This is a genomic window from Aquibacillus saliphilus (assembly GCF_020404745.1).
GTDB classification, from domain to species: Bacteria; Bacillota; Bacilli; order Bacillales; family Amphibacillaceae; genus Aquibacillus; species Aquibacillus saliphilus.
On record NZ_JAIZAP010000006.1, the window covers coordinates 57672 to 115342 of the forward strand.

General features: G+C 36.3%; 45 protein-coding genes and 3 pseudogenes (2 of these 48 cut by a window edge). 16 read left to right on the forward strand and 32 right to left on the reverse strand.

Features of this window, described 5'->3' with window-relative positions; translation table 11 throughout:
• The 3 genes in view from ulaA to LD272_RS08025 are tightly spaced (at most 21 nt apart) and all read left to right on the forward strand, a layout consistent with a single transcriptional unit that may run on beyond the window.
• Nucleotides 1–1342 carry the 3' portion of a PTS ascorbate transporter subunit IIC gene (gene ulaA / locus LD272_RS08015; RefSeq protein ID WP_226036090.1) on the forward strand. The gene continues 20 nt to the left of window position 1, outside the view, so only the last 1342 of its 1362 coding nucleotides appear in the window; its start codon lies beyond the left edge, outside the window; the stop codon is at nucleotides 1340–1342.
• A 21-nt stretch (nucleotides 1343–1363) separates the two neighbouring features.
• Complete coding sequence (locus LD272_RS08020; RefSeq protein ID WP_226036091.1) at nucleotides 1364–2209, forward strand: transketolase; 846 nt, start codon at nucleotides 1364–1366, stop codon at nucleotides 2207–2209.
• Nucleotides 2206–3171 (forward strand): transketolase family protein, encoded by a 966-nt coding sequence (locus tag LD272_RS08025; protein WP_226036092.1) that lies wholly within the window; start codon nucleotides 2206–2208, stop codon nucleotides 3169–3171. Before LD272_RS08020 ends, LD272_RS08025 begins: the two co-directional genes overlap by 4 nt.
• Nucleotides 3172–3438: 267 nt before the next feature.
• Here the strand turns inward: LD272_RS08025 and fba are convergent, their stop codons facing one another.
• From fba to LD272_RS08060, 7 genes are all read right to left on the reverse strand, one after another.
• A complete protein-coding gene (gene fba, locus LD272_RS08030; protein ID WP_226036093.1) occupies nucleotides 3439–4296 on the reverse strand; it encodes a class II fructose-1,6-bisphosphate aldolase in 858 nt (285 codons plus the stop codon).
• A 134-nt stretch (nucleotides 4297–4430) separates the two neighbouring features.
• Nucleotides 4431–4940, reverse strand: a complete 510-nt coding sequence (locus LD272_RS08035; RefSeq protein WP_226036094.1) for a type 1 glutamine amidotransferase domain-containing protein — start codon at nucleotides 4938–4940, stop codon at nucleotides 4431–4433.
• A gap of 83 nt (nucleotides 4941–5023) precedes the next feature.
• Entirely contained in the window at nucleotides 5024–5902 is an 879-nt protein-coding gene (gene lsrF / locus LD272_RS08040) for a 3-hydroxy-5-phosphonooxypentane-2,4-dione thiolase (RefSeq protein WP_226036095.1), read from the reverse strand.
• Between the two features lie 46 nt (nucleotides 5903–5948).
• Complete coding sequence (gene lsrB, locus LD272_RS08045; RefSeq protein ID WP_226036096.1) at nucleotides 5949–7097, reverse strand: autoinducer 2 ABC transporter substrate-binding protein LsrB; 1149 nt, start codon at nucleotides 7095–7097, stop codon at nucleotides 5949–5951.
• 7 nt (nucleotides 7098–7104) lie between these two features.
• Nucleotides 7105–8103 carry an ABC transporter permease gene (locus tag LD272_RS08050; RefSeq protein WP_226036097.1) on the reverse strand — a complete coding sequence of 333 codons (999 nt, stop codon included), beginning with the start codon at nucleotides 8101–8103 and terminating at the stop codon, nucleotides 7105–7107.
• Nucleotides 8093–9106: an ABC transporter permease gene (locus LD272_RS08055; protein WP_226036098.1), complete on the reverse strand. Its 1014-nt coding sequence runs from the start codon at nucleotides 9104–9106 to the stop codon at nucleotides 8093–8095. Before LD272_RS08055 ends, LD272_RS08050 begins: the two co-directional genes overlap by 11 nt.
• Nucleotides 9093–10604: a sugar ABC transporter ATP-binding protein gene (locus LD272_RS08060; protein WP_226036099.1), complete on the reverse strand. Its 1512-nt coding sequence runs from the start codon at nucleotides 10602–10604 to the stop codon at nucleotides 9093–9095. Before LD272_RS08060 ends, LD272_RS08055 begins: the two co-directional genes overlap by 14 nt.
• A 360-nt stretch (nucleotides 10605–10964) precedes the next feature.
• Between LD272_RS08060 and LD272_RS08065 the strand changes: the two genes are divergently transcribed.
• The 3 genes from LD272_RS08065 (at nucleotide 10965) to LD272_RS08075 (ending at nucleotide 13934) form a co-directional block, all read left to right on the forward strand.
• The gene (locus tag LD272_RS08065; protein WP_226036100.1) at nucleotides 10965–11882 is read left to right on the forward strand and encodes a sugar-binding transcriptional regulator; all 918 of its coding nucleotides are present in this window, start codon (nucleotides 10965–10967) and stop codon (nucleotides 11880–11882) included.
• 111 nt (nucleotides 11883–11993) lie between these two features.
• The gene (lsrK, locus tag LD272_RS08070; protein ID WP_226036101.1) at nucleotides 11994–13556 is read left to right on the forward strand and encodes an autoinducer-2 kinase; all 1563 of its coding nucleotides are present in this window, start codon (nucleotides 11994–11996) and stop codon (nucleotides 13554–13556) included.
• Between the two features lie 24 nt (nucleotides 13557–13580).
• Entirely contained in the window at nucleotides 13581–13934 is a 354-nt protein-coding gene (locus LD272_RS08075) for a cupin domain-containing protein (protein ID WP_226036102.1), read from the forward strand.
• 1500 nt (nucleotides 13935–15434) lie between these two features.
• Here the strand turns inward: LD272_RS08075 and LD272_RS08080 are convergent.
• From LD272_RS08080 to LD272_RS08115, 8 genes are all read right to left on the reverse strand, one after another.
• A complete protein-coding gene (locus LD272_RS08080) occupies nucleotides 15435–18194 on the reverse strand; it encodes a glycoside hydrolase family 2 protein (protein ID WP_226036103.1) in 2760 nt (919 codons plus the stop codon).
• A 13-nt stretch (nucleotides 18195–18207) separates the two neighbouring features.
• On the reverse strand, nucleotides 18208–19044 hold the full coding sequence (locus LD272_RS08085; protein ID WP_226036104.1) for a carbohydrate ABC transporter permease: 837 nt from the start codon (nucleotides 19042–19044) through the stop codon (nucleotides 18208–18210).
• A 26-nt stretch (nucleotides 19045–19070) separates the two neighbouring features.
• A complete protein-coding gene (locus tag LD272_RS08090; RefSeq protein ID WP_226036105.1) occupies nucleotides 19071–20009 on the reverse strand; it encodes a carbohydrate ABC transporter permease in 939 nt (312 codons plus the stop codon).
• Nucleotides 20010–20082: 73 nt separating this feature from the next.
• Nucleotides 20083–21375, reverse strand: coding sequence for an ABC transporter substrate-binding protein (locus LD272_RS08095; RefSeq protein WP_226036106.1), 1293 nt, complete (start codon nucleotides 21373–21375; stop codon nucleotides 20083–20085).
• Nucleotides 21376–21525: 150 nt separating this feature from the next.
• The gene (locus LD272_RS08100; RefSeq protein ID WP_226036107.1) at nucleotides 21526–22437 is read right to left on the reverse strand and encodes an ArsR/SmtB family transcription factor; all 912 of its coding nucleotides are present in this window, start codon (nucleotides 22435–22437) and stop codon (nucleotides 21526–21528) included.
• 264 nt (nucleotides 22438–22701) lie between these two features.
• The gene (locus LD272_RS08105; protein WP_226036108.1) at nucleotides 22702–24156 is read right to left on the reverse strand and encodes a glycoside hydrolase family 32 protein; all 1455 of its coding nucleotides are present in this window, start codon (nucleotides 24154–24156) and stop codon (nucleotides 22702–22704) included.
• Nucleotides 24157–24198: 42 nt separating this feature from the next.
• Complete coding sequence (locus LD272_RS08110; RefSeq protein WP_226036109.1) at nucleotides 24199–25587, reverse strand: sucrose-specific PTS transporter subunit IIBC; 1389 nt, start codon at nucleotides 25585–25587, stop codon at nucleotides 24199–24201.
• 158 nt (nucleotides 25588–25745) lie between these two features.
• The gene (locus LD272_RS08115; RefSeq protein WP_226036110.1) at nucleotides 25746–26735 is read right to left on the reverse strand and encodes a LacI family DNA-binding transcriptional regulator; all 990 of its coding nucleotides are present in this window, start codon (nucleotides 26733–26735) and stop codon (nucleotides 25746–25748) included.
• Nucleotides 26736–27132: 397 nt separating this feature from the next.
• Between LD272_RS08115 and LD272_RS08120 the strand changes: the two genes are divergently transcribed.
• On the forward strand, nucleotides 27133–27333 hold the full coding sequence (locus tag LD272_RS08120; RefSeq protein WP_226036111.1) for a cold-shock protein: 201 nt from the start codon (nucleotides 27133–27135) through the stop codon (nucleotides 27331–27333).
• 302 nt (nucleotides 27334–27635) lie between these two features.
• On the opposite strand, the gene LD272_RS08125 is transcribed toward LD272_RS08120, so the two are convergent.
• The 5 genes and pseudogenes from LD272_RS08125 to LD272_RS08145 form a co-directional block, all read right to left on the reverse strand.
• Nucleotides 27636–28658 carry a type II TA system antitoxin MqsA family protein gene (locus tag LD272_RS08125; protein WP_226036112.1) on the reverse strand — a complete coding sequence of 341 codons (1023 nt, stop codon included), beginning with the start codon at nucleotides 28656–28658 and terminating at the stop codon, nucleotides 27636–27638.
• Between the two features lie 11 nt (nucleotides 28659–28669).
• Nucleotides 28670–29119, reverse strand: a complete 450-nt coding sequence (locus tag LD272_RS08130; protein ID WP_226036113.1) for a hypothetical protein — start codon at nucleotides 29117–29119, stop codon at nucleotides 28670–28672.
• Nucleotides 29120–29193: 74 nt separating this feature from the next.
• Nucleotides 29194–29307 carry an ATP-binding protein gene (locus LD272_RS21610; RefSeq protein WP_226036200.1) on the reverse strand — a complete coding sequence of 38 codons (114 nt, stop codon included), beginning with the start codon at nucleotides 29305–29307 and terminating at the stop codon, nucleotides 29194–29196.
• A 2-nt stretch (nucleotides 29308–29309) separates the two neighbouring features.
• A pseudogene (locus LD272_RS08140) lies at nucleotides 29310–29555 on the reverse strand (magnesium chelatase domain-containing protein); the annotation flags it as partial.
• Nucleotides 29556–30452: 897 nt separating this feature from the next.
• Nucleotides 30453–31397, reverse strand: a complete 945-nt coding sequence (locus LD272_RS08145; RefSeq protein WP_226036114.1) for an LCP family glycopolymer transferase — start codon at nucleotides 31395–31397, stop codon at nucleotides 30453–30455.
• A 551-nt stretch (nucleotides 31398–31948) separates the two neighbouring features.
• On the opposite strand from LD272_RS08145, the gene LD272_RS08150 reads away from it, so the two are divergent.
• Complete coding sequence (locus tag LD272_RS08150) at nucleotides 31949–35272, forward strand: trifunctional glycoside hydrolase family 18/polysaccharide deacetylase/glycosyltransferase family 2 protein (RefSeq protein ID WP_226036115.1); 3324 nt, start codon at nucleotides 31949–31951, stop codon at nucleotides 35270–35272.
• A 444-nt stretch (nucleotides 35273–35716) separates the two neighbouring features.
• On the opposite strand, the gene LD272_RS08155 is transcribed toward LD272_RS08150, so the two are convergent.
• The 6 genes from LD272_RS08155 to LD272_RS08180 all read right to left on the reverse strand — a co-directional run bounded on the left by LD272_RS08155 (nucleotide 35717) and on the right by LD272_RS08180 (nucleotide 41478).
• A complete protein-coding gene (locus tag LD272_RS08155; RefSeq protein WP_226036116.1) occupies nucleotides 35717–36553 on the reverse strand; it encodes an ABC transporter permease in 837 nt (278 codons plus the stop codon).
• The gene (locus LD272_RS08160; protein ID WP_226036117.1) at nucleotides 36546–37742 is read right to left on the reverse strand and encodes a quaternary amine ABC transporter ATP-binding protein; all 1197 of its coding nucleotides are present in this window, start codon (nucleotides 37740–37742) and stop codon (nucleotides 36546–36548) included. The genes LD272_RS08155 and LD272_RS08160 overlap by 8 nt, the downstream gene beginning before the upstream one ends.
• A gap of 18 nt (nucleotides 37743–37760) precedes the next feature.
• Nucleotides 37761–38648 carry a glycine betaine ABC transporter substrate-binding protein gene (locus tag LD272_RS08165; RefSeq protein WP_226036118.1) on the reverse strand — a complete coding sequence of 296 codons (888 nt, stop codon included), beginning with the start codon at nucleotides 38646–38648 and terminating at the stop codon, nucleotides 37761–37763.
• Nucleotides 38649–39163: 515 nt separating this feature from the next.
• Nucleotides 39164–39694, reverse strand: coding sequence for a restriction endonuclease (locus LD272_RS08170; RefSeq protein ID WP_226036119.1), 531 nt, complete (start codon nucleotides 39692–39694; stop codon nucleotides 39164–39166).
• A gap of 526 nt (nucleotides 39695–40220) precedes the next feature.
• Nucleotides 40221–40868 (reverse strand): DUF1643 domain-containing protein, encoded by a 648-nt coding sequence (locus tag LD272_RS08175; protein ID WP_226036120.1) that lies wholly within the window; start codon nucleotides 40866–40868, stop codon nucleotides 40221–40223.
• 202 nt (nucleotides 40869–41070) lie between these two features.
• Nucleotides 41071–41478, reverse strand: coding sequence for a hypothetical protein (locus LD272_RS08180; RefSeq protein WP_226036121.1), 408 nt, complete (start codon nucleotides 41476–41478; stop codon nucleotides 41071–41073).
• A gap of 1370 nt (nucleotides 41479–42848) precedes the next feature.
• Between LD272_RS08180 and LD272_RS08185 the strand changes: the two genes are divergently transcribed.
• Genes LD272_RS08185 through LD272_RS08205 form a run of 5 tightly spaced genes read left to right on the forward strand, consistent with a single transcriptional unit; the run spans nucleotide 42849 to nucleotide 49768 of the window.
• On the forward strand, nucleotides 42849–44150 hold the full coding sequence (locus LD272_RS08185) for a helix-turn-helix domain-containing protein (RefSeq protein WP_226036122.1): 1302 nt from the start codon (nucleotides 42849–42851) through the stop codon (nucleotides 44148–44150).
• Between the two features lie 20 nt (nucleotides 44151–44170).
• A complete protein-coding gene (gene dpaL, locus LD272_RS08190) occupies nucleotides 44171–45382 on the forward strand; it encodes a diaminopropionate ammonia-lyase (protein WP_226036123.1) in 1212 nt (403 codons plus the stop codon).
• Between the two features lie 27 nt (nucleotides 45383–45409).
• Nucleotides 45410–46609 carry a YgeY family selenium metabolism-linked hydrolase gene (locus LD272_RS08195; RefSeq protein ID WP_369413951.1) on the forward strand — a complete coding sequence of 400 codons (1200 nt, stop codon included), beginning with the start codon at nucleotides 45410–45412 and terminating at the stop codon, nucleotides 46607–46609.
• A 53-nt stretch (nucleotides 46610–46662) separates the two neighbouring features.
• Nucleotides 46663–48276 (forward strand): N-acyl-D-amino-acid deacylase family protein, encoded by a 1614-nt coding sequence (locus LD272_RS08200; RefSeq protein WP_226036124.1) that lies wholly within the window; start codon nucleotides 46663–46665, stop codon nucleotides 48274–48276.
• Nucleotides 48277–48304: 28 nt separating this feature from the next.
• Nucleotides 48305–49768: a sodium:solute symporter family protein gene (locus LD272_RS08205; protein ID WP_226036125.1), complete on the forward strand. Its 1464-nt coding sequence runs from the start codon at nucleotides 48305–48307 to the stop codon at nucleotides 49766–49768.
• Nucleotides 49769–50000: 232 nt separating this feature from the next.
• Here LD272_RS08205 and LD272_RS08210 read toward each other — a convergent pair.
• A pseudogene (locus LD272_RS08210) lies at nucleotides 50001–50300 on the reverse strand (ATP-binding protein); the annotation flags it as partial.
• Between the two features lie 344 nt (nucleotides 50301–50644).
• Nucleotides 50645–51397, reverse strand: a complete 753-nt coding sequence (locus LD272_RS08215) for a ParB N-terminal domain-containing protein (protein ID WP_226036126.1) — start codon at nucleotides 51395–51397, stop codon at nucleotides 50645–50647.
• 236 nt (nucleotides 51398–51633) lie between these two features.
• On the opposite strand from LD272_RS08215, the gene LD272_RS08220 reads away from it, so the two are divergent.
• Both LD272_RS08220 and LD272_RS08225 read left to right on the forward strand, forming a co-directional pair.
• Nucleotides 51634–52698 carry a putative endonuclease domain-containing protein gene (locus LD272_RS08220; RefSeq protein WP_226036127.1) on the forward strand — a complete coding sequence of 355 codons (1065 nt, stop codon included), beginning with the start codon at nucleotides 51634–51636 and terminating at the stop codon, nucleotides 52696–52698.
• A gap of 119 nt (nucleotides 52699–52817) precedes the next feature.
• Nucleotides 52818–53186, forward strand: coding sequence for a DUF4365 domain-containing protein (locus LD272_RS08225; RefSeq protein WP_226036128.1), 369 nt, complete (start codon nucleotides 52818–52820; stop codon nucleotides 53184–53186).
• 239 nt (nucleotides 53187–53425) lie between these two features.
• Here the strand turns inward: LD272_RS08225 and LD272_RS08230 are convergent, their stop codons facing one another.
• The 4 genes from LD272_RS08230 to LD272_RS08245 form a co-directional block, all read right to left on the reverse strand.
• The gene (locus LD272_RS08230; protein ID WP_226036129.1) at nucleotides 53426–54406 is read right to left on the reverse strand and encodes a hypothetical protein; all 981 of its coding nucleotides are present in this window, start codon (nucleotides 54404–54406) and stop codon (nucleotides 53426–53428) included.
• Between the two features lie 74 nt (nucleotides 54407–54480).
• Nucleotides 54481–55167 carry a GIY-YIG nuclease family protein gene (locus LD272_RS08235; RefSeq protein ID WP_226036130.1) on the reverse strand — a complete coding sequence of 229 codons (687 nt, stop codon included), beginning with the start codon at nucleotides 55165–55167 and terminating at the stop codon, nucleotides 54481–54483.
• An 82-nt stretch (nucleotides 55168–55249) separates the two neighbouring features.
• On the reverse strand, nucleotides 55250–56101 hold the full coding sequence (locus tag LD272_RS08240) for a DUF5677 domain-containing protein (protein ID WP_226036131.1): 852 nt from the start codon (nucleotides 56099–56101) through the stop codon (nucleotides 55250–55252).
• 6 nt (nucleotides 56102–56107) lie between these two features.
• On the reverse strand, nucleotides 56108–56581 hold the full coding sequence (locus LD272_RS08245; RefSeq protein WP_226036132.1) for a hypothetical protein: 474 nt from the start codon (nucleotides 56579–56581) through the stop codon (nucleotides 56108–56110).
• Between the two features lie 318 nt (nucleotides 56582–56899).
• Between LD272_RS08245 and LD272_RS08250 the strand changes: the two are divergent.
• Nucleotides 56900–57671: pseudogene (locus tag LD272_RS08250) on the forward strand (YjiH family protein); its annotated part runs 290 nt beyond the window's last position; the annotation flags it as partial.

Below are 57671 nucleotides of genomic sequence, written 5' to 3' on the forward strand. Positions count from 1 at the left end.
AATGGTAGATATTTTAAGTGAACCAGCAGTTCTCGTCGCATTAATTGCTCTAATTGGGCTTGCCGTACAGAAGAAGCCAGCACATGAAATTATTCGTGGGACTACGAAGTCATTTTTAGGCTTCGTTGTTATTGCTGCCGGTGCTGGTGTACTTGTTTCATCATTAGAACCTTTTGGTCTGATGTTTCAACATGCTTTTAACGTTGATGGAGTTGTTCCAAATAATGAAGCGATTGTAGCAATGGCTTTAACGGAATACGGAACAGCAACTGCTCTTATCATGTTTTTTGGAATGTTTGCTAATATTCTTATTGCTCGTTTCACGAAATTTAAATATATTTTCTTAACTGGGCACCATACACTCTATTTAGCTTGTATGTTTGCCGTCATTCTTGTGGTAGCAGAACTTGAAGGGCCATTTGGTATCTTTATTGGGGCGATTGCTTTAGGTTTATCGATGGCAATATTTCCTGCTATGGCACAACCCTTCATGCGAAAAATCACAGGAACCGACAAAATTGGATTCGGACACTTTAGTACTTTAGGTTACGTGTTATCTGGGTTAATTGGAAAATTATTTAAAAATAGTAAGTCAACAGAAGACTTAAAATTCCCCAAAAGCTTATCATTCTTACGAGATAGTTCGGTTAGTATCTCTCTAACAATGGTGATTCTGTATGTAATAGTAGCATTGTTTACTGGACCAACTTATATAGAAGGCGAACTTAGTGGAGGCAAGAATTTTATTGTTTTCTCTTTAATTGAAGCAATTAAATTTGCCGCTGGTGTATTCGTCATCCTTCAAGGTGTGCGACTTGTTATCGCAGAAATTGTCCCTGCCTTTAAAGGCTTTTCAGAAAAAATTGTCCCTAATGCAAAACCAGCACTAGATTGCCCAATTGTTTTTCCCTATGCGCCAAACGCAGTACTATTAGGTTTTTTCTGTAGCTTCTTAGGAGGACTTGTAGGTATGGCAATATTAGGATGGGTTGGTGCTATCATCATATTACCAGGAGTTGTGCCGCACTTCTTTACCGGAGCAACTGCAGGTGTATTCGGAAATGCAACTGGTGGTGTTAAAGGCGCTACAGTTGGTTCGTTTGCCAATGGTTTGTTAATCACCTTCTTGCCAGTACTATTAATGCCAGTTCTTGGTGAGCTAGGGTTTGCGAATACCACCTTCTCTGACTCAGACTTTGCATTAACAGGCATCCTTACAGGGTACTCTGTAACATGGTTTGGTGCTGCCGGTATCGCTACACTTGTCCTCGGCACATTAGCAATTGCAATTATTCACGGAGTTGTGACGAAAAATAAAGATAAATCAATTAAATCTATCTAACGAAAGGGATGGTGAAAGTTATTGCCTTCTTCACTAGAAGAGTTACAGCATTTAAGTGATAAAATCCGCCTTTACACATTAAAAGAACTAGAAAATCTAGGATTCGGACATTATGGTGGTAGCCTATCCATTGTTGAAACTCTTGCTGTTTTATATGGCGGTATGATGAAATATGATCCGATATCTCCAAAATGGGAAGAACGGGATTACTTTATTCTTTCTAAAGGTCATGGAGGGCCTGCACTTTACGCCACTTTATTCATTAAAGGATTCTTTGATGAAACGTTTCTCTACTCTTTAAACAAAAATGGAACTAAGCTACCATCCCATCCTGACCGCTTGAAGACACCCGGTGTCGATATGACCACCGGATCCTTAGGTCAGGGCATCTCTGTAGCAACAGGTGTAGCTCTTTCACATAAGCTTTCTAATAAACCAAACTATACATTTGCCATTGTTGGAGATGGAGAATTAAATGAGGGTCAGTGTTGGGAAGCATTTCAATTTGCTTCCCATCATAAACTAAGTCGGTTAATTGTATTTATAGACGATAACAAAAAACAACTCGACGGTCTTACTAAGGATATAATTGATCCAATTGATTTTGGACCAAAGTTTAAAGCTTTTGGGTTCTATACCCTTAAAGTCAATGGTAGCTCAGTCGGAGAAATATATCATGCGGTCGAAAAGGCAAAAACACAATCAGATAAACCAGTTGCAATTATTTTGGACACAATTAAAGGTCAAGGTGTCCCATATCTCGAACAATTAGAAAGCAATCATCATATCAGACCTTCTGAGCAGGACCATCAAGCAATTACTACAGCAATAAAGGAATTAGAATTAAGAACGGGGGTTAAAGCATGAATAGCATAAATACCTCCTATGAATTAGATCATATTGAAATGAGGCAAGTTTATGCGAACACCCTCCTTCATTTAGCACAACAAAATCCAGATATAATCGGATTAGAAGCAGATTTGATGAGTGCTATAACAACGAATAAAATAATTAAAGAAATTCCAAATCAATTGATTAACTGTGGCATCATGGAAGCCAATATGATTGGAGTGGCAGCTGGTCTTTCCCTTACCGGAAAAATCCCTTATTTGCATACGTTTGGACAGTTTGCAACAAGGCGTGCCTATGACCAGCTTTTTGTGTCTTGCAATTATGCTAAGTTGAACATAAAGATACTTGGTTCGGATGCGGGGGTAACTGCTGAACATAATGGCGGCACCCACATGGTATTTGAAGATTTAGCATTAACCAGAATCATACCAGGTGCAACAGTAATAGAAGTAAGTGATGCCTCAATGCTTCGTAATCTCCTAACACAGGTCGAGAAAATATATGGGTTCCATTATATGAGGACGATACGAAAAAATGCAGTTAAACTTTACAATAGTGACGAAACCTTTGAAATTGGAAAAGGAAAGGTGCTACGAGATGGAAATGACATAACCATTATCGCAACTGGAATAATGGTTGCAGAAGCATTACAAGCCTCTGACATGTTAGAAGCGAAGAATATCAATGCTGCAGTTATTGATCTATTTACCCTGAAACCAATCGATAGAGAGTTAATCATCCATTATGCTGAAAAAACAAACCATATTGTAACAGCTGAAAACCACAATATAATTGGCGGTTTAGGCAGTGCCGTAGCAGAGGTGTTAAGCGAGCACCGACCAACTAAGATGAAAAGAATAGGAATTAACGAGCAATTTGGTCAAGTAGGTAAAACCGATTACTTGAAAGAAGTATATGGATTAACTAAAGAACACATATATCTCCAGTGTTTAGAGCAACTTGATATTAACAAGTAAATATTTCTCGAAAAACCAACAAGACAAAATAACTTCACTGGGAAAGTTATTTTGTCTTGTTCTAGGTGAAACAGAAGGAATGGAATCTCCGCAAGCTCAAGTCTTTCTCTGATAAATAAAATCCCCTGGGTTATTCCGTCATGAGGATTATATTATCCCCGTATAGTAGACATTCCTAAAACGGGCTTATTATTGTGCATCACAAATATTTTGATCTCATTTACCAAAATGGCAAATGAGATCCGTCCAACCTTTCATCCAATATATCTACCCTTTTCCGGAGCAACCAAACAAGCGTAGCTTGCCTATAATCGTTTCTTTTACCGCTTTTCTTCCAGCATCATTATACACTCGGGCATCATACACATCCGAATCACTTTTTAAAAATTCGCGAACTGTTTTTGAAAAAGCAAGATGATTGTCAGCATTAACATTCACCTTTGCTGTTCCTAATGATATCGCCCTTTTTATATGCTCAGTAGAAAGTCCTGATCCTCCGTGTAACACCAATGGAATGCCAATTGCTTCACTGATTGCTTTCATTTCATCAAAACCTAATTTCGGTTCACCTTTGTATGGCCCATGAGCTGAACCAAGCGCTGGGGCTAAACTATCGATTCCTGTCTGTTTAACTAATTCCACACATTCTGTTAAGTCCGCATAGATAGGACCTTTAACTACAACTCCATCCTCTTGGCCGCCAATACTGCCTAATTCCGCTTCTACAGTAACCCCACGCTCATGCGCATAATCGACCACTTGCTTAGTAATTTTCGCGTTTTCCTTAAAAGGATGGTGAGATGCATCAATCATCACAGAAGTGAAACCCGCATCGATTGCAGCCTTACAATTTTCTATGCTAGATCCGTGGTCAAGGTGAAGAGCCACTGGCACGGTGATATTCATTTCACGCATTAATGCTTTTAGCATATACGTAGCTACCGAAAATCCACCGAAATAACGAACTGCTTCCTCAGTTACTCCAATAATAATAGGAGAATTTTCCTCTTTTGCCGCCCCTAAAGCAGCTTGCATCCATTCAAGATTATGAACGTCGAAATGTCCAACCGCATAACCTTCCCTTAAAGCTTTATCCAATATTTCTTTTACTGAAACAATTTCCACTTTTACGTCCCCCTTCATTCACATTTTTAGCAAAAATCCGTTGAAATCAATAGGAAACTCCTTCTACTTATCTTAATTATGATAAGCAGAAGGAAGTATACACAGAGCTTAATAACCTCTTTATAATGGGTTTTTTAACTCAGTTTCGCCAAAATCTCTCTAATAAAGGCAGGCTCATCTACAGGTGTCCGTGAAGTGATAATGTTATCGCTCACAACTACTTCTTCATCTTTAAATGACGCACCACCGTTAATTACATCATCACGAATCCCTTTAAAGCACGTCACTTCTTTCCCATCTAGAATTTTTGCACTAATCATAACTTGCGGTCCATGACAAATACCAGCGATTAACTTGGAATGATTATTGAGTTTTTTTACAAAGTTCACCGTATCATCATTAACCCTTAGCTCCTCTGGTGCACTTCCTCCTGGAATGACAACAGCGTCATAATCATTCGGATTAGCCTCTGCGGTCGAAAGCTCTGTTTCGTAGACAACTGTTCCTTTCTTGCCACGACATTCTACGCCTTTTTTATTACCAATAATCACAGTATCATGACCTGCTTCTCTTATTCTTTCGTAAGGATTTTTCATTTCTGAGTCTTCAAAATCAGGCGCAACTAAAAATGCTACTTTTGCCATATGTAAACCTCCCGATACGTTTTTTAGAAGTAAAGCTTCTACTTAATATTAGTAGAAGCTTTACAAGGTAAAATATTATTTGCTTAATTAATTAAATGTTGGAAGTACTCATATGCTTCTATATCCGAGTATCCTTCATGCACTACCTTCACGACAGCTTGAATCATTTCTTCAGGGTACTGCGATTGGAAAATGTTTCTTCCCATATCTACCCCAGCGGCACCACCTTGAATGGATTTGTACGCTAAAGTCAGTGCATCTTTTTCAGGAATTTTCTTCCCTCCAGCTACAACTAGTGGTACAGGACAAGCAGCTGCAACCTTTTCAAAATCATCACAATAGTACGTTTTAACAATCTGAACACCAAACTCTGCTAACATTCTTGTAGCTAACAAGAAGAATTGAGTTGTTCTTTCCATTTCTTTTCCAACCGCTACAACACCCATTGTTGGGATTGAATATCTTGTTCCCAGATTTACCGCTTTGTTTAATTGTTCAATAGTTTCTTTTTGCCCATCAGCACCTATGAAGGTTTGAATAGCGATAGCACTTGCATTCATTCTTACTGCATCTTCAATATCTACCACCATGGATTCGTGGCTTAGATCATCTTGTAAGATACTAGACCCGGAAGATGCTCTTAGTGCAATTGGTTTATTATAGGTTGGTGAGACACTACTACGAATAGCACCTCTCGTACCCATTAAGCAATCTACATATTTTTCTAATCTAGGAACTAATAGGTCTAATCTTTCTAATCCAGAAGTTGGTCCCATAAAGTAGCCATGGTCAAAAGCTAGCATAATAGTTTTCCCTGTATCCGGATTAAAAATCCTAGATAGACGATCTTTCATTCCCCAGTCTAAGTTAGAAGCTCCTTTTACATGAAAATTTCCACTCTCCATAAAAGGTACATCTTCCGAGAAATTTTTCGCAATTTTATTTCCAACATTATCTGCCATATTTTAAACTCTCCTCTGTGAAGTATTATTACGGATTTAATCTAAATTAAAAATCGTAGTCGTTCGTATTATCTTCTGTAAATACAATTCGTTCAGGAAGAACAATGATACCCGAATCATCAGATTCATAGTCATAACCTTGGATTGAGTTTGGCTCAAGTTTCACTTCGCCCATGTCAGGAACCTCAACCGTGTCACCTACTTTTAGTTCATTTCCTTGTGCTAGATGGTAAGCAATGTAAACAGCAAGAGCACCTTGATCCGTTACATCCCATAGACCGTGGTTTAAAATAGTTCCACTTTCAATAAACTGTCTCATTGAATTTGGAGAAGCAAATCCAGTAATAATCACATCTTCAGCAGTTAATCCCTTATTTTGTGCAGCTTGTGCCATTGCTGGAAGTGCAGTAGAGTCAGGAGCAATTATAGCGTCGATGTCAGGGTAAGAATCTAGAATACTCTCTCCCACTTGTAAAGATTTTTGTTCATTAGCATCACCGAATTGCGTTGTTACAATTTCCCAACTTGGGTATGTTTCTTCAATATAAGTTGTAGCAAACTCAACCCATGAGTTTTGGTCTGGTACAGTCGGACTTGAGTAAAACCAAGCAACTTCTTGTGGATCTTCAGGATTATCCATTTGTTCTGCTGCCATTTCAACAAGCATTTCACCTAAAATTTCTGGTGTACCTTGATTTATATAAGCAGAACGATACTCTGGATCAACATCGGAATCCCACGTTACTATTTTCATACCTGCATCTAATGCTTTTTGTAACGCTTGGTTCAAACCATCTGTTGATACAGATGATATTGCAATGGCATCAGCGCCACTGTTCACAGCACCATTAATGATTTGTACTTGGTTAGCAACTGTTCCTTCTGGAGCACCATCGTATTTAACATTGAAACCAACTTTTTCAGCCATTGCTTGTGCCCCATCGTTACCAGATTCAAAGAAAGCATTTCCTGTCATTTTAGGAATGAACACTACTTCTATGTCACTAGGATCTGCTCCTTCCGCTTCTTCTGAACTACCTTCTGACTCCGCCTCTTCTGCTGTATCTTCTGTTGTGTCTTCTGTTGTATCGCCTGAATCTCCTGAGGTTTCTTCTTCACCGGAATTACATGCAGCTAACAATAGAACTACTAACAGGATTCCGAAAATCAATTTGAATAGTTTTGTGTTTTTCATTACTAATCTACCTCCAATTTATTTTTTTGGGTACTACAATCTTTTTAAAATTAGACTTGAAATCTGAAGATATTCCTAAGAATGCAACGGATATGATGAGGAGTAACCCTGTTGCCAACCCAATATATTGAGTAGACATCCCCCCCATTTGCAAACCTACTTGTAGAAAACCTACAATAATACTTGCTAGAGCAGTTCCAACAACACCCCCTTTACCTCCTGTAATTAATGTTCCCCCTAGAACTACTACAGTCAAAATTGGCATAAGATACTCTGAACCAAAATCGGCTCTAGCACTACCTAAATAAGAAGTTAACATCACACCTGCAACTCCAGCACTTAACCCGGATAGAACATAGGTACTAGTAATTATTTTTCTAGTATCAATCCCAGAGTAATCGGCTGCGTTTTGATTAATTCCTGTTAAATATATAAATCTTCCAAATCTAGTGAGATGTAGAAGTATATAAGCAATAGCAAACATGATTAAGAATAAAATAACAGAATGCGGAATTCCTAGTACTTTTCCGTATGCAAGCTTACTAAATTGTTCCGAGAAGCCCGCAATTCCTTCATAAGCACTTACACCAGACACACCTACTAGCACAACGGCAACCCCACTGTATAGCAGCATACCACCAAGAGTGATAACCATCGCTTGCACGTTTCCATAGGCAATAAGCACCCCATTTAACAAGCCACATAATCCACCTACTAGAATCGCTAGAAGTACAGCTAACCAAATGTTAAGACCGAGTATTTGCGATAAAAGGCCTAATACAACAGAAGTTAAACCAATTATCGATCCTCCCGAGATGTCTATACCTCCCGTAATAACAACGAATGTAACGAAGAATCCGATAATAGCAATGCCTACAAAGTCATTAAAGCTATTCAATAAGATAGATATGTTCCAAAACCTTGGATTCATTAACCCAAAAACAATAATTTCTGCGATTAAAACAACAACTAAAACTAGGTTCCATTTCGGTATTTTACTTAGCATAGGATTCTCGCACCTCCTCTTGAAGGACTCTTGTATTCAGTCTTTCTTTCTTAGCTTGCTTGCTAGCATTTCTAGCGATTAGTGCGTCACTTACAACAATAATAATGAGTAGTGATCCTGAGATTGCATCATTCCAGTATGCCGGAACCTTCATATAGACGAGTGCCGAGTTAATAGAGATCATAATAATAGCACCAATACCCGCTCCAATTACCGAACCCACACCTCCACTTAACGATACGCCACCTAGAACAGCTGCCGCGATAACAGTCATTTCAATTCCAACACCCGCTGTGGTTGATATAAATCCTATTTGGGTAGCAAAAATTAATCCTGCTAAAGAGGCACACACACTTGAGATTACAAATGAAAGTGTTTTATATCGCTCTACCGGTATCCCTAATAACACCGCTCCATCCTCGTTATCTCCGATTGCGGCAAAATATCTACCCCTTCTACTTCTAGATAGATACAAATGAACCAGTATGACACTTACTACAACAATGATAGATAGAACGTTCATACCCATAAAGCTCAATTGAGAGAGTTGTTTAAACTCTATTGGTAAATTTTCCACCCATTGTCCATCGGTATAGATGACTTGCACCACTCTCGTTATTTCAAGCATACCTAAGGTCATAATAAAGGAAGAAATTTTTAATTTTGTTACCCCTAATCCGTTGATCAAACCGATAACCGCTCCAATTAGAATGGCTACAGCGATTGCAACAAGGAAGCTACCTCCGTCTCTAAGAATCATGCCACTTACCGCAGCGCTAAGTCCTAAAACACCACCCACTGAAATATCTATATTTCCAGTTAGTAGAACAAATGTCATCCCGACTGCGAGTACAATATACAGCAGACTACTTTTAAGAGAATTTGCAATGTTATTTATTGATAGAAAATCTGTGTTCACGATACCTACTACGACAAATAGTACGATTAAAAATAGAAAGGTTCTAAATTCACGTTTAGCTGTTATCGATTTAATTTTCGACATATGTTTCACTTCCTTCATATGTTCCAAAAGCTACTTTCATAACGTTGGTAGCATTTATTTCATTTAATCCGAGAAAAGCATTACACACTCCTCGGTAAATACCAAAGATCCGATCACTAATTCGTTCTATTTCTTCTAAGTCTGACGAGATAAGCAGTATCGAATATCCTTGTTCTTTTAACTCTGTAATGATTGAGTAAATATCACTTCGTGCGGCTGCGTCAATTCCTCTAGTAGGTTCGTCCATGATGATTAACTGTGGGTTAGTAGATAAGATTCTCGCAATAACTGCTTTTTGTTGATTCCCACCAGATAATGACTTTATTTCATCTTCCTGGTTACTAAGTAAAATACTTAAGCGTTCTACGTATTCATTTGTAACTTTTTTCTCAAATTTCTTTTTAAGAAAAAATCCTTGTCGTTTTATGATTTGTGCTGTGATATTATTCCGAATAGAACTAATAGAAAAAATCCCATGTAAAAATCGATCCTCTGGGATATAAGATAAACCGCTTTCAATAGTTTCATTAATTCCTAGTTTCGTAATATCGTCTCCATTTAAGTAAACCTTTCCACTACTGACTTGATTTATCCCATAAATCGCTTCTGCAATTTCTGTTCTTCCTGCTCCAACTAAGCCACCTAAACCAACAACTTCTCCTTTAAATACATCGAAACTAATATTTCTAAATCCATCACCACTGATGTTTTCAACCTTTAAAATTGGTTCTTCATTTTCACGATTTACTAGTTTCTTCTCAAATTTATCTTTGTATCTATTTTCATTTCCTTCTGGTAACAGACCTTTAATGAGCATTTCCTTTGTAAACTTTTCAATCTTCCCTTTAAGTGTGACTTTACCATCGCGCAAAATCACTGCATGTGTGGAAATCTGAAATACTTCATCTAGTCTATGAGTAATATAGAAGATCCCAACACCGGAAGACTTTAGTTTTTCGATGACTGTAAACAGTGACTTGGTTTCCGAAAACGTTAATGCAGAAGTTGGTTCATCTAAAATTAACACCTTCGCTTCTCTTAAAAGCCCTTTGATAATTTCTAGTTGCTGTTGCTCTGCAATCGTTAATGAATTCGCTAATCGATTTAGATCAATATCCCAACCTAATTCCTCAATTAAATTTTTAGATTGTTCTTTTACATCGCTTTTGTCTTTGTTAAATCCAATTGTAAGATTTTGTTCAACCGTCATATTTGGAAATAATAACGGCTCTTGCGGAACCAAGTAAATCCCTTTTTCATGAGCTAAACGTGGATTATACTGATGGATTTTCTCACTGTTTATCTCAATCGTCCCATCATCAGCTTTATATACACCAGTAAGAATTTTCATTAATGTACTTTTACCAGCTCCATTACCACCAATAATCGAGATAACTTCAGATTCAGCAATTTCTAAAGAAACCCCTTTCAAAACTTTGTTTTGGTTAAAAGACTTTTGTATGTTCTCTAACTTAACTAAGTTCCTAACAGATACCATTGTTTCAACCCTCCTACATCTTGATATGTAATCGACCAATTGTAATCGCTTTCTTAATTTATAATTCTATTATAGTTTCAAACTTTTTATTTATCAAGTATCATTTTATTATTTTATTATTTTTTATTTTTTAAACTAAACCTACTATTTCATAAGGTGATTTTAGATCAATCACAAATAATATACGTCGATAAAACCTTGGTAATAAAGAATAAACTACACTTATCGACATTCTATATAAAGTTACTATTATAGTAATTGACCAAATCAATTTTTACTGTTATATTTAACTTAAATATCAAACATAAGTTTTATATACAATAATTTGTTCCAAAAATACCTTGTAAAGAGTGATGAATTATGTCCTATGAAAATGATCTAATTGCAAAAATTGCATGGAAATATTACAACGAAGGTCTAACTCAAAATGAAATAGCAGAATCGTTAAATTTATCCAGAATGAAAGTCATAAAATTTCTAGAAAAGGCGAAAACCAACAACATAGTACAATTTAAAGTAAATCTAGATAAAAGCTACAATATGGATCTACAGAATGAGATTAAAGAGAAATACGAGTTAAGTGATATATATATTGTTCCGTCTTCCACCCAAAATATAGCTGATAGTTTAAAGATAGCTGCCGCTCAATATATCGAGGATCGTATCACTCGGGACACCATGATAAATATTGGCTATGGGGAAGCTGTATCTAAAACATTAGGAAATCTAAATATTTCAACGAAGTACAAGGTTACATTTGTTTCCTTATCTGGTGGAGTGAAATTTTATATGCCTACAGCTATTAACACTTATTCTGATTACTACACCAACCCAAACTATACACACTACATCATGCCATCACCTCTTATGGTTTCGACTGAAAACCTTGCTCAAGAGATGTTAGATGAAAAACCAATTAAAGAAATCTCACAGATGATTCCACATTCCACTATTACTGTCGTTGGAATTGGAGCATTAAATGAAAAGGCCACTCTCGTCAAAGAGGGATATCTAAATTTGAATGATATGGAAATTTTAAAATCCAAAGGAGCCGTTGGTGATTTATTAAGTCAGTTTTATGATATCGATGGGAATGTTCTTCAAATTGATTTACACAAAAAATTGATTAGCACTGAAATTAGTATGTTAAAATCGCTCAACCATGTTGTTGCCGTAGCCGGAGGAATCAAAAAAAGGGAGGCGATTATCGGTGCATTAAAAGGAGGATACATCGATGTATTAATCACAGATGAGAGTGTTGCAGAGAGTTTAATTTAAAAGTGTACCATCCATTGCCTTGTTAGAAACTCGGCTTCTCGCCTAGCTTTTTGGGCGAAAGCCTTAGTTTTACTTATACTTTCATTAAATTAATAAGAAAGGAAGATACACATGAGCAACTTTTTAATGGCAATTGACGCTGGTACTGGTAGCGTCAGAGTAATATTGTTTGATTCGCTTGGTAATGAATTGTGTGTTTCCCAATCCGAGTGGACACATAAAGAAGATGTGCGTTATCCTGGATCGATGGATTTCGATGTGCATACAAACATTGCAATCATACAAGATTTAATTAAAGAAACCATCAAAAAAAGTAATGTGGATCCAAAGGATATCGTTTCCATTTCAACAACAAGCATGCGAGAGGCTATTGTGTTATACGATGAGAATGGTAAGGAACTATGGGCTTGCGCAAACGTAGATTCACGCTCAGTGAATGAGGTCTCTAACCTTCACAAAATAAGTAATACGCTCGAGTCCGATATTTATAAAGCATCTGGTCAAACATTCTCATTAGGTGCGATCCCTAGAATTTTGTGGGTTAAAAATAACATTCCCGAAACGTACAATAATACCAAATATGTGACCATGCTCAATGATTGGATTACCTATCGTCTAACGGATATTATCTCTGTTGAACCTTCTAACGGCTGTACAACAGGTATTTTTGACATTAAGGACAGAGCCTGGGACCCTACTATTGCAGAAAAGGCAGGTTTAAGAAGTGATATTTATCCAGTCGTATATGAAAGTGGTACAGTTATTGGCAATGTTACTAAAAAAATGGCAACGCTTACAGATTTGAGCACCAAAACATTAGTAGTCGCAGGTGGCGGCGATGCCCAACTAGGTTGTATCGGAATGGGTGTAATAAACGATGGCGATGCAGGTATCTTGGGCGGTAGTTTTTGGCAGTATGAATATACAACTAAGGATTTAAAAATAGACGACCATTGCAGAGTAAGAATAAACTGTCACTCCGTTCCTAATACATGGCAGTATGAGGCAATTGCGTTCTTCCCTGGACTTGTAATGAGATGGTTCAGAGATAGTTTCTGTGAATTAGAGAAACATATTCAACTAGAAACTGGTGAAAGTATTTATGCACAAATGGAAAAACGCGCCAAACAAGTACCAGTAGGTAGTAATGGGATGTTAAGTACATTTTCAGATAAGATGAACTACATTTCATGGAAGCATGCAGCACCTGGATTTATCAATTTTAAACTAGATTCAGAAAAATTTAATAAAGCAACTTTTTATAGAGCCCTTATGGAAAACGCTGCATTTGTAACCAAAGGAAACATCGAATTAGTTAATGAAATAACAAATACTTCTCCAAAGTCCGTCGTCTTCGCCGGCGGAGCTTCTAAGAGTGACTTATGGTGCCAAATAATTGCAGATGTCCTAAATAAACCAGTTAAGGTTCCGGTAGTTAGAGAATCCACTGCACTCGGTGCAGCTATATGTGCTGGAATTGGAGCACGAATCTATGAAAGTTTTGATGACGCGATTTCAAAAGTTGTTAAATTTGAAAAAAACTTCTATCCAATTGAAGAAAATAATCAAGTATATGAAGATATTTTCAAAAACTGGAAGGCAATCTATGAAAATCAACTAGAGTTAGCTGATAAAGGTCTTACCGATCACATGTGGATTGCACCAGGTTTATAAAAATAGTATAAAGGAGAGATTATGATGACAATTATTAACGAAACTGAAAAAGACTATCGATTTGGTGACAGTGGACCTAAGTATTTACAAAAAGGACCTAGAATGAATTTTGGTATCGTTGTATTAAAGCCTGGTCAAGATTTTATTGCACACTATCACAATATCATGGAAGAGAACTTTTATATTTTAGAAGGAGAACTTGAAATCCATATTGATGAAGAAATCTTCTATTGTAAAAAAGGTGACTTTATCCATGTAGAACCTAAGAAAGTTCACTATTTAATCAATAAAGGTAAAACAGACTTTAAAGCAACTTTCATGCTTTCGCCTTATCAAGAAAAAGATAAAGTGGATGTAGATTATAAACCTTATAGCTAAGTAAAATAAGGACGAATCTTATTTGCCAAGTGGGAAATAAGATTCGTCCTTACCTATTACTCCAGCTCAAATATTATCCTATCATAATAGCTCTCCCACCCTATTTTCAGAGCAAATACTATTTTATTCTCTTCAAAGCTATGTAGGAAAGATATTATCTACATCCACAATTAAACTATAATTGATAACGCCATTCTCGATAGCTCTGTTGATATTCCTTAGGTAATGCTATCTTTCATTTCGTACCAGTTTCAGTCTCCCCGGGCGAGACTGGTTCAGCCGGCAACAAATCATCCCTACCATAATAGAACTCCATTTCTTTTAAGTCACTGTAACTACGGTCAAACCAGGGATATTGATACGATTCTTTAATTAAATTAAAGTAAAAGGACTCATATTGGAATTCCACGTCACTGTTATTTTCTATGATTATATCAAACGAAACAAACTTCGTCCGTTCTCTTTCATACTTCTGCTTTTTAGTTCAACCTTCTACATCTTCACCGAGAAAGGTATCAAACGATTTGGATACAGTTAATTGCACAACATGGTTATACTGGTTTCTACTATGATCATTACATTAACAAAGATGAATTTATTATCCTCTGCTATACCAACGTCTAAAAATATATATAAATGGGGTAAATATCCCTTCCATAAGCATTATATCAACCTTGATACAAAGTATGCCTTCACATCCATGTTAATGAGGCAGCAATATATATTTAAAACACTTTTAATTTCTATAGTTAGTTTCTTTTACAAAAATATCCTAATATTTTATAAACTAGTCATGAAATTTCAAAAATTTAAAATAATTTGAAGGTTATTATAGGTTTTTATAGAAACTACATTAATATACAAATAAACAAAATATGGAGGTAAAATTAATGACATTTACCACATTCAAGCTTAACAAAAGTATTTTAGATCCTATCCACGGACTTATAAGAATGACCGAGGAAGAAATGGACGGCGTGGCGCCTGTCACTTCCCGGAAGGAATAATTTGTTAATACAGGATATTAAAAAACCTAACCCACACCTAGATATTTAAATGTACCCCCTATAGAGTAGGCACTTTTAGTATTTTTGTTTCAACATAATTCTAAAAATATTTTCTATCCTTATGTAGTTTTGTATTCTGAAAAAATCCTAGTTTTTTTAAGGGTGGGGTTGTTTTTAATAGGACCATCGTGTCTAATACCACCTAATTTTTGTTGAGCATAGTTCGTTGGGTTTATTTTTCATCCAACTAATTTTGATATGTTATAAATTTAGTTAATATAGGAAATATTTAAGGGATTTACTATGAGGAATTTTATAGAAAGAGATACATTATATCCACATGTTTAACCACCCGAACTATCTCAAGTGACCGGCACTTTGTTCCTGGACAAGGAACCTGCGAACTGTCCCCGATGCCCCCCTTTCAGCTACCTCACAAAAAAAGACGGCCCCGCTCATGCAGGACCCATCCTTTGATCGATTCACTATTTGATTAGTTATACTGTTTGCAAGAATCAGTTTCAGCTAGCGTCGCTTGTTTATTAGCTCGCTCGATAAAATTATTCACTAATTGAGTGGCTATTGGATGCTTCGTATAAGTATCTATTAACTTCCAGGTTGTAACGGTTAAGGATCCTTTTGCATTTGATTGAACCAAAGTAGACCCTCCCACTTGTCCTGCCCAACCCTGAAAATATCCTGAAACAATCTGACTTGTTTCAGGAATGGTATCATTACCAAACATATAAACCACACGGCCAACCGTACCACCCATTTTATTGTAGTCACTGAACGGAACCACATAATCTGGATATAAGTTCTCGAATTCCCAACCCATTTCCTTATTCAAAGGTACTCCAGAAAAATAGGAAGTATCGACATAATTTAAGGAGGAGGTGCGATCCCAACTTTCGCCTTGATCAAGTTCTCTAAAAGTGAATTGTCCCTTTTCAACTAACTTATCTCCTTCTTCAGCAAGGAACAACACGTGACCTCCCGTCCGGTAGTACTCTACTATTGAAGTATTCAACGTATTTGTAACAACAACCTCAGCTTCAGTAAGTTTATCTGTAAGATTATATCCACTATTCTTTAAATTTGCTTTAAACTCGCTATTCATTGGACCAGCATATACTTTTATTGGAGTAACTTCTTTTCGTGGAGATATTGTCATTTCCACTTCGTTCCTTGCCGCAATCTCATCGTTAAGAACTAGTCTCATTTCTAGTTTATAAAAGGATGAATCGTCCACATTAGGCACCACGAAACGAATTGCTTCTGGTAATTTCACATGAAGCTTATCTCCTTCATCTATGTTGATACTTCCTGAAATATCTGTATTTGAAATCTTCCATTCCAATGTTCCATAAAGCCGTTTCATGTCATGATTCGAAATGATTACATCCCACGCTTGCTCTTCACCACACCACATATTATGTTTAGTAGGGTCAGCCATTACAACTAAATCACCATTAAAGATGAAAGCATGTTCAAAACCCGCTTTCACGTCTCTTGTATAATCGAGCCAACCATTTGTTTCCCATTCAATATCTGTAAATTCCGTGACAACATATCCATTTATCTCAGGTTTTTTACGCATCTCTTCAATTAAGGATTGACATGCACGGAACATTCGCTTTTGCGAGTGTTCTGATAAATTTTCTATGTCATGAAAAACTGTATCTAACTGGTATTTCTTAAAGTTCTCAAATATAGTTAATGGCTTTTTAAAATCTTCTTTATGCGTATCATCTCCAAGGTTTTCAAACCAAGAAGGATATCCTTCAAAATAATCGACTAATTTCTGTACACTCGGAAGTCCCCAAACACCAAATTCAGAGACAATAATTGGCTCATCATTAGGCTGATATCCTTCAACATAATTTTTTTCAGGGGTATCTATCATATAGTTACTCAGCTCATTCTTCCATTCATTTACCTGTTCAGGTAATGAAAAGTAACTATGATAGTCGTTAATATCCGTTTTCACATGCGTCCAACCTGAATTGTCACAAATCAATCGAGTTGAATCCAATGTTTTTACTGAATCGTACATCTCTTTCACATGTTTTTGCTTTTCTAAATCGTTTGCTAAATCCCATTCCAAACCCCATTCTTCATTATATAAGGACCAAATAATAATAGATGGGTGGTTATAATCACGACGGATCATCGCTAGTAATTCGCTATAAAATCTACGATTACTTTGGTGAGACCATTTCACAACGTTTGGTGGCTCCTGCCAAATCAACATCCCCATACGATCCGCCCAATAAAGGTAGCGAGGAATTTCTACTTTAATGTGTTTTCGTAATAAGTTAAATCCCATTTTCTTAGCTGCATTTATTTCATCCCTTATCCATTGGTCGGAAGGGGCATAATACAATGTATCGGGATAAAAAGCCTGATCTAAGGCACCACGAACATAAAGCGGCTTATCATTTAGCTGAATTTTTCCCTCATCAAACGTAACTTTTCGCATACCGAAATACGTTTTGTAGGAATCGATTATTTCATCTCCATTTTTTATCGTAACCTGAAGATCATATAAATGTGGACTGTCCGGCGACCATAGTCTCATATCAGTAATTGGTAGTGTACTTTGAACACATTCTGAAACCAAAGCATGGTGCACTCCATTGATCTTCTGGCTATCTAAATGATTTGAAATAACATATTCAACTTTTAGTTGATCACGCCACTCACCAGCAATAAGCACTTTCGCATCTACTGCCTTTTCATCAATATTTGGTTCAATATGTACATGATCAATATAGCATTCAGAACGATATTCCAAATAAACATCCTGCCAAATCCCACTAACTCTTGTGTACCAGCTGCCCTGTTTTCCAATCGGAATCTCCGCATTATCTTTTGGATCATAGACACGGACACTTAACCGATTTAGTTTACCTTTAATTGATTGGTTCGTAATATCAAATTCAAATGGTGTAAATCCTCCTTCATGATCACCGATATATTCTCCGTTAATCCATACAGAGGCATGAAAATCGACAGCACCAAAATAAAGGATGGCTCTTTTATCCGATGGAAGTTCATCAACTGTGAAGAACCTTTCATACCATGCAACACCACAGTAATGAATGAATTCTTCTTCTTTTTGCCAAATATGAGGAACTTCTACTTCAATGGATTCTTGCAATCCATTTGTAAACCAGCAATATTTTTCACCAATATCTTTCCGGTCCGTTTGAAATTTCCATGTTCCATTTAAATTTTGTTTCTTTCTCATACAATTCCCTCCACTATTTTATGCCAGTCATAGAGATACCTTTTATAATATGTTTTTGGAATATTAAAAACACGATCAATGCAGGTACACTTGCAATTACATTCGAAGCCATTGGTACTGCTAAATCCGTTGCAAAGTTACTTTGAAATGTTGGAATCCCAACAGGTAACGTCATCATACTAGTTTCTTGGGCAACCAATAATGGCCATAATAAGTTGTTCCATGATTGAATAAACACAAAAATACTAACGGCTGCCATCGAGCTTTTAGAAAGCGGAAGAATAATCTTCAACCATGTAATAAATGGACCTGCACCGTCAATTTTTGCTGCTTCCAACAATTCTGTAGGAAGTTGATCAATAAATTGTTTAAGTATTAAAAAGGCAAGTGGCAACATCATCCCTGGCCAGATTAGGGCATGAAATGTATTTACCCAATTTAGACTAACCATCATATTAAATAAAGGAACGACAATAGATTCCATAGGAACCATTAACCCTGCTAAAATAAGAACAAAAATAAGTCTTTTCCCTTTAAAATCGAGTCGAGAAACGGCAAATGCTGCCCAGGAACTTACAAAAACAGTAATAACTGTTTGAATTACTCCAACAACTACACTGTTAAATGTCCAGCGCCACATCATTGCTGTTCCATCTGGTTTCAAAACCTCTTTAAAACTTTCTAATGTATAAGGTGGACTTAGTAGTTCTCCTATTACAGTTACAGTTGAACCTGGCAACTTAAATGATGATATAATCATCCATAATAATGGAATAAACATTATAATCGCTAAAAAGTATGCGAAAAAATAGACCCAAAACTTTCCGGTTAGTTTTCTCTTACTATTCATTTTTCCACCTCCTGCAAATTCTAAGATCACTTTTTAGTCTTTGTCACTTTATATTGAATTAAGGAAATTAATAAAACAGCAATAAACAGAACAAAGGAAACCGCTGACGCATATCCCATTTCCCATTGTCTGAATGCAATTTGATAAACGTAGTGGACTAGTGGTGTTGTCGATATACCTGGTCCGCCGTTGGTAATGAGAAAAGTTTGCCCAAACAATTTAAACGAAGCAATTGTTTGTAATAAAATAACCATTGCTGTTACACCTTTTAAAGAAGGCAAGGTGATGTACCAAAATTTCTTCCAACTACTTGCCCCATCAATATCCGCCGCTTCATACAGATCATCTGGAATTTCCTGCAGGCCCGCTAAGAACAAAATCATATTAAAACCAGCGGTCCACCACAGGGTAGCAATAAGGATCGAAAGCCAACCCATTTCCCAACTACCAAACCATTGAATCTCAGTTGTGATCCCAACCATCTTCAAGGTCTCTGATAATAAACCTGTTCGAGATTGTAGAATGAAAACCCAAATACTACCCATTACAGAAATCGAGAGCATATAAGGCATAAAATAAATACTTCGAAGAATAGTCGTACCCTTCAACTTCATATTAACGAACAAGGCCATCAACAAACCCAAAACAACAATTGTAGGTGTTGAAATCAATACAAAATACAGGGTATTTCCAAATGAAACCCAAAACTTTGAATCTTGAGCCATATAAATATAGTTCTCAAATCCAGCAAAGGTTTGTTCTACACCATAGGAACCGGTATAAAAGCTAGATATAAATCCTTGAACAATCGGATAAACCCAAAACCACAGATATAACACCATGAACGGAGCAAGAAATACCAGTGCATAAACATAGTTTTTCATTCTCTCTCTCTTAGATGCTAAATTTATATTCTTTTTAATGTCTTTATTTAGATCCTTTTTTACAACTGTATCACTTTGCATAAACTTGGCTCACTCCCTTAAAAATAAGAAGTGAGATGATAGACACACACCCCACTTCCTATTTAGTTATCACCTATTTATTTAAAAGCTCTTCCACCTTTCCTTGTGCTTCTTTAATTCCATCTTCCACAGAAATTTGTCCATAATTGATTTTGACAAGCGATTCGAGAATAGCATCATTAATCGCCCCTAATTTATCCGATTGAGGCATATATTTTACATCTTCCATAACAGCTGCATACTCAGAACGATATGGCATCGATTGATAGACATCCGATTCTATAACAGAAGTTTTTGCAGGAACATGACCTGCTTCTGCCCACATATGTCCATTCTCTGTTAACCAATCAGCAAATTTAACTGCTGCAATTTGTTTTTCTTTATCATCCTGATTAGGAACAACTAACGTATGTGAATCTCCCCAAGCAGCAGGCTGATCATAAAGTTGTGGGAATGGAACCGCTGCAAAATCTAGAGATTCTTCTGTTTCAAAATTTCCAGTTGCCCATACCCCAGAGAACGTTATTGCTGCATCTTGAGTTTTAAAGATATCATAGCTGTTATCGCCAATATCTTCTGGCATTAGATCTTCTTCCAACCACGTTTTCATTAAATTCATAGCTTCCTTACTTTCAGGAGTATCTATATTCACTTGCCCATCTTCTATATAATTTGTACCTTGTTGATTTATAAGCGCATCCCATATCCAGAACGTAAAGACATTGTTACTTCCAATGACTAACGGAGACACATCCGAAGGTAATTCTTGCTTCAATGTCCTAAGTACCTCTGTAAACCCTTCTACTCCTTGTTCCATTTTAATTGAACCGTCTTCGTTTAATAGACCAGCATCACCTAAATACTTTTTGTTATAGAACATAATAACCGCATGGGTATCGAGTGGTACCGCATAATGGTTCCCATCCTTCATGATTGCATTCACTTGATTTTCTGAAAAATCGGACCAATCAAGACCAGCTTCACTAGCCAACTCATCTAAAGGTGCTAATTTGTCCGTTGGAAGCAGTTCACCTAAATGAGAAACATGAGATACTGCAACATCTGGCGCTGTATTAGATACAAGTGCTGTCTTAAATTTCGTGTAGTAATCATCCCAATTGTTATTCATAAACTCTACTTTAATATCGCTTTGAGACTTATTAAACTCACTAACCATATCTTCCATAAATTCACCATCCGAACCACTGAATGGAACCCAATAAGAAAGCTCTATGACATCATTGCCATTGCCTTCTGCTTCACCTCCACCATCAGATGATGTGTTATTCCCTTCCCCCGATGAACAACCTACCATAAATAAAACAAGTACGAAAAAAACAATTGAAACCCTTTTCATTTTAAACATTAACAAATCCCCCTTTCAAATTTAAAAAAATTATAACATAGGTTTTTATTTTATTTCAACATTTATTATAATAAAAGATAAATATGTGTAATAAAAATTTTTTAGAACAAAAAAAGCTCATTTAACAATGAGCTAATTTTATCAAATTTCCTATTCATAACGTAAATTCATAATAATACCTTGTTTATAGTTACCAAACTCCCTACCAAACAAATTGACCCCGCCAACATTTAAGGCATCTTCTTTAACCCCAATTCTTAGTGATATAAACGGGTTATCATTCAACTTTAAATCTTCAATTCGAACATCAAAAATTTTCACACCATCGAGAAAAGTTCCATCTTTGTTTACCTTCCAGTTCTTTAATAAACCATATTGCGTGAAATGAATTCCCCACCATTTAGGGGTATTAAAACCTCTTTGCCCTCCAAAATCCCCGGGCGAGGTCCAGGTACCTACTTCTATATCGTTAACCCAAAATGTTATATCTGATGGCCAATCAAGTTTATGATAAGGAGCCTCTGAACAAATCTCCACACTAAATTCAACTTCCGTTGGTTGCGCCCCATACGGAACACGATTAGGGTATCGATACTCCACATAACCAGCTTTAAAGTAGAGCAACTGAGCCAATCTACGACTAGTTTCATAGAACGAACGCGGATCATCTTGCATGCCGATATAATCGTCTGTACCAACCAAGCCACAACTAGGCTCAGTCTTACAAACTATATATTCTCCAACAGGCATGTCTATCCTAATATTATTCTTTTCTAACTCATTATCTTCTTCAAACAAATCAATAATTATACGATCAAAATTTTTAGAATTTACCTTCTTAGTCCCTCTTCCAGGAACTAATTCACTAATGATCAAATCCATTTCTTCTAGCTTTTTAACATTAACAGCCGTTGTCGAAAATGGAATTCCCAACTTCTTTGACAAGTCATTGACATTATGAGGACCTCTACTTAGTAGTTTAAGAATATTTATACGATGCTCATTAGAAATTGCTTTACAAACTTCTAATGCATTATCCATTGTTAAATGTAAATCCTTCATAAGGGTCACCTCTTTTTTATTACAACTTTTGTTGTTATTTTATATTTAATATACCATTACGGCGTGGTGCCTGTCACTTCCCGTATTTTGTCGAATACAATAGATTAAAAAGAACTAAGTGCTATCATACAATCTGTATCACAGCATGAGAGTTTAAACCCAGGGAGTGACAGGCAATGGAGGGCCCTAGTCGATTGCGAAAAAACGTGCTATCCCACAGATAGCACGCCTCTCCCAAACTAATCAAACGTTTGTACTACTTATTCAAAAAACCTTTTTCAATTCCCACTTCGTTAAATCGAAAGCAATCGAACCTTCCGCAGCGAAATGGATCGAATCGTCATTGTGTGCGTCAAAGATTCTTGCTGTAAAAACCTCTTCACCGTCATTCAAGAAAATCTCAATCGACGATTTGTCTAAATAAACGCGTAGGTTTTTCAGGTTATCTAGTTTACAGCTTCTTATTTCTGTACGATCACCCTTAATCGTCTTCCGTTCAAGGGAAAATAGCTTTTTGGATTTATCAAAGCTTAATTTCGCAACCTTGCCAAATGCTACTGAAAATAGATCGGCATCATTGGTGATAACATTCAAGTTTAGCTCGATTGATTTACCATGCACGTTTGGCAATTGAACCGTCTCGTTACTGATCTTCACGTTAGCCTGTTGGATTTCTTCTTCTCTAAGTTTCTCAAGCTCTTTAACAGGCCGTTGAATGATTTTCCCTTCAACTAAATCAAGTTCCCTTGGAATTGTCATTGCATGAATCCATTGGTAATCACGAGTTGGATGATGTTCTTCTGTTGCATCCGGAAGTCCCAACCAACCAAACATAATCCGGCGCTGATTATCATCTATCGTTGTTTGTGGGGCGTAAAAATCAAAGCCTCTATCAAGCTCCTCGAACGGACCATTTGCATACGTGTGATTTTCGCGGTCAAATTTCCCTACAAAATAACCTGACTGATAGAGATTATTGTATTTTATTCCCTCTGGCTCAAGGCCTTGGGGGGAGAAAAGCAGTATGTCCTCTCCCTCAATCGAAAATAAATCGGGACATTCCCACATGTAGCCAAAATCGAATAATCCATTTCGGTTACTCCCCGCTAGAATCCCGTGGAAGTGCCAGTTTTCTAAGTCAGATGATGTAAATAAGGCGACAACACCTTCTTCCTCAACCGTCTGGGCACCGATGACCATATACCACTGGTCACCTTCCTGCCAAACTTTTGGATCCCGGAAATGAGCAGTGTACCCTTCTGGAAGGTAAATGACTGGACCTTTTTTCTCAAAATGCACCCCGTCTTCAGACACCGCCAAGCACTGGTAGGTTTCTCTATTACCTGCTTCATTCCGGACATTGCCTGTGTAAAATAAATATAGCTTCCCATCATAGTCAACAGCACTACCTGAATAACAGCCATTTTTATCAAACCAATCACTTGGTGCTAAGGCAATCGGTAGCGTTTCCCAGTTAACCAAATCTTTAGAGCGATAATGCCCCCAGTACTTGATACCATGCTTGGTTGCTAATGGATTCCATTGATAAAATAAGTGATAATATCCTTTATAATAAACAAGTCCATTCGGGTCATTTAATAAACCAACTGGTGGCATGACGTGATAATTCAATCGGAACCTGTCTTGTGCTACCAATTCCCGGTGCTTATTTATTTCATTTATTGCTTGTTCTCTTAATAAAATGTCCTGCTGTACCACGCTTTTAGTCACATCCTATCTATGTTGAAAAATTGATTCATCTTAATCTAATTTTTTATCTGAAAATCCGAATAACCAGGTAAGAGCAAATGCAACAGCAATAGCAACGATATTAACAAGAATATAAAGCAGGATTTGTCCATTCATGTATAAAAGTGCACCTGGAATTACCGTGATTGCCATCCCTGTTGCCTGAAGTCCTAGGATTGATGCTGTAAATCCGCCGACACCGCCACCAATTAGTGCCATCAAAAACGGCTTACCGTATCGTAAGTTCACACCAAAAATAGCTGGTTCGGTAATACCTAAGAAGGCTGAAAGTGAAGATGGTAATGCTAGCGCCTTTAATTTTTTAGATTTAGTTTTTAGGCCAACAGCTAATGCCGCTCCACCCTGTGCTGCCACAGACGCAGTGATAATTGCGTTATATTCATTAAAGCCAAATTTTTCTAGCAATTGGATTTCAAGCAAGTTGAAAATGTGGTGAACACCTGTTACGACAATGACTTGATTTAAGAAACCAACCAATAGTCCACCCAAACCAAGTGGCAATCCTAAGACTGCAAGTGTTCCTTGTAAAATGTATTCTTCAACTGAATGGAAAATTGGTCCAATAATAAATAGTGCTGCAACAATCATAATTAGCATCGTTATAAATGGTGTGAGAATTAAATCTAATGCTTCAGGCACACGCTTACGTATGCTTCGTTCTAATTTAGCTCCAATGATACCCGTGATAAAAGCTGGTAGCACCGCACCTTGATAACCTACTACTGGGATGAAACCAAAAAAGTAAAGAGGATCTACCCCTGTTGCAACTCCCCATGCATTTGGCAAGGATGGACTAACTAACATGAGTCCAAGTACTAGACCAATAATCGGTGTTCCACCAAATACTCTAAATGTAGACCATGCAACTAATGCTGGTAAAAATATAAATGCTGTATCCGTCAAAATCTCTGTAAATAACAAAAAGTTTTCAGAAATATCTGCAGGTGTTAAACCAAACAATGCTAGCACCTGTTCTTGCATCACTAGTCCTCGTAAACCCATAAATAAACCAGTTGCTACTAGGACAGGAATGATTGGAACAAAGACATCCCCGAACGTACGAATCGCTCGTTGAAATGCATTGCCGCTTTTCTTAGCTTCTTTCGATTGCTCCGCTTTTGTTGAGCTATTTATATCTAGCTTTTCTACTTCTTCAAAAATTTTATTAACTGTCCCGGTACCAAGAATGATTTGATACTGTCCAGAATTAAAAAATGCTCCTTTAACCTTATCAATCGTTTCTACTTCAGCTTGATCAATCTTTTCTTTATCGTCGACCATTATCCGTAATCTTGTTGCACAGTGAGCGACTGATGAAATATTCTCTTTTCCACCAACTGCTTCAATTAGCTCTTTTGCAATTCTGCTATTTTCTGACACTTCTATCACTCCTTAGTTTTGTGGTTAATATGGAATCGATTCCATATGGCATAAAAAATAATATGATTCCTTCATGTAAGTCTATGTTTCATTTGTGGAATCGATTCCTTATTGGGTTAAAAATAAGAAATCGTTTTCAGTAACAATCTCAAATCAAATCATACACTATCACGAATTAAAAGTCTATAGTCTAATGTGATTTTTTTTATTTTTTCCTGTTCATTCCTAATTGTCGATAAAATAATCTTTGCCGCTTCTTGTCCTGCCTTCTCATTGTTATAGTCAACCGTTGTTAATGAGGGGCTTAAATGCTTTGAGAACTCAGATGCTCCAATACTAGCTATTGCCATATCACTAGGTATCCCGTAGCCTGATTCTTTTAAATAGTTCGTTGCACCAAGGGCCAGTCGATCAGTAACAGCAAATACAGCAGTAGGAATTTCTTCACTATTTTTTATCATCTTACGCATTGCTTGATAGCCAGAATCGATATCAAAAATCCCTTTTTGAACCCAATTATCCTCAACGACTAAATGGTTTTCCTTCATTTCATCAAGGTAGCCTCGTTTGCGCAAATATCCGACCGCACGATCCGTTTCATCGACACCAATAAAGCCTATTTTCTCGTGACCTTTTTTTATAAATAAAGAAATAACATCTTTAGCTGCATGAAAATCATCGTATAACACATTTGACACACCCTCTATTTCTTGTCCAATAACAACAAAGGGTATCTCAAGTTTTTGGATTAACTCCAATAAATGTTCATTTTCATTAGTGGCAGTAAAAATAATTCCATCTACCCGTCGAACTTTTAATAAATGGATATATTCTATTTCTTTTTGCTTATCCAAATTTGTACTAGCCAAAAGGATCTGATACCCTTCTTCAGACAAAATATCGTCCATGCCTGAGACTAGTCTTCCTGAGGTTTCCGTCTTAATTGTTGGTACAATGACACCGATCACCTTAGTCCGCTTCATTCTAAGTGATTTAGCCTGTTCACTCGGTACATATCCAGTTTCTTCAATCACTTTCATGATTCTTTTTCTAGCCTCTTCACTAACATAGCCAGAATTATTTAATGCTCTAGAAACAGTTGTGCGCGAAACATTAGCCATCTCTGCAATTTCTTTTATGGTAGGCACTTTCATCCTCCGTTCTTACATGTTACATTAGGTTGATTTTTTTTAAAAGGATTCTTCATCAAAAAAAGGGTATCCCGCCCATTCATTTTATCATAATAAACCGGCTTGGACCTAAGAAGATTTCAAAACAAGAAGCGATAACTTGAACTTAATCCAGTCCTAATCAATTAGTCTTCTCAAGGGTCTGACCCACCTGCCTCGTATCCTTTTTAATAAAAATTTTAATAAAGACTAGCTATTTTCCTCTTAAGTGTTATAATAAGATTAACTTATTGATGTTCGTTTTAGCAAAACAAGATATTTGTAATAGCTTACTAGTGATTATCATCGTCTTGAATTATTATCTTGAACCAAAAAGTAATAAACGTGCTATAAAGCACATGGAGGAATTTTTTTTATGAGTAACGGTACAGTAAAATGGTTTAACGCAGACAAAGGTTTCGGTTTTATCGAGGTTGAAGGTGGAGAAGATGTATTCGTACATTTCTCAGCAATTCAAGGCGACGGTTTCAAATCATTAGATGAAGGTCAAGCAGTTTCTTTTGAAATTGAAGAAGGTAACCGCGGACCACAAGCAGCAAATGTTGAAAAAATCTAAGTAAATAGTATGAAAGCTCTTCTCATATGAGAAGAGCTTTTTTTCGTTTGTAAAAGTGAAAGATTCCACTTTGTTTCTGTTATATCGGGGAACTTGACTTGCCCAAATAGGCAAGTTGCTTCATCCTCCACATATACTATTTATAATGACTCTTTTTCTATTTTGAAGCATATGCCTGGTAGATGTATTATTGAGTTTTTAAATAAATAAAAAAAGCCCATCACCATTTAGATAATGAGCTGAGTTTCAAACTTATTGAACATTAGTTTTTTTATATAGCATAAGGGTAAATCATTGCTTTATTAATCTATTGATAAATCTTTTGCAAATGAATACAGTATCGGGCTATTACTTGGCGTAGATTTATAGGCCTCTTCTTCATGCATCTTATGAATTATTTCGTCAGCGCTCAAATTACCGAACAGTGAAATTACATCGTTCAATGTTTGAACTTCGTCTTCTGTCAATTCTGTAACTTCAAACTCAGGTGAAGGCTTAAACTTATAGCCAATTTTTTCACCATATTGAAGAGTCTCAAACTGAACACCATTTAATAGTACGATTTGTTCGTATCCTTCGGGTACAGCCCCCATTGGAAGTGCACTATAGACAAGACCACTTATTGATCTCTCTTTTCTTTTAAAGAATAAAATATCTGAGTACCAAAGCATTTTCATAAGTTTAACTTTGTGAAGACTAGTTACCTTTTCAGAAAGATAATTAATCATCTCAATAACTTTATTTAAATTAAGCTCTAGATTGCCGGTAATCATTTTATTTTCAAAGTCCGCATAACTAGCATGAATTGAATCGATAAGATATTGATTTCTCTTTTTTTTATATTGCTCATTTGCTTCATGCAAGGACTTCAAAAATGCTTTTTCGGATATCTTATCTTTTTCTTTGGCTATATTTAGTTTTTCTAAAAACCACTTTGGATCGGAACTGATTTTTCTTAATACATCATCATGAGCACGGTCTTGCACTTGATGATTTTCATACCTTGTAACAGTAGACCTTCCCCATCCTAAGACTTCGGAAAAATCTTTTTGACTAATGTCGTACGTAGCCCTAATTTCATTAATTTCAATAGATGTTAACAAGTTTAATTTTTTTCTATATGCATCTTTCATAGCAAGACTATTCACTTTTATCATTTCTTCTGTTTCTAATAAATCTTCCGTAGCAGAACAATACTCGTATTTAGCTATAAAACTCACTTTTTCACCTTTAAAATTTTCATGATCAGTCACTTCAACAGTATCAACTGCATGCTCCTCCATACACAGTAAGCAAAGTTTCTTCTCACTTTTTAGTATCTTCATTATACTCACCCTTACTTTCTATAAGGAAAGTCTTCTTCCTTAAATGGAATCTCTGCAAAATGAAAGGACATAACAAAAATAAAACTGTCACCCGCAACATGTGTAATGTTAACTAGTTCCACTCTGATTTTTATATAAACATCCTGATTAACATATTCCTTGCCAAATACTCGCATCTCTGAATAGTTGGGAAATCTAAGGTCCTTTACGGTCTCAATATAATCTGCAACTGTTAAAAGTGAAAGTTCTCTTTTTAAAGCTTCAACTTCGTCTTCATTCGGGAATAAATGGGCCACTGTATATCTATTGGTGTACTTTCCATCCCTTGCCTCATCTACTTTTCGTTTCTTTTGAAAGTTAATTTTCACTGAACCGCTCTCTATAGCGTATTTTAACCTATCTACATACGTTTGAACCTCAAATTTACCTTCAATTTTACGTAGTTTTAACTCTTTGTTCATTAATTATAACACTCCCAATATCCATCAACAACATTTTCGGTATCAATTGATACCAATTTTAGAAAGCATATTTATTATACATAAAAGTAACAGTCAAAGGTTATCAGTAAAATATTTCCGCAAGTAAAATTTTTGCCACAACCAGGTGGATCAGACATGAATAGGTGATGCCCTCCTCTAACCGCAATGGTTAGTGCTCGCTTTGCTCAACTTTGACCGATGATGCGGGAAAAATCATGTTTATTGCAGCTAATACACTAAGTAGAAGATCTTCAACAGATTGAACAACTCCATCTAACCGGAGTGAGCCCGGTGGGGACAATTGAACAATAACCTTTTCACTTAAAACATCACAGTCCATCACCGTCAATTTGCTCATGACTCGTTCACGAGACTCCCGAACAGTAAGATCCGGTAAACCGATAATAGTAACCGACGGTGGCCCTTCAAATTCTGAATACGATAACCTTCCATTCCTTGAAGGCCAATACTAGAAACTTTGGTAACCATAGTTTCACTTCTATTCATTTTTGTTTGTTACATTTGCTTGGGCTTGATATAGTACTCTAGCATGCAAAAACGTTAGATAGTTTTAAATTTTAGGTTCTGGAAAAAAAGAGAGTACCCTATCTTTTCTTACGATTGACTCTGGCTCAGAATAGCCAACATAATCGGCATAGCTACTCCACCGATAAAATTAAGTCCGCTACCATATTGGCACGAATCGGATTCAAATGAATACATTTAATCACTTCTAATTCACATTCGACTGCATCTAGTAATTCTGATCCATGACGGCTTTCAAACACATGACCAGAATAATGATATTTATGGTTGAAGTATTTTGCATATTTGGTATGAAGGTACTTGATGATATCGCCTGTGGAATGATTAAGGGTCTCTAATTGAAGGTGAATGTGGTTAGTCATAAGACAATAGACGTGGAGAAAAAAATGGCATCAGAATCATTGTTTCTTCTAACAGTCTGAGATACTCTAAACGATCCTTTTCATCGTGAAAAAAAGTAGTCCTTCGAATACCACGACTAGTAATATGATAGCTGGCACCAGGATACAAAATGTGTTTTTTCCTACCCAATTACATACCCAATTGAATAAGTTTGACATTAAATCTATTTATTCTTCATCCAAGTCAATTATCCTGCAAAGATTTACAAAAACAAACAAAAAAGAGCTACTATTAATCATAGCAACTCCATTGTCCACCCATAAGATACAAATCCGCTTTTTGTCTTTTTACGGTGCCTGTCACCAGTACCTTTAGTACCTTTAATTATTCACAGATATAGGGTCTGTAAACATACTCCTGTCCACTACTGTCCCTCTACAATCTCCAAATGTTTCTTCAACATCTCCGATTTTTTTGTCCGCTCTTCTTCAGGCACAATGTAATAATAAACCTCCTCTTCGTCCTTGCCTTTCCCGTCTATTTGGACTTGTTCTATATTTTGCCTTGTTTTTGAATAGTTTGTTCGAATTTCTTTCATATCATCAAACGTTAAATTGGTTTTTACATTCTCGCCTATTACCTCTAATATATCTCGATAGTTTGTTAAAGTTTCGATGCCTACCGCTTCTTTGATAAATCCCTGAATGACTTTACGCTGGCGTTCTTGTCGACCAAAATCTCCCTGTGGATCAAGCTTACGCATACGAGAATACAGTAGAGCCTCTTCACCGTTCAATTTCAGCTGACCGATAGGAAAGTCTGTCCCGTTATAGAAAAAGTCCAAGGTGTTATCTACAGTCACACCATCAACAGCATCTACCAGATCCTTAAAACCATCCATATTCACTTCCACGTAGTAGTCAATTGGGACATCCAGGAAGTTCTCAATCGTTTTAATAGAGATATCAACTCCTCCGTATGTATAGGAATGATTGATTTTATCCTTTGTTCCTTTGCCGATGATTTCAGTATATGTATCACGAGGTATGCTTAACATTTTCATAGATTTATCTGCTGGATTTGCTGTTATTAAAATTAATGAGTCTGGGCGTCCACGGTCTCCTTCGCGTTGGTCCACCCCAAGCAATAAAATGGAAATGGGATCCCCCTCTGATAAATGAACCACACGCTGCTCTTTTTCAGGACGCTTCAGTGGTTCATGTGTTTTTTCAAGCGTACCGGTAACAGAGTTATATACAGAATATCCGTAAGCACCTGCGCCTAGAATAAGTAGAAATATCACTCCAAGTGTAATTATAAAGCCTAGTTTTCTTTTTTTCGGGGATTGGGATGTGCGTTCCTCTTTCATCCAAACACTTCCTTTTTCAGTAATCTGGCTTTATTCTAGCATCAAAGAAAATAGAAAGGTATTAGACAAAATGCCTAGTAAATCGACAAACGATTAATCCCGTCCTATCAGTATCCCTGGTCTGGTTAGTGGGAATTTAAAGAAGTAGATAGGGCTAGAAAACTAGTTTAGTAGAGCTTCATAGGTAATTATAAACCCTCAGAAAGTGGATAGAATAGCATATTGTTCCACCTAAACCCTACTGATACAATTTAGTGAAAGATTGATAGGACCCTGCGTCGTTTGATATCTACAAATTCTTTTCCAACTAAATTAATTTCATCATTACCTTATGCAGCAATTGTCATCCGCATATAGTTTGGGAATGGTAATCCCAATTATATGGTGGATGAAAACTTTTAAAAAATCAGTATGATGAAATCTAGTAAACTAGAAAACGATATAAGGTCTTGTGAACGATGCATAAAGTATTTGACTACAATCGTGAGTAAGTAGATTCTTGGGCTTTGTGCTTATAAGAATAAAAAAAGAAGTATGAGGTAGATAACAACATGAAAAAAAGAATCTTCGGTAGAGGAAGTAAAAAAACAAATATGCACCCTGAACCCGTTAAAAAGGATTTTATTTTTAAAAACGTATCTGGTAAACGATGGAATCTGTTAATTATTTCAGCAGTCATTCTTGCTGTTCTAATTGGCCTCGTTACCTGTTTTGTGGGTTTAGGTCTTTATGCTAATCCCAAACTTCCTAACTTGGAAACAAAAGAAACAGATGCATTTGCACACATCGAGTCATCAGAAACCACGACTTCAAATCCAGATGAATTAGCAACCACCGCGACCGATGAGAAATTTCTCCAGCAAGCAGTTCCCTACCAGAATGACGTTTACGCATTCTATGTGAATTGGGACAGTAACAGCGAACAATCGCTCAGGGAAAATATGGATACAATCGATGTTTTAATTCCGCAATGGTTGACTTTAAATTCTAAATTAGAGATTGAAAGTGATATTCAGCCAGAAATAATAGAGCTTGCAAAAAACAATGAAGTGGAAATCGTACCGTTAATTCATAACATAGAGGATGGCAAGTGGAATCAGGAGACAGTGCATCAACTTTTGAATTCTCCTAAAGAACAAGAGAAATTAATTAAAAAACTGCATGAAACAATAAAACAGTATGGCTTCGATGGGATCAATATTGACTTTGAGAATCTAAAACAGAATGACCGAGATTTATTGACCCAGTTTATAAAAGAACTGCACACGACTTTTGATGCTGATGGTCTCTCCGTTTCCATCGCTGTACCGGCCGCTAATCAGGCGTTTGATTACAAAGAGCTTGAAAAGTATGTTGATCAGATGATTGTGATGGCATACGATGAGAATGTGGACAACGTTGGCCCGGTTGCATCTTCATCGTGGTTTACAGAAATTCTCTCAAAATTACCTAAAGAAAAATTGATTGTTGCGATTGCGAACTATGGGTATGACTGGCAATGGGAAAGCCAAGAGCCGGGAGAACCCGTATCCTTTGATGACGTGACAAGACTGGCCGAAAAAGCAAACCTGGACATTCAATGGGATGATATGAGCCAAACTCCGTACCTCAAATATATGGAGAACAACAAATTACATGAAATATGGTTCATGGACAGCGCAACCTTCTATAACCAGTTGAAAATATCTATGGATGCCGGGGCTAAGGGAATTGCACTCTGGAGGCTCGGAGCGGAGGACCCATCTATTTGGGATGTTCTTAAAGGGAATAAAACAGAAGAATTGCTTACTGTCAAGAATGGCGGAAATATCTACAGCACAGGTGAAGGAAATATCTTCCGGGCGACAGAGAGTAGGAAAGAAGGTAAGCGAAGCCTCAAGTTTGATGAATCTGGTTTTATTACGGGTGAAACTTATGTTACCAACCCAGTATCATCCGAGTTTGAGCGATTAAGCCAACCGAAAGATAAAGAGATTGTACTAACTTTTGACGATGGTCCCGACCCTGAATATACAAACAGCATATTAGATATTCTTAAAAAGCACCAGGTCAAAGCTTCATTCTTTGTGATTGGTAATAAGGTCATCAACAATCAAGATATTGTTAAACGAATCCAACGGGAAGGCCATGAGATTGGTAACCATACCTTTTCCCATCCAAAAACAAATGAAATGTCAAGTGAACAGTTAAAGCTTGAGCTAAATAGTGTCCAACGTGTCATTCAAGGAATTACTGGGCATACCACTTCCTTGTATCGGTCCCCTTATGGAGATGAAGAGGCAAAGTATATGCCCTCCCATTTTCAAAAGTTGCAGGAAGTGACACAAATGGGATATGTCACCGTTAATTATGATATCGATTCAGAAGACTGGAAGCTGCGTGATAGCGAGGCTATTACCCAGAATGTTATCAACCAGGCATCGAGTGGCGATATTATCTTACTTCACGATGGCGGAGGAGATAGGCATGCAACGTTAGAGGCACTACCTGAAATTATCGAACAGTTACAAAGGAAAGGCTATACATTTGTAACGGCTGGCGAACTAATGGATCAAAACAAAAGTAATATCATGCCTCCTGTCACCGAGGTGGAAAGTCCAATCATAAATAGCTACAAAGTGATGCTGTTCCAGATCGCAAACGTTAAAGAGGCTATTATAATTTTACTTATCAGTGTCATTTCCATTTTAGTTCTGCGCATTTTGATTCTAGGAAGTTTAGCTATTATCCATAAAAAACGCACCAGTGCCCGTCATCAAGCGGTAAAGGAGCAGTCTAATCCGTTTGTTAGTGTCATTATCCCAGCTTACAATGAAGAGAATGTCATAAATAAAACCATCGAATCGATTCTAAAAAGTAATGATCAAAATCTAGAAGTCCTTGTTGTCGATGATGGTTCCAAAGACCAGACTTCCTTGGCTGTATCCCGTATGTACGATGCAGACAAAAAGGTATTTCTCTTCCAGAAGACCAACGGAGGAAAAGCTTCAGCCATTAATCTAGGAATCAGGAAAGCAAAGGGAGATATCTTTATTGCAATTGATGCCGATACTGTCGTTTCTCCTGATTCAATTTCGATGCTAATTCGGCATTTTTCTGATAAAAATATTGCGGCTGTCTCTGGAAACGTCAGAGTTGGGAATAAGAAAAACCTGTTAACTTCCTGGCAGCATATTGAGTATGTAACTGGATTTAACTTGGAAAAGCGTGCATTCGCCACTCTTAAGTGTGTTCCAGTTGTCCCGGGAGCAATAGGCGCATGGCGCAAACAGGTGGTCGAGGACCTAGGCTATTTTACCGATGATACGCTTGCAGAAGATACAGACATGACATTAAAAATTATCCGTGAAGGCTATAAAGTTGAGATTGATGAACAAGCCTATGCCTATACCGAGGCACCGGCAACGATTAGAGATTTCCTAAAACAACGATTCAGATGGACTTATGGAACGTTACAATGTTTTTGGAAGCACAAGAAGGCAGTTGGGGGAATAAAGCATAAATCACTCGGGTTCATTGCCCTTCCTAATATGCTGCTATTTCAATTTATTGTTCCGTTTTTTGCTCCGCTTATCGATTTATTGTTTATTTTAGGAATCTTGACTGGCGCTGCTGAAAAATCATTACTTATTTTTGCTAGTTACTTTTTGATTGATTTTCTTGTTTGCTTCGTTGCCTTTAGGATGGAGAAGTTAAGCTTTAAACCGCTCCTCCTCTTGTTCCTGCAAAGAATATTCTACCGCTACTTATTAGTGTGGGTAACATGGAAATCCTTTTTCGCTGCACTAAAAGGAACGCAAGTCGGCTGGGGAAAATTAAAGCGATCAGGCAATATGAAAGTAAAATCGGGATTAAAAGGCGAACGCATCAGCTAGGTTTCTAATAGGACAGAGGGAAGCCCCAACAACACTCAGTTTGTTGGGGCTTCTTCTATTTCCTGTCAGGTTGAAAGAAATTCCCCATACTCTTTCCACAAACACCCGATTAATTCTCCTTCTCTGACGCCGAAAAATAAGATACTACCTTCTTCGTTGTCACATGCGGAATTACCTTCCCCTTTCAAATAGACTCGGTAACTAAATTACAAATATAAAAAAACCACCAAGTAGCCATCTAAAACCTAGATGCTAACTCGGTGGTTGCTTGTTGCCACTATTTTCTTCCTCTTTCTCGGTCGCTTCCTTTAACTTGTATGATAAGCTGTTTTCCATTTGGAAATGGTTAACCACAAAATACTCTTTCTATTCCCATTAACAACGTCAATCTACTATGAACAAGTCAACTCTTTGTCTTTTTGCGGTACCTGGTACCCATATCGTTTAATCTTTTTTCACCTTTTTAGATAAAGTTTCTGTCAGACGGTCTAGTAAAATAGCTAGAATAACGATTCCTAAACCTCCGACAGCCCCCATTCCAATGTTAAGTGTCTGCATGGAGCGTAACACGACGTTTCCAAGACCACCTCCACCAATCATGGAAGCAATAACGGTCATGGCAAGTGCCATCATGATACATTGATTAACCCCAGCCATAATGGTTGGTATTGCAAGAGGTAGTTGAACATCTTTCAATGTTTGCCATCGTCCAGATCCAAATGCTCTCGCTGCTTCTACCATCTCACCTGATACTTCACGAATACCTAAAGTAGTTAGTCGGACGGCAGGAGGCATTGCAAAAATCATGATCGCAACTAAAGCAGATACCTTACCCATTCCAAAAAACATGACTGCAGGAATGAGATACACAAAACTAGGTAGTGTTTGCATAAAGTCCAAAATAGGCCTCAGAATTCGTTCTACTACATTACTTTGTGAAGCAAAAATTCCTAACGGTACCCCAACCAGTAGGGAAACCGCGGTCCCGGATAAGGCTAAAGCAACCGTAGACATGGTAGGTTCCCATATATCTAAACCGAATGTGATCAAGAGTCCTACAAATGCAAAGATAGCCAAACGGTAACTAGCCAATATCCATACGAGTAGTGCAACTAGAATCATAATGACAATTTCAGGTGGCCAAAGCAATAGATCTTCAAAACCATCAATAATGACTCCTAGAAATTCACTTGCAGCCCGTAGGAATGGACTGAGATAATAGCTTACTTTTTCAAACCCTATGTTAATCCAATCTTCTAATGGTATGAAAAAATCAATCATTGGCAATACCTCCCTCAGCAAGCTTTGCCATTACAGTTCCACGTACAACAATGCCTTTAAATTTGGAATTTTCATCTACAACTGCAAGTGGTAAATTTTTACCAGTCATCAGTGCAAACATTTCCTTTAATGGTGTATCCGGTAATGCTGTTGGAATATCCTTTTGAATGATAGAATCAAGGCTTGTTTCATTATTTTCAATAGCTGTTAAAGCATCTTCCGCCATCACAATTCCAATCAATCGGTTCTGTTTATCCACTGTAAAAATACTTGAAATATCATTTTCTTTCATTCTGTGCAACGCCACACGTGGGCCATCTTTTGGATAATGGATAACGGTTGCCGTTTTTTTCATAATCATTTCTGCAGTTAGGACCCTCGATCTGTCGACATCTGCAACAAACTTTTCAACATATTCAGTAGCTGGGGACATCATAATTTCCTCAGGTGTACCAATTTGAACGATCTCTCCATCTTTCATAAGAGCGATACGATCGCCTAATCTAAGTGCTTCATCTAAATCATGTGTAATAAAGATAATTGTTTTTTGAAGTTTATCTTGAAGCTCTAATAGTTCTGATTGCATGTCTTTTCTGATTAAAGGATCAAGCGCACTAAAGGCCTCATCCATCAGAAGAATATCAGGATCTGTAGCTAATGCACGTGCAAGTCCAACACGTTGTTGCATACCACCACTTAATTTAGAAGGATAATAATTTTCCCAGCCTTTTAAACCAACTGCTTCAAGGGATTCTAGAGCCTTTTGTTCTCTCTCTTCTTTGACAACACCCATTACCTTTAGTCCGTATGATGCGTTTTCCAACACCGTATAATGTGGAAAGATGGCAAAGTTTTGGAAAACCATACTAACACTTTTCTTGCGTAGCTCGCTAAGTTCTTTTTTATCCATCTTAGTAATATCTTTATCGTTAATGGAGATAGAACCCAAGGTAGGTTCTATCAGGCGATTAAGGCAGCGGATAAGTGTAGACTTTCCGCTCCCAGATAGGCCCATTACAACAAAGGATTCCCCCGGTTCAACTTCGAATGATACATTATTGATACCAATCGTTGTACCGGTTTTTGCCATGATTTCATCTTTTTTATACCCTTTATTGACCATTTCAATTGCTCGTTTTGGATCTTTGCCAAAGACTTTGTATAGATTTTCAACTTTTATTATCGACATTTATGTCACCCTTACTTTTTACTCTGCTTCTAACCAAGCATCGATATCTGAGCGGTTATCATCAATCCATTGTTGAGCTAATTCTTCCACATCTTTGCCCTCATCCTGATTATTGTAGAGGTACTTTTCAACTTCTTCGATACTCATCTCAAAATTAGTAACGAAGTTGTAGATCTCTGGTGCTTTATCCTGAAAGTCATTACTTACGCCCCATGCTTGACTATCTACACCCCAAATACCTTTTTCATCTTCAAGAATTTTAAGATCATAATTTCTGAACATGGTATGTGGACGCCAGCCCAAGAATAGAATTGGTTCTTCCTGACTGATGGCATAATCCACTTCCGCCATCATTGATGCCATTGTACCAGAAACAACTTCAAGGTCTAACCCATGAGCTTCTACAACCTCTTCAGTAGTAAGCATCATACCAGATCCAGGTTCAAAACCAACTAATTTACCATTTACCATATCTTCGTTACCTACTAATTCACCAATTGTGTCTGCTTCGACATATGTTGGTACTGCCCATCCAGTTGGTGCCTCATCATATATCGTAGCGCCCATTTCAAACTCACCTTCAAACTTATCTAAGTATGTTCGGTGAATCTCAGGCCAAATACCAGGCCAAATGTCTACATCATTTTGTGTCAAAGATAAAAACATGAAGGCAACGTCGCCCTCCATCACTTCAACCTCGTACCCATGTTCTTCAGCAATAAGTTTCGTTATTTCGATTGGTGGAGTTTCGTAATCGTATGGCGCATTACCAATGGTAATCACTGTGTCATTTTTTGTATCGCCATTTTCTGCACCCTTATTATCTTCGTCGTTTTCTTCTGCTCCACAAGCGCCCAATAAGATCGCGCCGATTGTTAAAAATAAAATCAAAGTTAATTTTTTCATTTTTTTAGCTCCTCGTATAGTTTTGATATTCCTAGCTGCCGCTTACAATTTGTTTATTATGTGCAATCAAACATTCCTTTCAACTTTTTAACGTTAAAAAGTGTTTTTGGATTTAAATAAGGACATATTTCCTTATTATATATTATTAAGGAAAAGTTGTACAATTTATTCACATGTTTTATCGGTGCTAATAGTTCTCATGCTTCTCTTTTTACAAGCGTTATTCCAAATGCATTTTCTTTGTATTTAAACCCATGCAAGTTTTAATTTTCGCCTACTATTGGTCTGTAACTACAGATTGTACGAAAGGGAATTTGCACCTTATTTTAGCGGATAGATTTTCATTCCACTTAGTCTCACTACCTTACACCGTTATGTCCATAAAGAAGATTATTGCAAAACATCATTCGACACATTTTTAAAATTTACGGGCGGTGACAACGCTAGTAGGTGCATTTCTTCAATAGTCAGTTTCTTACTCGCCATAGGGTTCCCCACTAATTACCTTCTTACAACTATACACCTTTGTTTTCCTTCAGTATCCATTTCATTAGCTGCTTACGATCAACCAACCTAACTTGATTTGAAGCTGCTAATATTTTACCTTGTTCAGTAAAAAACCTATTCGTAATCACCCAACATTCATCCGCTTTGTAATAACTTTTAGCTGAAACTATTTCTTGTATAGCTTTTATTCCAACATTTTTCTTATATCTTTTTGCTTGGACTATAATTTTCTTACCTTTTGTTGATAAGATAAGGTCCGCTCCGTAGTCTCCACTTGCTGGTGTTAATTGCACATAGTAACCTCTAGCTTTCAACAAGGGTTTGAGATACTCTTCAAACTTTCTTCCTGGCATTTTATCAATTTCTAAAATACCTGACTTTCTCAGCCTTAGTTCCCTTAGCATATTAACTATCAATGCAAGGATTAGTAAACCGCCAAAAAATACTATTATACTGATTGTTACTAAAGGGTCAGCGGTTAACATAGACCAAAGTAAATCAAAACCCATTTTAACACTTTCAAAGAATCCAATACCCATACCTATCTACTCCTATTGCTCTATTATCAAGATGTCTTTTCACAGAGTGTAATTAAAAATATCCAATACTTTTCATAAATCTTTTTTAATTATATCAAACTATTAGTGCTACCTTTGAATCTCTTTAAAAATACATTAAAAATAACCCACCAAGTTGTCGTATAAAAAATCAGACACTTACTCGGTGGATAAATTATCATCTATATTTACTTTTCTTTATTTCTTCTTGAACCGCTACAGCATCGTATCGTACTAGGTAGCTGTCAGTTACAACCATTATATACTCACCGGCATCTGATCACCCTCATGCTTCTCTATCTTCACTGTTAAAGACAGAATTAAGAATATAGCCAATGTTTCCTAGTGGCTGACACCAGAATCCACTTAAGGTATTTTACAGTATTAAATATTTCTGTATCGGTTATAGTAAAGTTTTAAATTTGTGGCAAAAAAAGAAAATGAACTGATATCTGTCAACGAATAGCTACGTTAAAAAATTATTATCATTTACTATATTACTCTATATTTATACTTCTGTTAAGATATCTGACATTGGGGTTTGATTATTAAAGTTTACAAGAGGTTGATCATTTCTTATTACTAATGGGTGTCTTGGATGTCCATCCTTGGTTTTACCAAAACAGTAAGTTTTCTTTGAAAACACCTCCAATAAACGAGTAACCACTGGTTCTTTATATCCTTTTTTAATGGTTCCATTTTTCCCCCAAGCAACAATTATAATACTTGCTGCCTCTAAAGCGTGAGTTATATACTTTAAATTTTCTTCACCTATTGCTTCTTCTCTAGATATCTTTTTTAATTTATTTGGATCGGTTGCTATATAAGCAAACAGATTGACAACTTCTAAGATTCCACAGTTTTCGCGCTTGGCAAAATAGATGCACCGCTTTAATGTTTGATCATTCTTATTTTCATCAGCTGTACTTGGGTTTAACATCCAGAATACAACTCTTTTATTATTTTTGTTATCCAATACTCTCGTTAGGCAATAGCGATAACTACCTTTGATTACAGCATCGTTTTTACCTTTTCCAAATTTCCTTGCTGTAATTTGGTCTATGCACTCACTACAATAATTAGCATCCACTGTAACTGTTACACCACATGCATAACATCTTTTTGAGTTATTGATCACATTAAATTGATTTTCCATGATAGCCCTCCAGCGACAATTTTCTATATTAAAAAAATATAACTTAATTAGAGGCGTCAGAAATTTATGCCATTTCATCTGTTTAATAGAATAGAAGGAATTACAGAAGGTAACGCTATAAAAAATAATGATTTCTCATTTTCTGATTCGGTGCAGAATTTTAATAAAAACTGATACCAATATCTACTACTCTACTTTTCTTTCAATACTTAATCTTTTTTAAAATGGCATCATAATTTTGATCAATTGTCACGATTCCAAAAGGCTGATATTGTTTCTTTAATAACGTGACAATTTGTTCTACCTGAGATGCACTATGGCATGAGTAATACGTGTCTGGGTCAGGATCATTATAAAGTTCATTCTCGATGTTGATATGATATTTTTCAAAGTTTTCATCACTTGTAAGATTGACATAGTAAATTGGATCAACCGGACCCAACCTAATCCAATTTTCATTATCATTTAAATCACCAGCATTCCACCAATAATATCCATCTTCAATTTTTTCCGCACCGATCTCCGCTTGATTATCTTTCTCTTTCGATTTTTCTTTACCAAGATAAGACACAAGCCCAACCAAGGCTGCTACTACGACTCCTCCCCACATTTGATTACCTCCAGAAAGTTTTTCGAAATTCACCATTCACTCAATCAAAAGTTATGAAAATAAACCGTGGGTTTTTAGAAAATAATATCTGGCATACTACATCTGTATATTAGTAAGCAATCAATTTCTCCTTACTAATAGATTGACTGTATGAGTAAGAAAATTAGGAAATAGGTTTTCATTTATCCACCTTCAACTAAATCTCTGTATGTCTTAACACTCTTCCGCTTAACCTTTTACTATCCTTAAAGACTATTATAAACTGCTCCTCATCATTACTTATGTCGGATCGTCAATTGGTATTCGTATAGTCAAGAAAATAGTGAAAATATCCTTTTTTCTTATACATGGTTATCCTTTATAACATTTGGTTAAATATTCCTATATCAGAACCCATCATAGTACTACCATTATTACTGGACGTAGTAGTGGAAGCGTGATATGAATTAATGCCATTAACAGCAGGAATATTTAACGCAATAGGCCGATATGGAATTGAATGGAACAGCGCATGTGTCAAAGTGGTGCCGACAATGAAGTTTGGAGTTATGGTGAAGAGGCTTATAGAAGTCCGTAAAAGTAAAACAGAAAAAGGAATTCCTTCCATTTTTATAAAGGACATTTGCTTAAATGCCTTGCATATCCATTATGGCTCGATTTTCACGAATCACGAAACCAGGCAAAGGCGTTACGACAGTATTTTCCGACATCGGTAATGGAATAATGAGCCTCATTCCTGCCGAAGAGCATCGAATAACACGTTGGGCCTAGGTTCATTTGCTTGGGTAATTACGGTATTGCAATTTTCCACCTGACCGCATTGTTGACCTAAATCTTCAAAGTCATATAGCTGATTTCACACATATACTCTGACCCTATACCTTGGTCGATCCATCTAATTATAAAGGCATCATGTGAGAAAAATTAATACTTAAAATCCAAGCTTGCATGTAGTCGATCGTCAATTCTTCCGAAAATAGTCAATACTTATGACTTTTTTTCAACGAATGAATGGATTGATTACGATACTTTCTATCTGCTTCTATTTTAGCAGTAGGTTATGAATGAAGCCGGACAAAAATCGGTTAGATCATTTACATGGAAGGGTCTATCGCAGAATCATCTTGGTTTGAGCTTTCGATCAATCGCCTGTAACCAATCTCACTTAAGTCCCACTAGCCAAGGTCTGATTGTATGAACAACAAAACTAATATGTTTCTAGATAGCGGGAATTTACAAACACGCGCTCTAACAAAAAAAGTATGTCAGAACATATTACAATAATCTGGTGCATGTTAGAATAATTTGATAAATTATTCATAACATCAATTAAGGACATATAAGGAAATATCCTTAAATCGAGGTGAAGAATGAAAACTAGAATTGGATTTGTAGGTAATAAAGAATTAAATTCAACCCTTGATTCGGTTGCGAAGGAATTTACGGAAGTTGAACTCACCTATTATTTTTATGAATCAGAGGAAGAAGCCTATGAACTAGTAATGGGTGCACAAGTTAGAGAGGATATTATTTTATTTGGTGGTCCAGTGCCATACAGCATGGTGAAATTAGACCCACGTATAATAATACCGACGACACACATTTCTTATGATGGAGCAGCCTTTTATAAAGGGTTACTTAATGTCATTTACAATCAAAAGCTTCCCATAGAAAAAATTAGTGTTGATGTTATTTCTGAAGAAACAATCAAAAAGATATACCGAGATTTAAATATTCCTATTTCGGAAGTACACGTTTATCCAAATTTCAATGGCAACGGTAAAGAATTTTTAGAGTTTCATGAACAGCTTTATAATTCTGGTCAAACAAAGAGTGCCATTACTTCAGTCTTTTCAACCCATCAGCTATTAAAAGAGAAGGGGATTCCATCCACATTAGTTCTTGCTACTGAGTCCGCGATTCGTGAAGGAATCCAAAGAGCTATTTTAGAAATTAGGTCGCTTTACTTTAAAAAATCACAAATAGCAGTAGGATACATTAAAATTCCTGTTAATGAAGAGCGTTCAGAATATGAAATCCAAACAGTCCATCTGGAATTACACCGCCAACTGATGTTGTATGCCAAGGAATTACATGCTGATATCTTTCCTTTGAATCGGATGGAATTTGTGTTTTATACAACAAGAGGAATGTTGGAATTGAATGACTTAAACTTCTTACAAATGGTGTTTAGTGGCCTGAAGAAAGTGTTTGATAAAGATATTCATATTGGTTTAGGGTATGGCAAAACAGCACAAATAGCTGGTAGGAATGCAAGAAAGGCGATTGAATACTCGGTAAATATGGTTGGAGACCAATGCTTTTTAATTAAAGATGACAGTAACCTATTAAATTTGTTTAAAAACGAAAACAAAAGCTTTCGAACGAATGACGATTATATTCAGGAACTGGCTGAACAGTACAGCATCTCATCTATGGTATTGAAAAGAATAAATCGAGCTCTGGAAAAACTGGGGAAAAATGAACTAACTGCTGAGGAATTAGCGGATGAACTAAACCAAACACCCCGAAATACTAGAAGGACATTAAAACTTCTTGTCGATAAAGGCTTAGCTATTCAAATTGGAGAAGAGCATATTGGAGGAAAAGGAAGGCCAAAATTACTTTATGAAATATTACTACTATCAGTAAGAGACTTAATGACTAAGTGATAGAGGAGGGGGGAATTTAAATGAATCAAATTTATTGGAAGAAAAACGCTCATAAAAGGGCAGGAAGTATGAGTGATCTATCCTTTTTAAGTACAGAAGAAAGCAACAAGGTATTACAGTTTCATAAAAGTTATTTGAAATACAAGGAAACACCTTTAACAACCTTATCTGCACTTTCTAATTATTTGGGAGTAAAGCAGATTTCTGTAAAAGATGAGTCCCAACGCTACAACTTAAATGCATTTAAAGTTTTAGGTGGCCTATATGCAATAGCAAAGTATATTGGCAATCAATTAGGTATTCCTGATGAACAGCTAACATTTGATAAATTAAAATCTCCTAGTGTAAAAGAAAGTCTTGGAACACTTACCTTTGTTTCTGCTACAGATGGAAATCATGGAAGAGGGGTTGCATGGGCAGCTCAACAGCTTGGGCACCAAGCTGTCATCCACATGCCAAAGGGGTCGTCATCTAGACGTTTACAGCATATTCATGACTGTGGCGCTGAAGGGTATATCACTGACTGGAATTATGATAAAACAGTGGAATATGTAGCTAATTCCGCTAAGGAAAACGGGTGGGTGGTTATACAAGATACTGCCTGGGAGGGTTATGAAGAAATACCTAAATGGATAATGCAAGGTTATTCAGCTATTGCTACGGAGGTAATTAATCAATCGGAATCAAAAAAACCGACGCATCTATTCTTACAAGCAGGGGTAGGATCCTTTGCATCTGCCATTATAGGAAGCGTTATTTCAAATTATAAAGAAACCAGTCCGAAAATAGTTATCGTTGAACCTGATCAAGCAAATTGTTTCTACCGTTCCTTTTTAGCAGGGAAAGGAGAGGCAGTAGCGGTGACTGGAGATATGGACACAATTATGGCAGGGCTAGCATGCGGAGTACCAAACAAAGTGTCATGGGAAATTATTAGGAACTATGCTGACATTGCCGTTTCTTGCTCCGATGATGTCGCCGCAACAGGGATGAGAATATTGGGAAATCCGCTAGATAAGGATGAGCGCATTATCTCAGGTGAATCAGGTGCTGTCCCAATGGGATTACTTTATAAACTATTAAGTGATCCGAATCTAGTAAAGGTAAAAGAAGAACTCGACCTAGATTCAGATTCACATATTTTACTTATTAATACGGAGGGTGATACAGATGCAGTGAAATATAAGCAAATCGTCTGGGAGGGAGCCCACCCATCATATCAATCAAGGTAGTATCTAATTAGAAAGGAGCGGATAAGTATTATAACAGAAGAAAGGAATGCATATGTGATAGAGCTTTGTAAGAATTTAATTCAGCATCAAAGTTATTCAGGACAAGAAAAAGACGTGATGAATTACATTCGTCAAGTGTTTGAACAACTTGGATATGACAAGGTTTATTGCGATGATTTTGGAAATGTCATTGGAGAAATCCGAGGGAATTATCCTGGTCCGAATCTATTGTTTGATGGTCATGTCGACACAGTCCCAGTTGACCAAGAAAAATGGGATATTGACCCGTTTAGTGGAGAAGTTACCCAAAACAAGATTTATGGTCGCGGCGCTTCGGATATGAAAGGCGCTGTCAGTGCTATGATCTCGTCAGCTTCGTATTTCGCAAAAGATTTAGACAAGAACTTTGCAGGTAACTTGTATGTCGCCTGTGGTGTACATGAAGAGTGCTTTGAAGGGGTCGCTTCTCGAAAAATTAGTCAATTGATAAAACCAGACTATGTCGTAATCGGGGAATCTACTAATTTGAACGTCAATCGGGGCCAAAGAGGTCGGGCAGAAATTGTCATTGAAACATTTGGAAAAAGGTCTCATTCTTCTAATCCGGAAAAAGGATTAAATGCCGTTTATCAAATGACTGATATAATCCAAAAGATCAAACAAAGTGAAAACAAAAAGCATGACGTTCTTGGCCTAGGGCTATTAGAACTAACCGATATTAAGTCATCCCCATATCCAGGTGCTTCTGTAGTACCAGACTATTGTAGGGTAACCTATGACAGACGTTTACTCGTTGGGGAAACGAAAGAATCAGTCTTAAGACCAATTCAAGAAGCTATTAATCAATTACATTGTGCTAAAGATAATATCAAAATCTCTTATGCTTTGGGGAGTGAGGTGTGTTATACCGGAGAAGTAATTAAGGAAGAACGCTTCTTTCCAGGATGGATAATTGATGACAATGATCCATTTGTTCAAGGGGTAATAAATGGATTACGAGAGATTGGAATTCATTCTAATATCGGTCATTATTCCTTCTGTACCAATGGAAGTCATTATGCTGGGGAAGCTGGTATCAAAACTATTGGATTCGGTCCCTCTTATGAGGCACTCGCACACATTGATAATGAGTATATTGAAATTGATCAGTTACATGGAGCAATGAAAGGATATTACAGTATTATGAAGTCGGTTCTCCAACTCAATATTAAAGTCGATCAATCGTAAGAAGTTTAATGTGATGAAAAGACGGAATATTCAGTTATTATGGGAGTGTATTTATGTATAATTTATTAATTAAAAATGGAAAGATTTTAGATGGAACAGGTTCACCCTGGTTTTATGGAGATATAGCGATTAATGGAAATGAAATTGTAGAAATAGGAAAAATTGAAGCGCAAGCAGAAAAAGAAATCGATGCATCAGGTAAAATTGTTTCCCCAGGATTCATTGACATGCATACCCATTCAGATCTGTTTATTTTAGAAAAACCATTCATAGAAGCTAAAGTCCGTCAGGGGATTACAACGGACCTACTAGGTCAAGATGGGATTGCAGCTACACCACTTCCTCCTCAATATGTGGATGTATGGCGGAAAAATCTAGCAGGTTTAGATGGGGAACCAGAAATAGATTGGGACTGGAATGATGTCGATAGTTATTTATCAAAAATAGAAGCGAATAAACCTAGTTACAATCTAGCATTACTTGCACCTCATGGAAATATCAGAATGGAAGTTATGGGACTAGATAATCGAGTTGCCACCGACCAAGAAATAGAACAAATGCAGAATGTGTTAAGGAAGTCATTAAATCAAGGAGCGTGCGGTCTTTCAACTGGACTAATTTATCCACCCTGTTGCTTCTCAGATCGTAAGGAATTGAGAGCATTATGTTCTGTCATAGCAGAATATGGAGTTCCTCTTGTCATCCACCAACGTAGTGAAGGGGATGAAATATTAGAGTCGATGGCTGAATTAGTTCAAATTATGAGAGAGACAGGTGCCCATTTACATTTTTCTCATTTGAAAAATTGCGGAAAATTGAACTGGCATAAAACTGATGACGTACTTTCAATTATTGACCAGGCAAGAGAAGAAGGAATTGAAGTCACTTTTGATCAGTATCCCTATACAGCTGGTAGTACGATGCTAAGCGCTATTCTTCCACCTTGGGCTCATGATGGAGGTACAGACGCTTTACTAAAACGATTAGAGAATAAAGATGATCGAGAGCGAATGAAAATAGAAATGGAAACAGGTATAAAGGGCTGGGATAGCATGTCTGCCTGGGCAGGCTGGGATGGTATTGTTATAACCTCTTTAAATTCATCTAAAAATGAGAGATTAATAGGAAAAAACATTAAAGAAATTACTAACATGTTAAGTGGAGATGATTCCGCAGACATTGCACTGGATTTAATATTAGAGGAACAAAATGCAATTGGCATGATTGATTTTGTTATGGATGAAGATTCTGTTGCAAAAATCATGGCTCATCCAGCGGGAACACTTGGTAGTGATGGTCTACTTGGAGGTCAACCTCACCCACGAGCATACGGTACTTTTCCTAGAGTGTTAGGTAGGTTTGTCCGTGAAAAAGGTGTTTTGCCATTGGAGGACATGATTAGAAGAATGACATCGCAACCCGCAAGAATTATTGGTCTAAGTGATAGAGGTATTATTAGAAAAAACTTAAAGGCAGATATTGTCATTTTTGATGAAGAGGAAATAAATGATACAGCAACCTATGATAATCCTATTCAACGTCCTATTGGGATGTACTATGTCATTGTAAATGGAAAAATTGTAGTTGAACATGAAAACAGCTATCCGATAGCTGCTGGAGAGGTTATCAGAAGAAACTACGTCAGTACGAAGCAAGCTTCCCTATAAGTACACAAACTATAAAAGGAGTGGTTTGATGTCTGTAAGTTTTATCGTAATTGGTATTGTGATTGTTTACTTAGCGGTAATGATCTATATCGGTTTTTTGTCCTCTAAGAAGATAACCAATAATGAAGATTTTCTTGTAGCCGGTCGTAAAATGGGTCCTTGGCTACTAGCAGGTAGTTTAGCAGCAACAGAAGTTGGTGGGGGTTCCTCATTAGGTGTTGTGGAAAAAGCTTATGGTAGCTGGGGGTTCTCAGCATTCTGGTATGTACTTGCCATGGCATTTGCTTTTATTATTTTAGCATTTATTGCACCGATGTTACGTAATGCTTTAGTTAAAACAGTTCCTGAATTTTTTAGAAAACGTTATGGTGAAAAAAGTGGAATATTAACAACTGCGATTATGGTTTTACCTATGATTGGTCTAACGGCCGTTCAATTGATTGCATCTGCGACTATTCTATCGGTAATGACTGGATGGGGTTACACATTATCCGTTTTAATTGTTACACTAGTTGTAACTGCATATAGTGTTATGGGTGGAATGTATAGTGTTATTTATACAGATGTTGTTCAGTGGTTTTTAATTTTGTTTGGTATGGCGGCAATCATCCCTTTCACGTTGAATGCTGGTGGAGGCTTTGAAAGTATAACAGCAGCCATACCTGATGAAAAATGGAGCATGGTAGATGGTGCTGGTATTGGTACCATTATTGCATTAGTTGTTATGTATGTAGCTTCATTTACAGTTGGTCAAGAAGCGGTACAACGGTATTACTCTGCAAAAGATGGTAAAGCAGCAAAACAAGCTTCATATATTACTGCGTTTGTCTATGCGATATTTGCATTTATTCCAGCATTTATTGGTCTACTAATGTATGGGATGGAAGCTAATGGAACTATTGATGGTGTATTATTAATGGAACAAGGTGGAAGATATGCACTCCCTGTACTAGCAGTTAATGTATTGCCTGACATACTTGTTGGTTTGCTATTCGCAGCCTTGATTTCAGCTACAATGTCTAGTGCATCGAGTAATTTACTAGCTGCCGGATCTATGTTTTCTAACGATATTTACCATCAGTATATTAATAAAAATGCATCGGATAAAGATTTACTTAAGATGACACGAATTGTTATGTGGATAGTTGGAATATTGAGTTTTAGTGTTGCAGCATTTAATATTTCCGACATCATCACCTTATTAATGTTCTCATTCACCTTACGAGCTGGTGGTGCCTTTATTCCATATGTTGTTGGACATTTGTGGGAGAAAGCAAGTCCTGCAGGTTCATTAGCATCCTTAATATTGGGTAGCATTACCGTTATTCTTGTCGAGAGGGGTATTATCCCATTTTTTGGATTAGACCCGATTTATCCGGCATTAATAGTTAGTGCAATCGCATTTTATGTGTTCTCAAAAATTAACCCAGCACAAAAACAAGTTGATAAAGACCTAAAATTAAATTACAATGACAAAGATTCTGCAATCTAAAAGTAAATAGCTTTTTCTACCTAATACAATCATATAAATTTGAATGTCAGATTGATTGTGTATTCAATAGCATATAGTAAGTGTATTTATCAGAAATTTAAATTTTGTTTAGGTTACATCAAGTGGAAAAATAAGAATCTCTGTCAAATGTGGTGGTGTGATTTTTCACGCCACCCTCTTTTTTCGAAGGGTTGTTCTTCCATAAATGCGTTGGTTACTTTAAAGGGATTGAAGGACCTGAGATACGGTTCTGATATCTCTGAATTTCTTTTGGACTACATGTACAGTAGCGATTCTTAGCACCAAGATATCCACATGGACAAGGATTCATTGCAGTAATTAATTGGAATTTTGCAGGATATGAAACTGTTCCTTGAGCTCTACTAATATAAACCTCGCCACTTTCTAATGGCTCGCGAATCATCGCCGTGGAGCTGAATGGATAAAAATTTAAAATGAAAATAAACGAGTTTCTACTTAATATAATGCGATATATTAATTCCTCTCCCCCAGCGTCCTTGCTCCTCGTCACCTCATATTTATTGCGGATTTCATTTCATATAACAAAAAATGGCCCACCACCTATAAAGGTGATGAGCGTATTAAGATGAGTTTCTTCTATTAAATATAAAGTTATATTTACAACGCATGCTATTTTGGAGCTTTATTAATGTTCCAAGCTTTCACTGTCATCATCTTCTATATTTTCATAAGCCTGTTCATCCTTGGGAAAATCCGACCATTTTATTGGTGGGTTCAACATTAATATTAAGTTCCTGAGTGACTTAGTTAGCTTTTCTTTTTGCTTATCTGATAAATAGTCCATGTAATTTCGGATGCTGAATACCCTCTCTACACTCTTTATCCAAACCAATGTTAGGTTATGCATGAATGTATGACCGCTTTTAGTGTATTTAGCTTGCAAACTATTTTCAGAAACAACCTCTTCACAGTTTCATAGTTTTTTGATTGCTGCTCGATAATTTGATTTACGCACTCTTTTACATGTTCTTCTGGAATATCCTTAAATGCTTTTTCACCCGTCGCTTTTTTGATGACACCAACAGCAGTTTTGTTGATTTGCCTATCTCCATATTTACCAGCAATATAATCTTTATTTTCCTTACTGATATTTAAATGATGAATTTCAGTATATGCATGCCTCCCAGCATTGTTTTTTTCCCCTTTACTCAACCACTCTGGATCAACATCAGAACCACGTATATACTTTTTTATCGTATCCTCTTTAACATCACAAAGACTAGCAATTATCTTAGTATCGTACTTTTCATTTTCTAATAACCGGTTAATCATTCTTTCCAATTGATATGCAGTTCTCTTCTTGGTGTGTAATTCTATCCCTAACCTTTTAACTATTCTTTCCTCTTCTGATGATCGCTTTTCAACGTTACATTCAGCATCTTCCATCCCTAAAAAATCAAGAGTGTAAAACCGACGGTACCCATCCACTAACACATATTGATTTCCACTTTCTTCCTCAACAGTTAGCGGCACTTTTAATCCTTGTCTACTAATACTTAATTCCAAACTTAAATCCTTCTCACTTCTTCGATAACTTGTTTCCAACCTTATCTGGGAAAGTTTTATCTTCTTTGGCTGCTTGCTCATGTTGAACCACCCACTTCATTTTTATTAATGGGTATTCAGCGAGCAGTTTGTACTATTACACATATTTATAAATATAGAAGATTTAATCTAAACCTGCTGCTTCAAGAAACTTAAAATTTCAGGTTATTCAGGGACTAGTTATGGTAAAACATTCTATGACGGTATACAATGAATTAAGATTAAGTTCTATACAGTTAGGTATATAATTTCACTTTTTTAGGAGGGGAATGTACTTTATGAGAGTGTCTAATGAAACAATTGAAGAATTAATAGGCATCATTAATGATTCCTTAGGCAGGACAGGAAATGAACTGGTGATTTTTTTCAACCAATTTGGATTTAACCACATTTATCCCGATAATGTACATGAGGCAGGAAGTAAAGCAAAGTATACAAGAAACACCATACAAAGTATTAATGGCACAGCTAAACTTGATACTATTATTGAAAATGCTTTGCATCCTCGACAGTACATTAATTCACATAGAAATATTAATGACATCGTGGATAATCTTAATCAGTTTCTAGGATTCGACGGTTATGAAATCATACATAATGGCAATGCTTTTACAGTAAAATATAATAACCAACAACATAGTGGATCCCTAAAAAACCTTTTATTTGCATCTGATGGACCAAAGCCAGAAATTGTTCTAGTAGATACTCTAAACTATGATATTGACGTTGTTGCAAATAAAAACCACATCCTAATTTATGATCAACCTATTACAGCTGATGGATTAACATGGCAAGATTTAGTTGGTTGGTGGTCACAAACATACAATGTGCCCTCTGATCAAGATAGAAAATTCTATCACCGATTAAACCAAAGCCTTGCTTCTTCTCCGCCAGAACAGCTTTTCTTTTGGACATATTATGAAACCTTTAGTCCGACTGTTTATGAAGAAGTTCCAGCATTAATCCCACAAGTTTACCTACATTATGATCCTTATACACTAAGACAACTGAATGGTGGAAGTAGAATTCCTAGACAAAGAATGGACTTTTTAATGTTGTTACCCGAAAACAATAAGATTGTTATTGAGATTGACGGTAAACAACATTACACAAAGGATCACATTAATGAACCCTCTCCAAAAAAATATGCTGAAATGGTTTCAGAAGATAGAAGACTTAGATTAAGTGGATATGAGGTTTATAGATTCGGCGGGCGTGAATTAATGGCTAACACCAAACAAGAAGAGGCAGAGTCAAAAGAAAGGGTCGTAGACTTTTTTGAAGATTTATTCGATAAACACCAAATTAAATTAACAAAAATAAATGCTACAACAACACCTTAGACGCTTACTCAATACTAGCTCCCCTGCAGAAAAGGAGTTGAGGTTCTACTATGCCAAATACAGATTGGACAATGCTAAGTTCTCTACAGTAAGAGAGATACGCTGAATACTTCGCAAAAATGGAATTTGCATCATATGGATTAGAAGTGTACACAACAGAAGTAGATGATCATGGTATTGACTTTATTGTGAAAGACAAAAAAGGCCATTTTAGTCAAATTCAAGTAAAGTCCTTAAGAGGTACAGGTTATGTGTTTGTGCCAAAAACAAAGTTTGACATCTCTAATAAAAATCTATACGTTGTATTATTAATTTTTGAACCTGGAAAAATGCCTTATGTATTTTTAATCCCTTCAGAAGCCTGGAAAGTCCCAAATCAAGTTTTCGTAGACAGAAATTATGGTAAGCCGGGACAAAAGAGCACCCCAGAGTATGGAATTAATATTTCTCGAAAAAACTATTCCATACTGGAAATTTTTCACATTTAAGGAATCCATAAAAGAGTTTCTTGATAAAAAAATTTATAAGTAGATTATAATGAGTTCATATAAATCCCCAAAGCGAATGCAAGAATTCTTCATCAGTTTATTTCAAGATAGATAATAGGCTACATATTGTAAAACTCTTTAAAATGTAGCCTATCACATGTTTTCAAATTGTAACCTTTATCATTTGCTTCAAAATTCACTATACATCATGCTTTTTGTACATTTTGAAGATTAGCTTCTTATTTTTTATCGAAGAGCATTCTACACCAATGATTAGTTCGTGTATAGCTATTACAAAAGACATAAATTATAATTTTGCTAATAGACTTAAGGATGATATTATAAGTTTTACTTGGCATGAAAATTGCAGATTTCTTTGGTAAGAGTATATTTTTACGAAAATGTTGACGAATTGAATGCATTATTGAATTATAATATTTTATTTTTTCATCTGCATTATCACTCAAGTTTACAACGTCTTGTCCGGCCATAAATTTATATATAATGTACAATAGAATATCAACAAACTGAATTCCTACAGAATAAGTATTATTTTTTTCGAATCCCAATTGATTAAAATCCATTTGAATATCTAGTTCTGCACCTATTTGAGCTAACTCTTCATCAGCATTTATACATAGATCCTTCATTTCGTCAAAATAGACTTTCAGTGAACGTAGCGTTATATCAGCTTCTAATTTTTCACTATCTATATTTAAAGTCGAAGTATCTGCTTGTTTTACCATTAATGTGTTTATTAACAACTGCGCAAAGTTTAATCGCATGAAGGAATAGAGACCTTCTTTTTTCCAATTTATAGGTGGATCATAAGTTCTTTCATGTACCACTGCCCTTTTATCGCTAAAAACTCCATGAATGGTATATGGTACGTCTAGTTTTGACAGGAATTCAGCAAATTTAATCCATATTACTTTCATTTCTTCTTTTGAACACCAATCCCCAGAGTCATTCTTAAATCCCTTAGCCCCTTTTAATTCCCAATCCATAGGATTTAAATTCGGCCGCACTTTTTTCTTAAATTCATTAAAACTTTTAACTAGTTTATCAAAGTCTGACTGTTGAATGCCTATTCCTAGTAGAACAAATAATTCAGGATAAACACTTTTTTCACTCCATTTTAAAGGATGAAAACTATCTTTTTCATCTACAAATAAAAGAAAAGTATCATCTGATTTAGTATATTTTTTTGTAATCCCCATAACTTGAAATCCCCCAGTTCTAGTAAGGCAGCAGAACTAGTAAAATTGCTATTCAGTACTGTCCGAACCGATGCTTACTGCAACAAGTTTTTCTTTAATCGTACAATCTTATCTGCTTTTAATTTTTTTATTTGTTTCAATAATTCTTCAGAATGTATTTTATCAAGTGAATATTTATTTTCATTTTTTTGCAACCAATTGTCACATAGAGTTTCACAGTCCAAATTCTCAAGTTCCGTTAAACTATATTTACTGGTTTTTGAATTAAATACTGCGGAAATCGAAGCAAGTATTGTTGCTCTAGTTTTATTATCTAAGTCTTGCAATATATTAAGTTTCTCCTTACTCCTGTTCATCCCTTTATATATTTTAAGTTTATGTTTTTCCTTAACTGATTCTGGCTTTTTTAATTCAAACAAAATGTTGTATTTATCAATTGCCTTCACTAATTGATTATAAATCGTCAATTCATTTGGACTAGAAAAGTCTCCACCCCGTACCTTTTCCCATCCGTATTTATTCATCATTAATATAGTAATTTCATTCTCTTTTTTAAAAGCTTCAAATTCAGTACAAATCCCAGCATCAATTTTATGTATTGTCGAAATTGGTTTATAAATTTGCGTCCACTGAGCTCCCTTCTTCGTTCCATGCTTTTTTATTCTTTTTTCTAAATCATCAGTTTGACCAACATAGTAATTATCATCTTCTAGTTCCAATACATATACCCATCGTTGCACATCCTCAAATTGAAAAGCCATTTGTTCCATCCTTCCTTAATCGCATTCTTTCATCTACTACACGCACACTTTAATCATTGAATATTTATACAACAAAAATCTATTAGTCTTTTAGAAAGTCTTTATTTACACTCCCAAGCTTTTCCTTTAGGGATTTCCTCATGGCCTTCAACATTTCTCTCATTCTTTTATTGTAGTGTTTAACCTGAGTATCATCTGATTTAAATGTTGAAATTAAAATAGGAGTTAATACGTCTTGAAACTTGATAGATTCTTCAACCAGCTTATAACATTCTTTCTCTGTTCTCTTGTTGAGAAAATCTTCACCTTCAACAGTTACAATATGTTCGAAAATCTTAGTGAATACAAAAAGTGTAAAGAATCGAACAAGTATTGGATAATTTACCTTTTCAACTGTAAAACGAAAATGTTCATCTAAATAATAATTAACCACTCCAAAGTTGCTATGAGCAAAAGGAGATAGGAAACCATAAAACGTGTAATAATACTGTTTGTCTTTCCCCGTTTTAAATCCACTTGGATTTATTAGCTCTCCAATTTTTTCTCCTTCCCGATTATATATCTCTCCATCTTCTCGGATATTGTAGTTGGCAAAGAATAAATTTATAGGAAAGGTTATTAGCTGGTCAATGAATTCCTCATTTTCATTAAGGTATCTGCTGCTCAAGTAATTTTCAAACATAGTTCTAATTAATATTAGTGCATCTTCATTATGGCCCTTTTTCAATAATTCTCTGATACTAATTAAGGTTTTAGTGCTCTTTGTAAAATTAAAGTACTCATGATCATATGTAAACTTTGTGTTTGTTTCTCCTGTCATCAACATTTCATTGTATCCGTAAAGGTGTGCTGCATAATCCACGAAATCACGTGATTTAAAAATAAATTTGTTTATTAACTTATCAAGCTTTTTCATGTATAAGTCCTTACTCATCAATGCTCACTCCTTAGCTTTCTGCCGGATGATTTTAACACCTAGCTTCTCACGATCACGGCATTGCTTTTTAAATTCTTTAGTCGCTTCTTTATTCCCCATAATAGTTAGAGTGGTAGCAAACTCATCTTTAGTGATAGAGCGATATAAGGAGTTAATCTTTCGCTTAATATAGTTTGCAAAATAAAAGGTAAGAATGGCTCTATCACACTCAAATTCTCTATTCTTTATAAACCAGTCAACTAAACGTTCAACATGAATTTCATCCGGCATTAGAAACGCCCCATCTAAGTATTGAGCTGAACCAATAACTGTATCAACTACATTGGTTGCTGACATAACACAACTTGCACCTAGATGGTCATAATGCTCTTGCCCTTTATATTGGATAGCATAATGTTTAACTAACTTGGTTGCTTCATCTATATCAGTTTTAATAGTTTGTATATCCCCCAGTGTAAATTTGATAACTTCACTCATTTTTTATTCCCAATTTTACCATATTAATAGAAAGGCTTATCTCAAAATAATACATTTAACAAAAACAAAAAAAGCCCACCAAGCGGCTGCATCAGCCAACTCAGTGGTTTCTCCATTACTTCTTCACCATATAATATTTTCGCTTACTTTGAACATCCGTTATAAAGTCCCTCTGTAACTTCCCTTCTTTAATTAGTGGTAATACAATGCTCTTTCTGAAATAAGAGCCTGATATCGTCATCTTTGTATTCATAAAGTCCAGGATCTCGCCCCACCTCCGTGGTTTTTCACAATAATCTAGTAAGGCCGTTACCTCAGGTCCATTCAGTCCTTTCATTTTCTAAAGTAATTGGTTTAGTTGTAGCAATAATGCTGATATTTGACTTCGGTTCCAATTGGTTATTCGCACCTAATATGGGTCCATTTCTGATGGAAAAATTAGTGTATTCAGTTGGCGTACTTGTACCTATCGGTGCTATGTTCCTGGCTTTATTAGTGGGTTACGGATTACTAGAATTTTTCGGAGTAATGTTGCAACCCATTATGCGACCCATCTGGAATACCCCTGGTCGTTCCGCAATACGCTGTTGCCTCTTTTGTTGGAAGTTATTCAATTGGCTTGTTGATAACTAATCGCGTGTTTAAAGAGGGAAGGTACACAATTAAGGAAGCAACAATAATTGCTACAGGGTTTTCAACCGTTTCTGTAACATTTATGATTGTTGTGGCTAAAACATTGGAACTTATGGACATCTGGAATATCTACTTTTGGGTAACCTTGATAGTGACATTTTTGGTAACAGCCATAACTGTTAGAATATGCCGTTAAATAAAATTAGTGATGATTACTATGATGGAAAAGGCTATCCGGAAGTAAAAATCACACATAATCGACTAAAGGTAGCGTGGAGTCAAGCACTGGAAACTGCTGCAACGGCACCATCACTCGGAAAGAATATTTGGATGAATTTTAAAGATGGTCTGATTATGACGATGGCTATTTTACCTTCCATCCTATCCGTTGGTTTGTTAGGCTTAGTATTAGCTGAGTTCACAATTACTTTTGATATCATTGGCTATATATTTTATC

Bases quoted from the DNA above. Each gene is read 5' to 3' on its own strand.
- LD272_RS08025 (WP_226036092.1), top strand. From the start codon at position 2,206: ATGAATAGCATAAATACCTCCTATGAATTAGATCATATTGAAATGAGG.
- LD272_RS08035 (WP_226036094.1), bottom strand. From the start codon at position 4,940: ATGGCAAAAGTAGCATTTTTAGTTGCGCCTGATTTTGAAGACTCAGAA.
- lsrF (WP_226036095.1), bottom strand. From the start codon at position 5,902: ATGGCAGATAATGTTGGAAATAAAATTGCGAAAAATTTCTCGGAAGAT.
- lsrB (WP_226036096.1), bottom strand. From the start codon at position 7,097: ATGAAAAACACAAAACTATTCAAATTGATTTTCGGAATCCTGTTAGTA.
- LD272_RS08050 (WP_226036097.1), bottom strand. From the start codon at position 8,103: ATGCTAAGTAAAATACCGAAATGGAACCTAGTTTTAGTTGTTGTTTTA.
- LD272_RS08055 (WP_226036098.1), bottom strand. From the start codon at position 9,106: ATGTCGAAAATTAAATCGATAACAGCTAAACGTGAATTTAGAACCTTT.
- LD272_RS08060 (WP_226036099.1), bottom strand. From the start codon at position 10,604: ATGGTATCTGTTAGGAACTTAGTTAAGTTAGAGAACATACAAAAGTCT.
- LD272_RS08065 (WP_226036100.1), top strand. From the start codon at position 10,965: ATGTCCTATGAAAATGATCTAATTGCAAAAATTGCATGGAAATATTAC.
- lsrK (WP_226036101.1), top strand. From the start codon at position 11,994: ATGAGCAACTTTTTAATGGCAATTGACGCTGGTACTGGTAGCGTCAGA.
- LD272_RS08075 (WP_226036102.1), top strand. From the start codon at position 13,581: ATGACAATTATTAACGAAACTGAAAAAGACTATCGATTTGGTGACAGT.
- LD272_RS08080 (WP_226036103.1), bottom strand. From the start codon at position 18,194: ATGAGAAAGAAACAAAATTTAAATGGAACATGGAAATTTCAAACGGAC.
- LD272_RS08085 (WP_226036104.1), bottom strand. From the start codon at position 19,044: ATGAATAGTAAGAGAAAACTAACCGGAAAGTTTTGGGTCTATTTTTTC.
- LD272_RS08090 (WP_226036105.1), bottom strand. From the start codon at position 20,009: ATGCAAAGTGATACAGTTGTAAAAAAGGATCTAAATAAAGACATTAAA.
- LD272_RS08095 (WP_226036106.1), bottom strand. From the start codon at position 21,375: ATGTTTAAAATGAAAAGGGTTTCAATTGTTTTTTTCGTACTTGTTTTA.
- LD272_RS08100 (WP_226036107.1), bottom strand. From the start codon at position 22,437: ATGAAGGATTTACATTTAACAATGGATAATGCATTAGAAGTTTGTAAA.
- LD272_RS08120 (WP_226036111.1), top strand. From the start codon at position 27,133: ATGAGTAACGGTACAGTAAAATGGTTTAACGCAGACAAAGGTTTCGGT.
- LD272_RS08125 (WP_226036112.1), bottom strand. From the start codon at position 28,658: ATGAAGATACTAAAAAGTGAGAAGAAACTTTGCTTACTGTGTATGGAG.
- LD272_RS08130 (WP_226036113.1), bottom strand. From the start codon at position 29,119: ATGAACAAAGAGTTAAAACTACGTAAAATTGAAGGTAAATTTGAGGTT.
- LD272_RS08145 (WP_226036114.1), bottom strand. From the start codon at position 31,397: ATGAAAGAGGAACGCACATCCCAATCCCCGAAAAAAAGAAAACTAGGC.
- LD272_RS08150 (WP_226036115.1), top strand. From the start codon at position 31,949: ATGAAAAAAAGAATCTTCGGTAGAGGAAGTAAAAAAACAAATATGCAC.
- LD272_RS08155 (WP_226036116.1), bottom strand. From the start codon at position 36,553: ATGATTGATTTTTTCATACCATTAGAAGATTGGATTAACATAGGGTTT.
- LD272_RS08160 (WP_226036117.1), bottom strand. From the start codon at position 37,742: ATGTCGATAATAAAAGTTGAAAATCTATACAAAGTCTTTGGCAAAGAT.
- LD272_RS08165 (WP_226036118.1), bottom strand. From the start codon at position 38,648: ATGAAAAAATTAACTTTGATTTTATTTTTAACAATCGGCGCGATCTTA.
- LD272_RS08170 (WP_226036119.1), bottom strand. From the start codon at position 39,694: ATGGGTATTGGATTCTTTGAAAGTGTTAAAATGGGTTTTGATTTACTT.
- LD272_RS08175 (WP_226036120.1), bottom strand. From the start codon at position 40,868: ATGGAAAATCAATTTAATGTGATCAATAACTCAAAAAGATGTTATGCA.
- LD272_RS08180 (WP_226036121.1), bottom strand. From the start codon at position 41,478: ATGTGGGGAGGAGTCGTAGTAGCAGCCTTGGTTGGGCTTGTGTCTTAT.
- LD272_RS08185 (WP_226036122.1), top strand. From the start codon at position 42,849: ATGAAAACTAGAATTGGATTTGTAGGTAATAAAGAATTAAATTCAACC.
- dpaL (WP_226036123.1), top strand. From the start codon at position 44,171: ATGAATCAAATTTATTGGAAGAAAAACGCTCATAAAAGGGCAGGAAGT.
- LD272_RS08200 (WP_226036124.1), top strand. From the start codon at position 46,663: ATGTATAATTTATTAATTAAAAATGGAAAGATTTTAGATGGAACAGGT.
- LD272_RS08205 (WP_226036125.1), top strand. From the start codon at position 48,305: ATGTCTGTAAGTTTTATCGTAATTGGTATTGTGATTGTTTACTTAGCG.
- LD272_RS08215 (WP_226036126.1), bottom strand. From the start codon at position 51,397: ATGAGCAAGCAGCCAAAGAAGATAAAACTTTCCCAGATAAGGTTGGAA.
- LD272_RS08220 (WP_226036127.1), top strand. From the start codon at position 51,634: ATGAGAGTGTCTAATGAAACAATTGAAGAATTAATAGGCATCATTAAT.
- LD272_RS08225 (WP_226036128.1), top strand. From the start codon at position 52,818: ATGGAATTTGCATCATATGGATTAGAAGTGTACACAACAGAAGTAGAT.
- LD272_RS08230 (WP_226036129.1), bottom strand. From the start codon at position 54,406: ATGGGGATTACAAAAAAATATACTAAATCAGATGATACTTTTCTTTTA.
- LD272_RS08235 (WP_226036130.1), bottom strand. From the start codon at position 55,167: ATGGCTTTTCAATTTGAGGATGTGCAACGATGGGTATATGTATTGGAA.
- LD272_RS08240 (WP_226036131.1), bottom strand. From the start codon at position 56,101: ATGAGTAAGGACTTATACATGAAAAAGCTTGATAAGTTAATAAACAAA.
- LD272_RS08245 (WP_226036132.1), bottom strand. From the start codon at position 56,581: ATGAGTGAAGTTATCAAATTTACACTGGGGGATATACAAACTATTAAA.